The organism is Rhodoferax sp., from assembly GCF_028714215.1.
GTDB lineage: Bacteria > Pseudomonadota > Gammaproteobacteria > Burkholderiales > Burkholderiaceae_C > Rhodoferax.
This window is the reverse complement of sequence record NZ_JAQTMS010000012.1, coordinates 1-56,618: the sequence shown is the minus strand read 5'-3', so window position 1 is coordinate 56,618 and position 56,618 is coordinate 1. Positions and strand designations below refer to the sequence as shown.

At 58.3% G+C, this 56,618-nt stretch carries 56 protein-coding genes and 1 pseudogene (1 of these 57 running past the window's edge); 29 read left to right on the top strand and 28 right to left on the bottom strand.

Annotation, left to right across the window (positions count from 1 at the left end):
- Together PHS32_RS08010 and PHS32_RS08005 are read left to right on the top strand one after the other, a co-directional pair.
- Positions 1–945, top strand: partial view of a sialidase family protein gene (locus PHS32_RS08010; RefSeq protein WP_301078393.1) — the 3' portion only. 219 nt of this gene lie to the left of the window's left edge; only the last 945 of its 1,164 coding nucleotides appear in the window; its start codon lies off the left edge, out of view; it ends in the stop codon at positions 943–945.
- Positions 946–958: 13 nt separating this feature from the next.
- Positions 959–1,645 (top strand): hypothetical protein, encoded by a 687-nt coding sequence (locus PHS32_RS08005; protein ID WP_301078392.1) that lies wholly within the window; start codon positions 959–961, stop codon positions 1,643–1,645.
- Here the strand turns inward: PHS32_RS08005 and PHS32_RS08000 are convergent.
- The 4 genes from PHS32_RS08000 to metK are packed head-to-tail and all read right to left on the bottom strand — an operon-like array spanning position 1,587 to position 6,336.
- Positions 1,587–3,386, bottom strand: coding sequence for a glycosyl transferase (locus PHS32_RS08000; RefSeq protein WP_301078391.1), 1,800 nt, complete (start codon positions 3,384–3,386; stop codon positions 1,587–1,589). The genes PHS32_RS08005 and PHS32_RS08000 overlap by 59 nt on opposite strands.
- 3 nt (positions 3,387–3,389) lie before the next feature.
- Complete coding sequence (locus PHS32_RS07995; protein WP_301078390.1) at positions 3,390–3,896, bottom strand: GtrA family protein; 507 nt, start codon at positions 3,894–3,896, stop codon at positions 3,390–3,392.
- Complete coding sequence (locus tag PHS32_RS07990; protein WP_301078389.1) at positions 3,896–5,128, bottom strand: glycosyltransferase family 9 protein; 1,233 nt, start codon at positions 5,126–5,128, stop codon at positions 3,896–3,898. Before PHS32_RS07990 ends, PHS32_RS07995 begins: the two co-directional genes overlap by 1 nt.
- Before the next feature lie 26 nt (positions 5,129–5,154).
- Positions 5,155–6,336, bottom strand: coding sequence for a methionine adenosyltransferase (gene metK, locus PHS32_RS07985; RefSeq protein ID WP_301078388.1), 1,182 nt, complete (start codon positions 6,334–6,336; stop codon positions 5,155–5,157).
- A 185-nt stretch (positions 6,337–6,521) separates the two neighbouring features.
- Here metK and PHS32_RS07980 point away from each other — a divergent pair, with 185 nt between their 5' ends.
- Together PHS32_RS07980 and PHS32_RS07975 are read left to right on the top strand one after the other, a co-directional pair.
- Positions 6,522–7,352 carry a lysophospholipid acyltransferase family protein gene (locus tag PHS32_RS07980; RefSeq protein WP_301078387.1) on the top strand — a complete coding sequence of 277 codons (831 nt, stop codon included), beginning with the start codon at positions 6,522–6,524 and terminating at the stop codon, positions 7,350–7,352.
- Positions 7,352–8,230, top strand: a complete 879-nt coding sequence (locus tag PHS32_RS07975; RefSeq protein ID WP_301078386.1) for a lipid A biosynthesis acyltransferase — start codon at positions 7,352–7,354, stop codon at positions 8,228–8,230. The genes PHS32_RS07980 and PHS32_RS07975 overlap by 1 nt, the downstream gene beginning before the upstream one ends.
- A gap of 42 nt (positions 8,231–8,272) precedes the next feature.
- On the opposite strand, the gene PHS32_RS07970 is transcribed toward PHS32_RS07975, so the two are convergent.
- Both PHS32_RS07970 and yihA read right to left on the bottom strand, forming a co-directional pair.
- A complete protein-coding gene (locus PHS32_RS07970; RefSeq protein WP_301078385.1) occupies positions 8,273–9,205 on the bottom strand; it encodes an alpha/beta hydrolase in 933 nt (310 codons plus the stop codon).
- The gene (yihA, locus tag PHS32_RS07965) at positions 9,202–9,906 is read right to left on the bottom strand and encodes a ribosome biogenesis GTP-binding protein YihA/YsxC (RefSeq protein ID WP_301078384.1); all 705 of its coding nucleotides are present in this window, start codon (positions 9,904–9,906) and stop codon (positions 9,202–9,204) included. The genes PHS32_RS07970 and yihA overlap by 4 nt, the downstream gene beginning before the upstream one ends.
- Positions 9,907–9,978: 72 nt before the next feature.
- On the opposite strand from yihA, the gene PHS32_RS07960 reads away from it, so the two are divergent.
- The 3 genes from PHS32_RS07960 (at position 9,979) to PHS32_RS07950 (ending at position 12,436) form a co-directional block, all read left to right on the top strand.
- The gene (locus tag PHS32_RS07960) at positions 9,979–10,644 is read left to right on the top strand and encodes a c-type cytochrome (protein ID WP_301078383.1); all 666 of its coding nucleotides are present in this window, start codon (positions 9,979–9,981) and stop codon (positions 10,642–10,644) included.
- A gap of 128 nt (positions 10,645–10,772) precedes the next feature.
- A complete protein-coding gene (gene msrP / locus PHS32_RS07955; protein WP_301078382.1) occupies positions 10,773–11,774 on the top strand; it encodes a protein-methionine-sulfoxide reductase catalytic subunit MsrP in 1,002 nt (333 codons plus the stop codon).
- Positions 11,774–12,436 (top strand): protein-methionine-sulfoxide reductase heme-binding subunit MsrQ, encoded by a 663-nt coding sequence (locus PHS32_RS07950; protein ID WP_301078381.1) that lies wholly within the window; start codon positions 11,774–11,776, stop codon positions 12,434–12,436. Before msrP ends, PHS32_RS07950 begins: the two co-directional genes overlap by 1 nt.
- A gap of 90 nt (positions 12,437–12,526) precedes the next feature.
- Here the strand turns inward: PHS32_RS07950 and lysA are convergent, their stop codons facing one another.
- From lysA to PHS32_RS07900, 11 genes are all read right to left on the bottom strand, one after another.
- Complete coding sequence (gene lysA, locus PHS32_RS07945) at positions 12,527–13,828, bottom strand: diaminopimelate decarboxylase (protein ID WP_301078380.1); 1,302 nt, start codon at positions 13,826–13,828, stop codon at positions 12,527–12,529.
- Complete coding sequence (locus PHS32_RS24215; protein ID WP_366143468.1) at positions 13,825–14,055, bottom strand: lipoprotein; 231 nt, start codon at positions 14,053–14,055, stop codon at positions 13,825–13,827. Before PHS32_RS24215 ends, lysA begins: the two co-directional genes overlap by 4 nt.
- A 13-nt stretch (positions 14,056–14,068) precedes the next feature.
- A complete protein-coding gene (locus tag PHS32_RS07940) occupies positions 14,069–14,656 on the bottom strand; it encodes a recombinase family protein (RefSeq protein WP_301078379.1) in 588 nt (195 codons plus the stop codon).
- Between the two features lie 118 nt (positions 14,657–14,774).
- On the bottom strand, positions 14,775–15,839 hold the full coding sequence (locus PHS32_RS07935) for a zonular occludens toxin domain-containing protein (protein ID WP_301078378.1): 1,065 nt from the start codon (positions 15,837–15,839) through the stop codon (positions 14,775–14,777).
- Positions 15,836–16,135, bottom strand: coding sequence for a DUF2523 domain-containing protein (locus PHS32_RS07930; RefSeq protein ID WP_301078377.1), 300 nt, complete (start codon positions 16,133–16,135; stop codon positions 15,836–15,838). The genes PHS32_RS07935 and PHS32_RS07930 overlap by 4 nt, the downstream gene beginning before the upstream one ends.
- A gap of 2 nt (positions 16,136–16,137) precedes the next feature.
- Positions 16,138–18,165 carry a hypothetical protein gene (locus PHS32_RS07925; protein WP_301078376.1) on the bottom strand — a complete coding sequence of 676 codons (2,028 nt, stop codon included), beginning with the start codon at positions 18,163–18,165 and terminating at the stop codon, positions 16,138–16,140.
- A gap of 106 nt (positions 18,166–18,271) precedes the next feature.
- Positions 18,272–18,478 carry a major capsid protein gene (locus PHS32_RS07920; RefSeq protein WP_301078375.1) on the bottom strand — a complete coding sequence of 69 codons (207 nt, stop codon included), beginning with the start codon at positions 18,476–18,478 and terminating at the stop codon, positions 18,272–18,274.
- An 81-nt stretch (positions 18,479–18,559) separates the two neighbouring features.
- Positions 18,560–18,910 (bottom strand): hypothetical protein, encoded by a 351-nt coding sequence (locus PHS32_RS07915; RefSeq protein ID WP_301078374.1) that lies wholly within the window; start codon positions 18,908–18,910, stop codon positions 18,560–18,562.
- Entirely contained in the window at positions 18,907–19,143 is a 237-nt protein-coding gene (locus PHS32_RS07910; protein ID WP_301078373.1) for a hypothetical protein, read from the bottom strand. The genes PHS32_RS07915 and PHS32_RS07910 overlap by 4 nt, the downstream gene beginning before the upstream one ends.
- A 3-nt stretch (positions 19,144–19,146) precedes the next feature.
- Complete coding sequence (locus PHS32_RS07905) at positions 19,147–19,485, bottom strand: hypothetical protein (RefSeq protein WP_301078372.1); 339 nt, start codon at positions 19,483–19,485, stop codon at positions 19,147–19,149.
- 29 nt (positions 19,486–19,514) lie between these two features.
- Positions 19,515–20,714, bottom strand: a complete 1,200-nt coding sequence (locus PHS32_RS07900; protein ID WP_301078371.1) for a replication initiation factor domain-containing protein — start codon at positions 20,712–20,714, stop codon at positions 19,515–19,517.
- A 401-nt stretch (positions 20,715–21,115) separates the two neighbouring features.
- Here PHS32_RS07900 and PHS32_RS07895 point away from each other — a divergent pair, with 401 nt between their 5' ends.
- The gene (locus tag PHS32_RS07895; protein ID WP_301078370.1) at positions 21,116–21,337 is read left to right on the top strand and encodes a hypothetical protein; all 222 of its coding nucleotides are present in this window, start codon (positions 21,116–21,118) and stop codon (positions 21,335–21,337) included.
- Positions 21,338–21,802: 465 nt separating this feature from the next.
- Here the strand turns inward: PHS32_RS07895 and PHS32_RS07890 are convergent, their stop codons facing one another.
- The 9 genes from PHS32_RS07890 to PHS32_RS07850 form a co-directional block, all read right to left on the bottom strand.
- Positions 21,803–22,390 (bottom strand): recombinase family protein, encoded by a 588-nt coding sequence (locus PHS32_RS07890; RefSeq protein ID WP_301078379.1) that lies wholly within the window; start codon positions 22,388–22,390, stop codon positions 21,803–21,805.
- A 118-nt stretch (positions 22,391–22,508) separates the two neighbouring features.
- Complete coding sequence (locus tag PHS32_RS07885) at positions 22,509–23,573, bottom strand: zonular occludens toxin domain-containing protein (RefSeq protein ID WP_301078378.1); 1,065 nt, start codon at positions 23,571–23,573, stop codon at positions 22,509–22,511.
- Positions 23,570–23,869, bottom strand: coding sequence for a DUF2523 domain-containing protein (locus PHS32_RS07880; RefSeq protein WP_301078377.1), 300 nt, complete (start codon positions 23,867–23,869; stop codon positions 23,570–23,572). Before PHS32_RS07880 ends, PHS32_RS07885 begins: the two co-directional genes overlap by 4 nt.
- Positions 23,870–23,871: 2 nt before the next feature.
- Entirely contained in the window at positions 23,872–25,899 is a 2,028-nt protein-coding gene (locus tag PHS32_RS07875; protein WP_301078376.1) for a hypothetical protein, read from the bottom strand.
- A gap of 106 nt (positions 25,900–26,005) precedes the next feature.
- Positions 26,006–26,212, bottom strand: coding sequence for a major capsid protein (locus PHS32_RS07870; protein ID WP_301078375.1), 207 nt, complete (start codon positions 26,210–26,212; stop codon positions 26,006–26,008).
- Between the two features lie 81 nt (positions 26,213–26,293).
- Positions 26,294–26,644: a hypothetical protein gene (locus PHS32_RS07865; RefSeq protein ID WP_301078374.1), complete on the bottom strand. Its 351-nt coding sequence runs from the start codon at positions 26,642–26,644 to the stop codon at positions 26,294–26,296.
- Positions 26,641–26,877, bottom strand: a complete 237-nt coding sequence (locus PHS32_RS07860; protein ID WP_301078373.1) for a hypothetical protein — start codon at positions 26,875–26,877, stop codon at positions 26,641–26,643. Before PHS32_RS07860 ends, PHS32_RS07865 begins: the two co-directional genes overlap by 4 nt.
- 3 nt (positions 26,878–26,880) lie before the next feature.
- Complete coding sequence (locus PHS32_RS07855; protein ID WP_301078372.1) at positions 26,881–27,219, bottom strand: hypothetical protein; 339 nt, start codon at positions 27,217–27,219, stop codon at positions 26,881–26,883.
- 29 nt (positions 27,220–27,248) lie between these two features.
- Complete coding sequence (locus tag PHS32_RS07850; protein WP_301078371.1) at positions 27,249–28,448, bottom strand: replication initiation factor domain-containing protein; 1,200 nt, start codon at positions 28,446–28,448, stop codon at positions 27,249–27,251.
- Between the two features lie 401 nt (positions 28,449–28,849).
- On the opposite strand from PHS32_RS07850, the gene PHS32_RS07845 reads away from it, so the two are divergent.
- The 3 genes from PHS32_RS07845 (at position 28,850) to cyaY (ending at position 29,880) form a co-directional block, all read left to right on the top strand.
- Positions 28,850–29,071, top strand: a complete 222-nt coding sequence (locus tag PHS32_RS07845; protein ID WP_301078370.1) for a hypothetical protein — start codon at positions 28,850–28,852, stop codon at positions 29,069–29,071.
- Between the two features lie 189 nt (positions 29,072–29,260).
- The gene (locus PHS32_RS07840; RefSeq protein WP_301078369.1) at positions 29,261–29,536 is read left to right on the top strand and encodes a hypothetical protein; all 276 of its coding nucleotides are present in this window, start codon (positions 29,261–29,263) and stop codon (positions 29,534–29,536) included.
- On the top strand, positions 29,536–29,880 hold the full coding sequence (cyaY, locus tag PHS32_RS07835) for an iron donor protein CyaY (RefSeq protein WP_301078368.1): 345 nt from the start codon (positions 29,536–29,538) through the stop codon (positions 29,878–29,880). The genes PHS32_RS07840 and cyaY overlap by 1 nt, the downstream gene beginning before the upstream one ends.
- Before the next feature lie 198 nt (positions 29,881–30,078).
- Here the strand turns inward: cyaY and PHS32_RS07830 are convergent.
- Positions 30,079–31,405: pseudogene (locus tag PHS32_RS07830) on the bottom strand (IS1380 family transposase).
- Between the two features lie 157 nt (positions 31,406–31,562).
- Entirely contained in the window at positions 31,563–33,836 is a 2,274-nt protein-coding gene (locus tag PHS32_RS07825) for a penicillin-binding protein 1A (protein WP_301078427.1), read from the bottom strand.
- Between the two features lie 388 nt (positions 33,837–34,224).
- On the opposite strand from PHS32_RS07825, the gene PHS32_RS07820 reads away from it, so the two are divergent.
- From PHS32_RS07820 to PHS32_RS07735, 18 genes are all read left to right on the top strand, one after another.
- Positions 34,225–35,304, top strand: a complete 1,080-nt coding sequence (locus PHS32_RS07820) for a pilus assembly protein PilM (RefSeq protein ID WP_301078367.1) — start codon at positions 34,225–34,227, stop codon at positions 35,302–35,304.
- The gene (locus PHS32_RS07815; protein WP_301078366.1) at positions 35,301–35,936 is read left to right on the top strand and encodes a PilN domain-containing protein; all 636 of its coding nucleotides are present in this window, start codon (positions 35,301–35,303) and stop codon (positions 35,934–35,936) included. The genes PHS32_RS07820 and PHS32_RS07815 overlap by 4 nt, the downstream gene beginning before the upstream one ends.
- A 12-nt stretch (positions 35,937–35,948) precedes the next feature.
- Complete coding sequence (locus PHS32_RS07810) at positions 35,949–36,623, top strand: type 4a pilus biogenesis protein PilO (RefSeq protein WP_301078365.1); 675 nt, start codon at positions 35,949–35,951, stop codon at positions 36,621–36,623.
- Between the two features lie 29 nt (positions 36,624–36,652).
- Positions 36,653–37,162: a pilus assembly protein PilP gene (locus tag PHS32_RS07805; RefSeq protein WP_301078364.1), complete on the top strand. Its 510-nt coding sequence runs from the start codon at positions 36,653–36,655 to the stop codon at positions 37,160–37,162.
- Between the two features lie 62 nt (positions 37,163–37,224).
- On the top strand, positions 37,225–39,300 hold the full coding sequence (locus PHS32_RS07800; RefSeq protein WP_301078426.1) for a type IV pilus secretin PilQ: 2,076 nt from the start codon (positions 37,225–37,227) through the stop codon (positions 39,298–39,300).
- Between the two features lie 25 nt (positions 39,301–39,325).
- Positions 39,326–42,244, top strand: coding sequence for an Ig-like domain-containing protein (locus PHS32_RS07795; protein WP_301078363.1), 2,919 nt, complete (start codon positions 39,326–39,328; stop codon positions 42,242–42,244).
- Positions 42,241–42,774 (top strand): shikimate kinase, encoded by a 534-nt coding sequence (locus PHS32_RS07790; protein WP_301078362.1) that lies wholly within the window; start codon positions 42,241–42,243, stop codon positions 42,772–42,774. The genes PHS32_RS07795 and PHS32_RS07790 overlap by 4 nt, the downstream gene beginning before the upstream one ends.
- A complete protein-coding gene (gene aroB / locus PHS32_RS07785; RefSeq protein ID WP_301078361.1) occupies positions 42,771–43,874 on the top strand; it encodes a 3-dehydroquinate synthase in 1,104 nt (367 codons plus the stop codon). Before PHS32_RS07790 ends, aroB begins: the two co-directional genes overlap by 4 nt.
- Entirely contained in the window at positions 43,852–45,027 is a 1,176-nt protein-coding gene (locus PHS32_RS07780) for a deoxyguanosinetriphosphate triphosphohydrolase (protein WP_301078360.1), read from the top strand. The genes aroB and PHS32_RS07780 overlap by 23 nt, the downstream gene beginning before the upstream one ends.
- Before the next feature lie 29 nt (positions 45,028–45,056).
- A complete protein-coding gene (locus tag PHS32_RS07775; RefSeq protein ID WP_301078359.1) occupies positions 45,057–45,683 on the top strand; it encodes a DUF1415 domain-containing protein in 627 nt (208 codons plus the stop codon).
- Complete coding sequence (locus tag PHS32_RS07770) at positions 45,673–46,575, top strand: SAM-dependent methyltransferase (protein ID WP_301078358.1); 903 nt, start codon at positions 45,673–45,675, stop codon at positions 46,573–46,575. Before PHS32_RS07775 ends, PHS32_RS07770 begins: the two co-directional genes overlap by 11 nt.
- A 26-nt stretch (positions 46,576–46,601) precedes the next feature.
- Positions 46,602–47,297: a transposase gene (locus PHS32_RS07765; protein ID WP_301078357.1), complete on the top strand. Its 696-nt coding sequence runs from the start codon at positions 46,602–46,604 to the stop codon at positions 47,295–47,297.
- 178 nt (positions 47,298–47,475) lie between these two features.
- Positions 47,476–52,212 carry a glutamate synthase-related protein gene (locus PHS32_RS07760; protein WP_301078356.1) on the top strand — a complete coding sequence of 1,579 codons (4,737 nt, stop codon included), beginning with the start codon at positions 47,476–47,478 and terminating at the stop codon, positions 52,210–52,212.
- A 58-nt stretch (positions 52,213–52,270) separates the two neighbouring features.
- Positions 52,271–53,758, top strand: coding sequence for a glutamate synthase subunit beta (locus PHS32_RS07755; protein ID WP_301078355.1), 1,488 nt, complete (start codon positions 52,271–52,273; stop codon positions 53,756–53,758).
- A 56-nt stretch (positions 53,759–53,814) separates the two neighbouring features.
- Positions 53,815–54,630, top strand: a complete 816-nt coding sequence (locus PHS32_RS07750; RefSeq protein ID WP_301078354.1) for an ABC transporter ATP-binding protein — start codon at positions 53,815–53,817, stop codon at positions 54,628–54,630.
- Positions 54,627–55,409: a lipid asymmetry maintenance ABC transporter permease subunit MlaE gene (mlaE, locus tag PHS32_RS07745; RefSeq protein ID WP_301078353.1), complete on the top strand. Its 783-nt coding sequence runs from the start codon at positions 54,627–54,629 to the stop codon at positions 55,407–55,409. Before PHS32_RS07750 ends, mlaE begins: the two co-directional genes overlap by 4 nt.
- A 79-nt stretch (positions 55,410–55,488) precedes the next feature.
- Positions 55,489–55,977, top strand: coding sequence for an outer membrane lipid asymmetry maintenance protein MlaD (mlaD, locus tag PHS32_RS07740; protein WP_301078352.1), 489 nt, complete (start codon positions 55,489–55,491; stop codon positions 55,975–55,977).
- A partial coding sequence (locus PHS32_RS07735) for a VacJ family lipoprotein (RefSeq protein WP_301078351.1) occupies positions 55,974–56,618 on the top strand: 645 nt, incomplete at its 3' end. The genes mlaD and PHS32_RS07735, both read left to right, overlap by 4 nt.

The window sequence follows — 56,618 nt, the reverse complement described above, 5'->3', positions numbered from 1 at the left end:
CTGGCGTTGCCGGCACCCCACCCGTCGGCGCTGCTCGCGTTCTGGTTTGCCGGCAAGCGTGAAAGTGCGGCCGATGTCCAGATTGCGGCCGCTCAATTCGACCGCGCGACCCAGCAGTGGAGTGCCGCCCGTTTTGTCGTGAACCGTCAGGTTTTGGGCCGGCAACTGGGTTTTGGCGTGCGCCGGCTGGGCAATCCGGTGGCCTGGCGCGACGGCCAGGGCCGGATTCATTTGTTTGTGGTGGCGACCGGCCTGGGTGGCTGGGCGGCGGCGCGCATTGTGCATCTGCGTCAGGGCAATCAAGGTCAGGATTTTGCGGCACTGTCATTCGAGACGCTGCGGGCCTTGCCCTTGTCGTGGTTGTGGAATACCAGCTTTCTGGTGCGCACGGCACCGCTGCCTTTGAAAGATGGCGGCATGGTGCTGCCAGTGCATTTTGAGTTGGGCATCAAATATCCCGTTGCCCTGCGCTTTGACGCCAACGGCGAGTTTCGGGGCATGGTGCGCATCTCCAGTCGCAAGCATTTGCTGCAACCGACGCTGCTGATGATGAGCGAATCGCACTGGCTGGCGCTGCTGCGCAATCAACGCCCGGCCGGCAAGATAGCGGTAGCCCAGACTCTGAATGGCGGCCAGAGTTGGACCGACTTGCCCGATCTGCCATTGCACAATCCTGATTCGTCGGTGGCCGGCTTGGCTTTGGCGCCGGCGCGCATGCTGCTGGCCCACAATTCTTCGCCGCAGGATCGTACGGCGATGGATTTGAGTGTTTCGGCGGACGGTCGGGACTGGGTCCTGGCGCAGGCGTTGGCACATGGCAGCGGTTCTGCCGAGTACTCTTACCCGGCTCTGGCCTGGGCCGACGACAGCCTGTGGGTGAGCTATACCGACCAGCGTCGGGAGATCGCCTGGCAACGGTTTTCCTTTTCTGCCGCGGCACGTTAAGGCTTCGGTACGCATGGACATTCACGCTTTCCTGGAACTTCTGGGTTCGACCGAAAACCCGCTGCTACCGAGCAGCACAGCCATTTGGCTGGCCCTGCACCTGGGCTGGGCGCTGGTGCTGGGAAGTGGTGTCATGCTGCTGGCCGGCAGGCTCGCCGAGCGCTATCAATGGGGTCTCGGTTTGTCGCTGCTGGTGTGGACTTTGCTGCCGGGTCCGGTCTCCCCCGCCTACTGGCTGGGGCTGGTGTTTCAGGCTCCCAGCTTGACCAGCGTTGTGCTTTGCCTGGGCTGCGTGCTGGATCGCTTCCGGCGCCGGGAGAGCCGGGCTTGCGGGATCGCTGCACTGGACCCGCGGGGGCTGAAAATTCTGCTTGCCTTTGGCGTTGCGCTGGGCTGGCTGTTGTTGCTCGATACGCTGGCCTGCTTGCCGGTGTCGGTTTATGCCTGGGGCTTTGCTTCGGCCGCCGTGGCTGCCATGCTGGTCCCGGCCAGCTTGCTCTGGCTGCTGCGGGGATCGCTGGCGGCGGGCTTGCCTTGGATGGTGTTGACACTGTTCGTGCTAAGTCGCTGGCCAACCGGCAATGTGTGGGACGCGCTGCTTGACCCCCTGCTGTGGCTGCTGCTGCAACTGGGCTGGTTGGTCAGCGTGTGGCGGCGTTGGACGGCGGCGCGGCGCGAGCGATCAGCCACTCGCGCCTGAACAGCCAGCGCTGCGGGTACCAGAGATTGCCCCAATGAATCTCACCGCTGCGATGGCGTCCCTTGACTTCCCAGCGTGAGCCCAGAACGATGCATCCTGGCCGGCAGGGCGGCGTCAGTTCGGAGGGTTCCGACTGCAGCCAGATGACGGCATCATGGCTGGCCAGCAGGCGATCCAGTTCCTGGGCATTGGTACCGGCGTGGGAGGCGGCACGCTCGTCACTGTCATAGGGGATGAACTGGTTGCCGGGCAGCAAAAATTGAAAGCGCTCGAACTGGCCGTTGAAGCCGTTCGGCACCGCCACCCGGGCCTGCTGAAGTTTCGCCGTCACCGCCTCGGCGTATTGCCCGGCGGCGCCGTTCAAGGGCGCCGTGCTGAAACCAAACGAGGCATACACCGCGAGACAGGCGGCCACCGTGCAAGCGCGGCTCCAGGCCGGCTTCAGCAAACCGCCGACCACCAGTAGCAGGCCCGCCAGCACGGCGAACAAACTGACGCCGAGTTCCAGGCGGGAGCCGATGCCGACCTCAAACGCGGCCCAGGCAATGCGCCCCAAACCGGCGATCAGAAGCCCGCACAACAGCAGAGACAACACAAACCAGATGCGCGCAATGCGCTCCCACAGAAGCGCAATCAGCATCGCCAGCGCCGGCATGGCCGGGACGACGTAGCGCGCCGAGCGCTGACTGGGCAGCGTGAAGACGATCAGCCAGACCGCCAGCCAGACCAGCAAAATCAGCAGGTGAATGGGCAGCGCGCTGCCGGTCGGTTTTGTTTTCGACCATCCCCGCTTCAGCCCAAAGCCGATCAGGCCCAGCACCACGAAGGCCAGCAGCCCGGCATTCTGCACATAGGCCAGCAGTTGCGCCCAGATGCTGCCGCCGCCCCCCAGCAAAGCAATCCGCCAGTAGCCCTGATCGCTGGACATTTTGCCGGCGTTTTCTCCGATGACGAACTCTTGCCAGACCGCAGCGGGGTTCGGGTCCAGCACAAACCAAAGAGCAAAAAAGCCCAGCGCGATGACCGCGCTCAGGCTCACTTTGAGGGCCGTTCGAGTTGCCGAGCGCCAACTCACATGGGGTGCACTTAAAAGCTGGGCGCACCACAGGGTGGCCGCTGCCGGCGCAATCAGGGCAAACGACTTGTAGGCCAGCCCCAGCCCCAGCGCCAGACCGAAGCCGGCATGCGCCGGCCAACTCAGGTCATTGTTTTGCGTGGCCGGCGTTTGGTGCAATCGCTGCCACAGCAGCCAGAACATTGGCAGGTTGAGCCAGAAAGTTTCCGGGGCGCTGGTCAGATAAGTGCGGCCAAAGCGGAAGGTGCAAAAAAACGCCAGGTATACGCAGGCCGCCAGGCAGGCGGTACGCCAATTGCCGGTGATTTGGCGCACGCTCCAAGCCAGCGCACCGGTTGTCAGCAGTGTGTAGAGCAGGCTGGGCGTGCGCAACGCGGCCAGGCTCCAGTGGTGGCCCCAATCACCCGCCACCATGGCTTGCCAAAACAACAGCGGTGGCTTGGTATTGCGCATATGGTCCAGCTCGGACACCAGTGGCAGCCAGTGGTTTGAGACCGCTGTCAGGCGCGCAATATGGGTGTAAACCAGCTCATCGCCAATGCTTGGAACGTACTGCCCGCCCAAGCCGAAAGCGTAGACACCCATGGCGAGCAGCAGCAGGGCCAGCCAGGCCAGCGTCGGGGCATCTGGGAAGCCCTGGGGCGGCGGGTGCAATTGGCGGCGCATGGCTTATTTTGTCGGGCGGTGGCGAAAAGTCCAGCGATCGTTGGCCAGGAAGTTGCTCACGCTGGCAAGCACGATGGCAATCACGTTGGCCAGCAGGTAATGCAGGCTGTGCGACAGCCACAGTGTCAAGCCATATTGCAGAGCGATACCGAACCACGAAGCTAGTGCATAGCGTCCGAACTGGCCTAGCAGCAGACCCGTTCCACTCCGGCCGGGTGGATGGGGGCCGGCCTGAGCGGCAGCTTGACGCAGCCGATCGGCCCAGGTCCAGAGTCGGTTCCAGGTGAAATTGTTGATTGTGGCGACGGCGATGGCCAGGGCCAGCGAGGCATAGAGCCGGTTGCGCGGCGCGCCAATGGCGGCAAACAAATACTCTTGCGCGATGAACAAAACAAGCGTGTTGACCACGGTACCACTGGCGCCGACCAGGCCAAATTTAACGTATCGAAAGCTTTTGAGCCACTCGATCAGCAGGTAGAGCCGCTGCTGCAGACTTGGCTGCGAGGCCATCACCGTGCGTTGCCTGGCAGCGTCAATGCGGCCAGCGCTGCGGCCAGTACCGGAGCCGGGGCAAGGCGCTTGAGACACTGGTTGTCGCCATCGCAAAAAGTTTCGCGATGGTTGTAGGCGGAGAGGCAGGGCGAGCAGGCCAGACCGGATTCCAGTACCTGGGCGCGGGGCCCCAGCGGACCATACAGACGGCCGGTTTCGGGGCCAAAAAACACCATCGTGCGAAGCGGCGTCAGACTGGCAAAGTGGCCCGGACCGCCGTCGTTGGTGAGCAGCAGATCAGCGCCATGAAACAGCATCAGCAGTTCGCGGATGCTGCGCGTGTAGCCGGTCAGGTCGACGCACCATTCGCTGCCGATCTGGGTTTGCAGATCCTGTGCCAGTTGCGCATCATCGCGCAGGCCAATCAGGCCCACGGCATGCCCGGCCTGGCACAGGCCGCGCGCCACCTGGGCATAGTGGGCGGCCGGCCAGGCGCGTTCCGGCAGTAGTCCGCCGCCGGCGTAAATCAGCGCGACTTTGCGCCCGACGAGGGTCGGGTGATCGACCTGCATCTGCTTGCGGTAGGCCTCGAGTTCCGCCGCTTCGAAGCTGACGGCCAAGCCGGTATCGGACGGCCGTTCACGCGTCGGTGCGGCCTTGTTGCGTGGCATGCTGCTGGCGTCCAGCGCATCGATCAGTGACAGGAATTGCTGGCTGATGTGCTGGTACGGGTTGTACGGAATGGCCCGGTTGATGAAGCTGCCGCGGTACAGACCTTCCTGCGTGTGCGGCGTGAAGCCGGCGCGCAAAGGTGCGCCACTCAGATAAGACAACAAGGCGCTGATGCGGGAAAACAATTCACAGTCAATCACGGCGTCCAGCGGCAACCGGCGCAGCGTCCGGCAGACACGCCAGATATCACGCAGCAGCGCCAGTCCCGAGCTGTCGTCGAGGGCATGCAGGTGCTGGGCCTGGGCCAGTCCGAGAAGCAGTGCGACCTCCTGATTTTTTTTGAGTTGCAGCACATGCAAGGTGGCGCCGGGATAACGCAATCGCAGCGCCGCAAACATCGGGCCAGCCAACACCACGCTGCCCATCTCGGACAGCAGAATGACCAGGATGTGGCGCGGCGCCTGCGCCGGTATCGGCTGCGCTCGCCCCAGCGTCAGCAGCCGGACCCAGATCGACACCACGCCGCACAGGAACTGGCCCAGCCAGCGGTCAATCCAGCGTTGTGTCTGTAGTTTCATGGGTCCGGTTCATGCCTTTAGCCCGCCTACAGGCCCGCCGCTGCCCGCAGCGCTTGGGCCTTGTCGGTGCGCTCCCAACTGAACTCGGGCTCTTCGCGACCGAAGTGGCCATACGCGGCGGTCTTCTCGTAGATCGGGCGCAGCAGATCGAGCATCAGGATGATGCCTTTGGGACGCAGGTCGAAGTGCTCATGGACCAGTTCCGCGATTTTCTCGTCCGGGATGACACCGGTACCCTCGGTATAGACCGTCACGTTCATCGGTTTGGCGACCCCGATGGCATAGGCGACCTGAATCTGGCACTGCCGGGCCAGGCCGGCGGCCACGATGTTTTTGGCCACATAGCGGGCGGCATAGGCGGCCGAGCGATCCACTTTCGTGGGATCCTTGCCGCTGAAGGCGCCGCCGCCATGCGGGCAGGCGCCGCCATAGGTGTCGACAATGATCTTGCGCCCGGTCAGGCCGCAGTCGCCTTGCGGGCCGCCCACCACGAAGCGGCCGGTCGGGTTGATCAGGTACTTTGTGTCGGCCGTCAGCCATGCCTTGGGCAGCACCGGCTTGATGATGTCTTCGATCACCGCCTCGGTAAAAGACGGCTTCATTTTCAGGCCGTCGCTCATCTCCGGGCTGTGCTGGCTCGATAGCACCACGGTGTCTATGCTGTGCGGCTTGCCGTCGACATAACGCATGGTGACCTGACTCTTGGCGTCCGGCCGCAGGAAGGGCATGCGACCGTCCTTGCGCAACTGGGCTTGGCGCTCGACCAGGCGGTGCGCATAGTAGATCGGCGCCGGCATCAGCTCGGGCGTCTCGTTGCAGGCATAGCCGAACATCAGGCCCTGGTCGCCGGCGCCGGTGTTGAGGTGATCATCGCTGGCATGGTCGACGCCTTGAGCAATGTCGTTGCTTTGCTTGTCATAGGCCACCAGCACGGCGCAACCCTTGTAGTCGATGCCGTAATCGGTGTTGTCGTAGCCTATGCGTTTGAGCGTATCTCGTGCCACCTGGATGTAGTCGACATGGGCGTTGGTGGTGATTTCACCGGCCAGCACGACCAGGCCGGTGTTGCACAAGGTTTCGGCGGCGACGCGGGACTTGGGGTCCTGCTTGAAGATCGCATCCAGAATTGCGTCGGAAATCTGATCCGCCACCTTGTCGGGGTGGCCTTCAGAAACAGACTCGGAAGTAAAAAGAAAATCGTTCGCCATGGGTTCAAGCTCCAAAAACAAAGTTAACAACATTTCGCGTTGCTTGGGCTTGGGAGCTTCGGCGAACGCTTTAGCAGATTTGTCAAAATTGACAAGGCACAATGGCAACTCGTGGGAGCCGGCCTTTTGTGTGTCGCCCTGCAAGTAGTTCCGTAACTCAGCGACCGGCGCATTTTATCCCAGTGATGATCAGTCTTTTCAAAATTTTGTCCATACTGCCCTTGTGGTTGGCGCATGGGCTGGGCTGGAGCCTGGGCTGGCTGGTATTCGCTGCCTCCGGGGTTTATCGCGGGCGCTTTCTGGCGAACGCGCGCCAAGCCGGCATCGGGTGGCGGCAGTGGCTGGGCGCGGTCGGTGAGAGCGGCAAGCTGGTGGCGGAGTTGCCGCGGCTGTGGCTGGGGCGGCCGGTTGCGGTGCGGTGGGACGGCGCGCAGCATGTGGAACAAGCGCTGGCAACCGGGCGCGGCGTGGTGTTTCTGACCCCGCATCTGGGCTGCTTTGAGATCACGGCTCAAGCTTATGCGCAACGCTACGGGCAAACCAGTCATCCCATCACCGTCCTGTTTCGCCCACCGCGCCAGCCCTGGTTGCGCGCGGTGGTGACCGCGGCCCGCGCGCGCCCGGGTCTGCACACGGCACCCACCACCCTGGCCGGCGTCAAGCAGATGATGAAGGCGTTGAAGCAGGGCCAGTGTCTGGGTTTGCTGCCCGATCAGGTGCCGCCGCTGGGCCAGGGTTCGTGGCTGCCGTTTTTTGGCCGCGAGGCCTACACCATGACCTTGTCGGCGCGCCTGGTGCAGCAAACCGGCGCGACGGTGCTGGTGGCCTGGGGCGAACGTTTGTCCCGGGGGCGGGGCTTCGGGGTGCACGTGCAGCCCCTGGGTACCGCCTTGCCGGCGGACGCAGTGCAGGCGGCAGGGGTCATCAATCAGGCGATGGAAGACCTGGTCCGCCGCTGCCCGCAACAATACCTGTGGGGCTACGCGCGCTACAAACAGCCGCGGCAGGAAATCTGATGCTGAGTCGCATGTGGAGCAAGTTTGGTGTCCTCGTGATGCATGGATTGGCGCACCTGCCGCTGGCCTGGGTGCGCGCGCTGGGCTGCGTGCTGGGCTGCGTCTTGTACGTGCTGGCGGTAGCCAGACGCAGGGTGGCGCTGACCAACTTGCGCCTGTGTTTTCCGGAGTGGTCGGGGCAACAAATCCGGTCCGTGGCGCGGCGTACCTTTGTTCATTTTGCCCAGGCCTGGCTGGACCGGGGCTGGCTCTGGCACGGCTCTCCCGAAGTTGTCAGGCGGCGCTTGGCCCTGTCGGGTTCCATTGACGAATTGCGGGGCGAACAGCCGACGGTTATCTTTGCACCGCATTTTGTCGGACTCGATGCCGGCTGGACGGCCTTGACCCAGCAATTGCCGCGGCACTTCACCACCATCTACACCGACCAGTCCGACAAGGTGGTTGACGCCTGGATTCTGGCTGGGCGTCAGCGTTTTGGCAGGGCTCGGCTTTTTGGCCGGATCGAGGGTGTCAAGACGATTGTGGCGGCGCTGCGAGCCGGTGAACCCCTATATCTGCTGCCGGACATGAATTTTGGTCCGGAGGAGTCTGTTTTTGTGCCGTTCTATGGTGTTGCCGCAGCGACCGTGCCGTCGCTGTCGCGCTTTGCCCGACTCGGTCGTGCCAAGGTGGTGCCGGTGCTGACCAGGCTGACGCGCAGCGGTTACGAAGTTCAGATCCTGCCGTCATGGAGCGGCTTTCCGTCAGAGGATGCAGTTGCGGACACGGCGCTCATGAACCGGCGACTTGAAGGCTACATAGCCACCATGCCGGACCAGTATTTCTGGGTTCACAAGCGCTTCAAGGACCGCCCGCCGGGGCTCCCGGCGGTGTACTGAAACGCAGGTTGTCTTGGCTTCTGTACCGGTATCGGTAGACAGCTATCGGGGTGATGCGTCCGGCGGCAAAAAGTCGGCGATGAGCTGGGCCATAAGTTGCGGCTGTTCATGCACGATCCAGTGCGTCGCGTCGGGCACGGTGCGAATCGTCAGGTGCTCAACATAGTCGGTCAGCCCTTCGATCAGAATTGGCGGCAGCGCAATATCGTCCAGCGCCCAGATCACCAAGGTTGGTAGGCTCACGCTCAGCATGTCGCGTGGCAGATCGACTGCGGCAGCGGCCGGGTCCTGCGCTCGGGGTGGGCGCAGCGGCGAGGCGCGGTACAGATTGCAGCCGCCACGCAGGCCCGCCGTCCAGACTTCGCGGTACTGCGCCTTGACTTCGTCGGTGAGCCAGTGCGGTGTTTGAAATCCGGTCTTGGTGTGGCTCAGGAATTCCCAGAGTCGGCGGTAATCGTCTTGTACCAGCAATTCTTCTGCATCCGGGCCGATCAGGAAGTTCATGTAAGCGCTGGCTGCCTGCTGCGCCGGGTTGGTTTTCAACTCGCGCAGAAAGGTGCCGGGGTGCGGTGAATTGATGATCACCAGCTGTTGTGCCAATTGCGGCAACTGGTTGGCCAGATTCCACGCCAGCGCGCCACCCCAGTCGTGCGCCACCAGAGCCGCGAGCTGGCCACCTTGGTCCTGCGCTTCGAGTGCAATCAGGGCGGCGATGTCTTGCACCAGATGCTTGGGCCGGTAGGCGCTGACCTCCGGTGGGGCGTTTGAATGCTCGAAACCGCGCAGATTGGGAGCGACGCAGCGGTAGCCACCGTTCTCGGAGCGCGAGAAATGTTCCAGCAGGAAGTCCCAGACAAAGGCGGCTTCCGGGAAGCCGTGCAAAAACATCAGAACCGGCCGTCCGCGCGCACCGGCCGCGCGGCAACTCAAGCTGATGCCGTGGGGCAGCGTCTGGGCAAACTTCTCAATCGTCATGTCGGCAAGACTTGTCCCGGGTGCGCCCATTGCCACAGCAATAGCGCGATTTCATCGATCCCTTGTCGTTTGGTGGCTGAAAAGAGCCGAACTTCACCACCACCGGCTTGCAACTGCATGATGGACAAGGCCTTGTTCTGTTCGACGCGGGTCAGTTTGTCGGCTTTGGTGAGCACGACCAGAAACTTGAGGCCCTCCTGCACTCGCGGACGGACGATGTCGAGCAGGATTTCATCGAGTTCGGTCAGGCCCAGGCGCGGATCGCACAACAGCACAATGGCTTTCAGGTTTTCGCGTGTGACCAGATAATTGGCCATCACCTGCTGCCACCGAAGCTTGTCCTGTTTGGGCACCGCCGCGTAACCATAGCCTGGCAAGTCGGCCAGAACGGCATCGGTCAGGCCCTGCTTGCCCAGCGAAAACAGGTTGATGTGCTGGGTGCGCCCCGGTTTTTTGGAGGCAAAAGCCAGCTGCTTTTGCTGCGTCAGCGTGTTGATGCAGGTCGATTTGCCGGCGTTGGAGCGGCCTACAAAAGCAATTTCCGGCACCTCCAGTGGCGGCAGGAAGTGCAACTGGGGCGCGGTCGTGAGGAATCTGGCGGTGTGAAGCCAGCCCAAAGCAAGGCTGACGGCGGTCTGGCTGGTGCTGTCCTTGGCGCTGGACTGGGGGGCTGGAGACGGTGGGTTTGAGTTGGTGGTCATTGTTTAAAGGGAGGAAACCCTGTGCTACATTGTAGAATCAGCCTGTTTTGCTCACCTGATACGACATTCCCTATGAAGTTGTTCGCTCCCCTTTTGTTGGCTACCTCCCTGGTGGTCACTGCTTTTTCAGCCTTTTCGCAAGAGGTCAAGCCGGCTGCCCCGCAAGCCCCGGCCAGCGCGGTGCCGGCAGTGGCGGTCAAGCCCGATCTGGCCAAGGGCGAGGCCAGCTTTACCGCAGTCTGCGCAGCCTGTCATGCACCGGATGGGAACTCCGTCATTCCCGTCAATCCCAAGTTGGCACAGCAACACCCAGAGTATCTTCTCAAGCAGTTGCAGGAGTTCAAATCGGGTAAGCGCGCCAACCCCATCATGTTGGGAATGGCGACGACTTTGTCCGATGCCGACATGAAGAACATCGTCTACTGGCTGAACTCCAAGCCGGTCAAGCCCGGTTTTGCCAAGGACAAGGCATTGGTGATGCTGGGTGAACGCATTTACCGCGGTGGCATCGCCGATCGTCAGATTCCGGCCTGCGCTGGTTGCCATAGCCCCAACGGCGCCGGCATCCCGGCCCAGTTCCCGCGCTTGAGTGGCCAGCACGCCGACTATGCAGTGGTCCAGTTGACCGCTTTTCGCGACGGTGTGCGCAACAACAGCGTGCAGATGACGCAAGTGGCCGCCAAGATGAACGATCGCGAAATCAGGGCTGTCGCCGACTACATCGCCGGTCTGCGTTAAGCACGGGTCAGCGTTGCTGGTCGGTGTGGCCGGCGTTGGGCAGCCACACCCCTGGCACTGTTGGGGGTAACAAATTCCTGTAAGAATTGCCGCAGTCCGTCGACTCATTCTGAAGCGAGGACCACAGCATGCTCATCAAAACCTGCCGCGACGGCTTTCACCACCCGGTTTCCAGCGAGATCACCGCTCGGGACGTTTACCAGGGGCGACGCGATCTCGTGAAGCTCATGGCCGGTGGGCTCGCCGGTGCCGCCATGGCTTCCTGGGCGTCACGCGCAGCGCTGGCGCAAAGTGCGACGCCACGTCCTGGCAAACTGGCGCCTTTACCGGGCGTCAGGTCGAGTCTGACGGGTGCCGTCACGATGGAAAGATTGACGGATTACAAGGATGTCAGCAGTTACAACAACTTCTACGAGTTCGGCACCGACAAGTCTGATCCGGCGCAAAACGCCCATACTCTGAAAACCAGTCCTTGGACGGTAGAGATCGAGGGCTTGATCAAGAAACCTGCCAAGTACACATTGGAAGACCTGCTCAAACTCAGTGCCCAGGAAGAGCGGATCTATCGCCTGCGCTGCGTTGAGGGCTGGTCCATGGTGATACCGTGGGTCGGCTATTCGCTGAGCGAGTTGATCAAAAAAGTGGAACCCTTGGGAAATGCAAAATACGTCGAATTTGTGACCCTGGCCGATCCCAAAACCATGCCATTTGTGGGCTCCCGTGTACTGGCCTGGCCTTATGTGGAAGGCTTGCGCCTGGATGAGGCGATGCACCCTTTGACCTTGCTGACCTTTGGCATGTACGGCGAGGTGTTACCCAACCAGAGTGGTGCACCGGTACGCCTGGTGGTGCCTTGGAAGTATGGTTTCAAGAGCGGCAAGAGCCTGGTCAAAATCCGCTTCACCGACAAACAGCCAGCCACCGCCTGGAACAAGGCCGCCGCCAATGAGTACGGCTTCTTCTCCAACGTCAACCCCAATGTGGACCATCCGCGCTGGAGTCAGGCCACGGAGCGGCGCATCGGCGAGGACGGCTTGTTTGCCAAGAAGCGCAAGACCCTGATGTTCAATGGCTATGAGGCCCAGGTCGGGCAGTTGTACGCCGGCATGGACCTGAAAAAATTCTTTTGATGCTTGCGCTCGTTACGCCGCCGCCTTCTGTGCAGGTGAAAACGCTGCTATTGCACCGCCTTGCCAAGCCACTCGTATTTGGTTTGGCGCTGCTGCCGTTCTGCTGGTTGTTGCTGGCGGCCGTCGGCAATCAACTGGGTGCCAACCCGGCAGAAGCCCTGGTGCGGGCACTGGGCGATTGGGCTTTGCGCTTCCTGTGCCTGGCGTTGGCGGTGACGCCGCTGCGCGTGATCACCGGTACCCCGGCCTTGGCCAGATTTCGACGCCTGCTGGGTTTGTTTGTCTACTTCTATGGTGTGCTTCACTTGCTGAGTTACAGCGGGTTCGACATGGGTTTTGAAGTGGCTGATATCGGCAAGGACATTGTCAAACGCCCGTTCATCCTGGTCGGGTTTTCTGCCTTTGTGCTACTGACACCGCTGGCTTTGACCTCCTTCAACCGGGCCATCAAACTGCTGGGTGCCAAACGCTGGCAACGGCTGCACAAGCTGATCTACGTTGTGGCTGTCTTGGCCGTTCTGCATTTCTTCTGGATGCGCGCCGGCAAGAATAATTTTTCGGACGTCTATGTTTACGCCACTATCCTTGCCTTGCTGCTGGGTTGGCGTGGGGTCCAATACCTGAAGAAAAAAGCATCCCTGGCCTCCGCCAGGCGTTGTTGACGCGGAATTTGGCCTACCGGCCCCTCCGATGGCACATTCGTTCCAGTAGGTTGGAGTGCCAGGGCGTTCTCTTTGATTCGGAGCTTCACTTCATGACTTTGTTTCTGGGGCCATGCTTGAAAGCAAAGTCTCGCCGCGCATCTGGTCAGAAATCGTCTCGCGTTGGTGAATAAGGTGGGACTGATTGCCTTCCACCAGAATCTCTGCCGCGCGGCCGCGCGAGTTGTAGTTGCTGGCCATGCTCATGCAATAGGCTCCGGCCGACAGCACCGCCAGCAAGTCGCCGGGCTGCACCGCTAACACCCGATCATGCCCAATCCAGTCACCACTTTCGCACACCGGGCCGACTACCTCCCAGTTTTCAGGAGATGTGTTTCGCGGCACCAGCGGCACGATTTGGTGAAAGGCCTGGTACATGGCAGGGCGCGGCAAATCATTCATGGCGGCGTCGATGATGCAGAAGCTCTTCTGCGCGCCGGGTTTCAGGTACAGCACTTCGGTGAGGCAAACCCCGGCGTTGCCAACCAGTGAGCGACCGGGCTCAATCATCAACTGACGTTGGCCAAACTGGCGGCTATCGAGCTTGTGCAGCAGTTTTTCCCAAAGGCGGTCTGCACTGGGAGGGGTTTCGCCGTTGTAGTTGATTCCCAGACCGCCGCCGAAATCGATGTGATGGATGGCAATGCCGGCTGCTTCAATGGCTTCCACCAGATCCAGCATGCGGTCCACCGCTTCGAGGTAGGGTTCTTCCTGTGTGATCTGGGAGCCGATATGACAATCGATACCGATAACCCGCACCCCTGCCAGTTTGGCAGCGCGCTGGTAAGTTTGCAGTGCGCGTTCATGGGCCACGCCAAACTTGCTGTCTTTCAGACCAGTCGAAATATAGGGGTGTGTCTTGGGGTCGATGTTGGGATTGACCCGCAGGCTCACTGGCGCGCGCAACCCCATGGACAAAGCGACCTCGTTCAAGACTTCGAGCTCGGCCTCGCTTTCCACATTGAAGCAGCCAATGCCAGCGTCCAACGCACGGCGCATTTCTGTTCTTGTTTTGCCGACGCCCGAAAAAATGATTTTGTCGGCCGCACCGCCGGCAGCCAGTACCCGGTCCATGTCACCGCCTGAGACAATGTCAAAGCCGCAGCCAGCCTGCACGAATACCTGAATCACGCCCAAAGTCGGGTTGGCCTTCATGGCATAGCAGATTTGAATGTTGCGTCCGGCAAAACCACGCTGGTAGGCCGCCAGTGCGGCCAGCATGGAGCCCTTCGAGTAGACAAAAAGCGGTGTGCCGTATTGTTTTGCCAAATCACTTAAACGGATATCTTCCGAAAAAAGTTCATTCCCCCGATAGGCAAGATGGGGTTGGCCGGGAAGATTGTTGGAATTCATGGAGAAACGGGGCTGGCTGCCGGGGCAGCGGGTTGGGTAGAAACCGCCTGGGTTGGGCCGGAGTTGGTTGAACTGGAGCGCAACGGTTTTTCAGGTGATTCGGTTTGTTTCTTTGCTGTTGGCTCTGTCGGCAGGTACAGTGGTCCCTGTTGACCACAGGCCAACAGGCTCACCACACTGCAGCCAAGGATAACCGCATTGACTAGAATTTGGAGAATACGCAACATGGTGAAATTGTACTTACCGACGGCGCGAAAGGTATTGATGGCGTGGATTACACACTCTCAGAATCGCCCCTCGAGCAACGCCATAGCCCACACCCCAAATATCGGCAAGCTCATCAATTGTGTAGCTGTCTGATAAATACATCTTGACAAGCTCACGCTCAGAATCAGGATCAATCTGACGTGGTGCACCCCATCGTTTACCCCTCGCCCTCGCAGCAGCCTGGCCAGCCATAACCCGCTCACGAATCATTGAGCGCTCAAGCTGAGCAACAGCCCCCAAAATCTGAAATGTGAACTCCCCGATCGGAGTTGATGTGTCGATTGGTTCAGTCAATGACCTAATCGCCGCACCCGCCGATTTCAGCTTGGCCAAGATCGAGAGAAGATCGCCGAGACTGCGGGCTACACGGTCAATTTTCCAGACCACCAGCACATCACCGGCGCACAGTGTGCCGAGAGCCCGCTGCAATTCAGGACGCGGACCAACACCGGAGCCGGCCTCACGAAAAACGTTATAAACGCCGGCTTTTTTCAGTGCGTCCAGTTGAAGCGCCGTGTCCTGGTCGACTGTAGAGACACGGGCGTAACCGACTTTTCTCATCCATTCCCCCTGTTTTTATTGAGGCGGCAGTCTACAAGGAAAACGCTATTTTTGATTGAGCAATCAAACCGCACCGCTTCGCTTACATGGGGGAAATCCCCCATACCCCCGCTGTTTATCAGGAATGAGGCAAGCCAGGCGCAGCGGTCGCCGGGAAAGTGGGGATTGCCGAGGCTGTAGGGCCGTTAGGAACGACTTGGCGAGCCCCGCCGCTACCTGTACCGCCCCAGTCCTTGAAATAGCCATCCTTGGCTATCTGACGGCATAGCATGTCCGTGGTCGGTATCTTGGTTCCTTGCTCGGTGTAGCAACTGCACCGCTCACCCATTTGCACGCAGCCAGCCGGAAAGGGCGCACTGGTCGGCTTGGTCAGTTCGTCATAGCGCGGAGCCGTATAGGCCAGGCCCTCGATGCGCGGCTTATACGTTGCCAGGTATTCAGCAGGACTCTGCTTCTGACCAGGCAAAGGAGCATCAACGCCAGGCCGAGCCGATGTGACAACTGATGTAGCCGCGCTGCCAGGTGCAATTGGTCTTTTCGCAGAACCGGCCTTGTTTGCCACGAACGAGGTGTATGCAAAGTAGATCAACACCGGCACGAGTAACAACGCCCCGACAAACACCTTCAACTGAAACGGAATCCTGATCTTTGCGGTGTCCAAGGAGGTGGACTTGTACCAGTTATAAACCTCTGTCGGAAACGGAACCATTGACACGGAACCGGAAGCGCCACTACCCGCTTTCTGGCAAACCTCATTCACAGACGGCCACTCAAGCACAGACACCAAAGGCCCACCGCTGGCCCGCTTCAAGTGCTGGTGCCAGCCAGGCGCGCCGATCAAACGACGAACGAATGCATCCATGTTCAAAGGATGCTGCGTGATCATGAAGAAGTCGAAACCGCGAACGCGATGTTCGGCCAGCATCCGCACATATTCCGGGACAGCTTCCCTCGACGTGCGAATAGGGAAATCGTTGTGACACTCATCCACCAGGAAAATCGCACCGTCAGGGACACTCTGCCAGTCCTTTATATCGATCTTTTTCCAGTCGAAATCGGCCGTAAGTTGAAAGCGCCCGTTGTGATAGACAGGCCGCGATTCCTTGATGGACTTTTCCCGAACATCACGCAGGGTTAGGAGCGTTTTACCGGAGCCGTTCGCCCCCGTCCGAAGGTAGATCATTTCATGACCCACCGTTTCATGCTGCCACTCGTAAGACCGCTCAAAGAGGCGCGAACGGCCATCGCGGAAAACACCATGCTGATGCAAGGGCCGATCTTCAACAAACCGAATAAAGCGGTCACATTCGCAGGCAAGGAACCGAACGCACTCACCGCGCCCGACATCAAAAAATCCATAGTGGCGGAAACACCGCTATATGTGACGACGGAAATGCCCAAGCCAATCAAAACTTGACCGGCGAGCGTCCCGGCGATGTTGTAAAGGCCACCGAGCAAAGCAGCAACAAAAACAGGCATTTTTAACCCCTTGCAACGATACGAGCACAGAGAAGGAAAGTAACGGCCATCAGCAAATTGCCGAGGCCAGCGAGCAACGAATTCACCTGAGACAAAGGCAACGTCACAGACCGGCTCAAAATCGAAATAGTCAGATCCGCCAAGCCAGTAGAACCACCGCCGACAACGTCAACAGTCGAGAACGAAGACGACCCGATAGCCACTGTCTCATTACCAGGAAGCCCCCCGGTCTGGTTCCCTGACAACGCCTTCTTTGACCCATAAAGCCGCGACTCATCAGACTCCTGTTTGAAGATGCAATCCTGATCAAATGTGGCTGCTGCGATAGCACAAGCTACAGCGTCACCCTCACAAGTAGGAGGTGCGCCACAAGCCGCCGTGAACTTGGAATCGACGGACTCTTTACACATCGGAGAGCCGGGATTGTTGGCGCAAAACTCGTCCAGAGGGTTAGGCGGCTTTTCCGCCTTTTTCGCAGCCTCAGCGGCCAGAGCGTCGAGCGCCTTATTCAACGCATCGTTGGAAGCCTTGAGAGCAGCAGCAGCCGCCGCAGCAGCCGCCTCGCCAGCCGCCGCTATCGCCGCCGCGTTCTTCCCCGCAGCCTGGGCCGCAGCCTCAGCCGCTTGTCTTGCAGCAGCCGAAGCAGACGCCGCCGCCGCTTGTTGGGCAGCCAGGACAGCCGCAGCCTGCTGGGCAGCATTTTGACCGGCAGCGATAGCCTGGGCCAGGGCAGCATCCCCCGCAGCCTTCACAGCCGCCACATTGGCCGCATTGGCAGCAGCAGCCGCAGCAGCCGCAGCAGCACCCGCCGCCGCTTGTTCAGCCGCCGTTTTGCCAGCTGCCAAAGCATCGGCCATCGCCTTGGCAGCAGCCGCACCCGCAGCCTGAGACGCCGCCGCACCAGCAGACAACCCGGCAGCTAAACCAGCAGCAAAAGAATCAGCGACTGAACTACCCGACGAAGCCGCTTGCAAAGCAGCGGTAGAGGCGGCAACCTTGGCCGCGTCAGAAGCAGCCTGCACCACCGCCGGAGAAAGACCAGCAGACGAAGCCGCAGCCGCAGAAGCAGCACCAGCAGCAGACCCCGCCGACGCCGCTATAGCACTTGCGGAGGAACCCCCTGCCACCACAGCGTCACCCGCCGCCTTCCCGGCAGCAGCAGCCGCCGCCGATGTTCCACCAGACCGCACGGTGGAGCCAGCAGCCGAACCCGCAGCGGCAGCAGCAGCGGAAGCAACCGCTGGAATCGCACCGGATGCCGTAGCGTCAGCGGATGCCGTCGCAGCCGCCGCCGAAGCCGCAGATTGCGCCCGAGCCTCTTTTGCAGCCGCAGACTCATTAGGAATGCAGACCGTCACGCCGTTCAAATTGCCCAGCTTGCCATCGCAGGCAGGTGCCGGACTGGTAACCGTCGCAGGCGTCACAGGCCCGGTACAGGTCGCACCCGAGAGAGTACCGCCGACTTGACCCGTAACCGAGACGTAGCCATTCGCTTTCTCGCCAGGATAAGCAAGCTGCAAATTCACATAGGCGGCGCAAACACTAGAGCCATTCTGAACACAAATAGATTGCTTCGCCGCCTCATAGATTGGAATCAGGGAACCGCCGTCCTTGAACCAACCCAGTCCAATAGTGGCCGTGACAGCGTTGCCGACAGGACAGGGAAGCGGAGCGGCAATGCACGACGTATGAGTAGCATCTTCAACGTAAGGAGACGTGCAAGCGCAACCGGTGCCGGACTGGCTGCTATTCGCAGGGCAAGCTAAATAAGTAATGAAAGTCGGCGTCACGGTCAACCAGAAGCCGACATAAATCTGGCAACTGGTATCGGTGCAGTTAGCGACAGGGACGCTAGCACCTGCATACGCACAATCTATGGAACCCCGCATGGTAGGAGCAACACAAGCGATATTGCCGTGAGCGTTATATTCATATGCGGTAGCTTGAGGAACAATCGCATGACTCTCCGCAGGAAGCAAGCACGCCAAAGTCCAGAAACCAAAGAAAATCAGGCGGTGAAAATAAGCCATGCCGCCCCCAATATCGCAATGATGATGTAAACGCCCATGACTGAATCCCCTTGTAGATTCCATTGGAGCCAAGCTTGTGGCCGAGCCCCAACAGGATCAACACGGATCAAGACAGAGCGCGACGGACCCAGTGATAGGCTTTGACCGCCACGAACACGCCCAAGACGGCACCGCCGACCAGGCCCACCGGTGCCAGTTGAGCGGTGATGTCCGCCACCGGACCGGTAACGTCGATCGCCGTACCAACGGCAAACGCGGGAGCGCCAAGCAGAGACGCCGCGCCAAAAGCGAGAGAACCCAGAATCTTTTTCACAATAAAACTCCTTCAAACAGTGCGAAAGTGCACCGGGTAGCGGATGGCATCTCTCGACGTTGACCCGCTAACCGCTACGCTTTAAGCCTCCCGCTCGACCTCCGCAACATCGCCGATATTCAAAGCCCGAATCAGCATCCTGAAACCAAACCCCAGAGCCCACACGCTCAACACGGCACCGGCAATAAGGCCGCCGCTCGCCATGTCCAAATTGAACGGCGAGGGCTGATTTACTGCGTTCCAGTCCGTTGCCGTGATCAAGACGTAGGACCCGGCAGGGCAGTCAACCCCCGCGCCCACGTCGGTAATCTTCAAGAGGTAGTCCACCCCTTCGGTGTAAGGTCCACCGCCGCGAGTGAACAGGCGAGGCGAGCCCGTTATGACAGACTGCGGTACCGTGTAGAACATCGACCAGGAGCTGGCGCAGATCATGATGAAACCCCGGTCACCGGGTAGTCGTTTCCCGTGCCAAGCCGATCCAGGTCAATCAGCACGGGCTGGTCATCGGCTTCGCAGTTGTCGGTAACAAGCTGAAATGCCGTTTCAACATCCGAGACGACACCGCCACCGGCTTCGCGCAAGTCAGCCACCCATTCAGGTTCCCCGCCTGTAAGGGAAGGGCACAGGAACAGGCCCGTTGCCTTGGATTGAATCAGCAGGCGCATGATTTAGCCGCCCTTGGCAGCCCCAGGACGAACCGTTTCAAGAGGCTTAATGTCAACAAGCGTGAGCTTGACGCCGGAGCCGCCCTGTACTTCCTTGATCGCTTCGACATCGAAGAACGCCGTCGCCTTGATCGGAAGCGATTTGCCCAGGTGGACCCACTTGTCAAACTCTGAGGCGTCACCGAACTTGAAAGGCCGCGTTACACAGCCAATGGACCGGCCCGCGCCGTTGTCTTTCAGATCGACTTCGAGATGGAACGTGGTGCTTGAGAAGGCTTTGCCTTCAAATGACCCGACCGATTCCTTGATCGCGTGAATGACCGCTTCGTTTTGCATTCGCATGATATTTTTCCTCTTCCCCTTGTTGACGGTTAAGCGAAAGCCGGGGAGCTTTCAACCGATGAAACACGATGAAAGGCACCTGTAAATGCCTTTTGAATTTCCGATGCACTGAACTTTTGAAGCCGACCAGGCTTGCGTGAATTTCCGATGACTTGCCACAGATCGTCAACGCCCAAATACTCGACAGCCACGGCCACCGATGCCGCCGCCGTCTGAACAAGCCAGCGCAAATTGCGGGTGCACTCGGCCTCAACGGTTTCAAGCGCCAGACGCCCCGTACATTTGACTTTTTCAGGGATAGCCAGTTGGTCGGCTTTCGCCAGGATGGAGGCATGCCACGCCGAAGCGCCCGCGAAGAAATCGGCAGGATGGCGCAGCATCCGTGTGCTCAACTCGCGCAGCTTGTTCCCGTAGCGAAGCTCAACGCGGAGCCACTCGGAGCCGGACTCTGGCCCGAAAAGCTGGTGTCCTTTTTCGTAGCAGTTGGTCTGCTTTCCGGCTTCCTTGGAGCCGAAATACAAGGAGCGCTCGATGCCTTCGGGCCAGCGACCTACCATGTTCGATTTCAGACGCTTGCCGCCAACATCGCACCGGCCCGCCTTGTAATCTTCAAGGATCGATTCAATGCCACCCGGCAACCCGTCGAAGAAGTCCAGCGCCAGGTCGCACCGCGTTAGATCACCGTTTCGCGCATCCACAATGTCGGCCAGGCGATCACGCCAGCCGCTGGCCGCAAATGTGCAGGCAGCGCCGAACAGATTGCAGTGAATGGTCGAGCTTTGGCTTTGCTGGCGCGGTGAATCACCAGACGCCAGGAAGCCGATCCAGCCGCACTCTGTCCCGTTGCGCTCGATGGCCCACCGGAAACGGTAGAAGTCATGACCTTTTTTGCGTTCATTGTTGACCGCGAAGTCAGGCCCGAGAGCCGCACCCACTTCGCATCCAAGCTCAAAAGCTTGAGTACTCACCGCGAATTCGTCATTCGGCAACTCAGCCAAGATTTGCGCCATGCGCTGGCCCCGTGCCACCTCATCCCAAAGGCCCGACTCCGCATGCGCTCTCAGAGGGAACAGGTTTTCAATGGAAGGAGCTGGCGAGAACTTGCGCCTCACGGTGAAACGAACCCAATCGACATGGACCGCCGTTTTTGACTCGACGCGCTCGGCTTGAAGTCTGAGCTTGACTTCGCTGCCATCCAGGACCAGAAGGTTTTTTGCTGCTCGGGTCATAGTGGCAAGCTCCCCTGATTGTTGTTATCCCCGTGATTACCATCGGGGTGGAGGCGCGAGCGGGCGGCGTCGGCGGCTTCGCTTCGCTCGACGCGCGCGCCGTTCGCGCCAGGCTCATCAACAGCGCCCCACAAAGGCAGGACGCGGGTGGCAACGGCCAAGCAATAGCACCCAAGGCTCAACTGAAAAACCGATTTTTGGGCATCTGACATCTTCGACATGCACGATTCAAGAGCCCGTGACACTTCGGACACCTCACGCACGACATCAACGTCAGCGACGGCTTGAATTTCCCCCCGCTGAGCCGCTGCCACGGCTAAGGCCAAACGAAGCGAAAGACCGCCAGCGGGAGGAAAACTAGAGCGATGTGTCATGATTCACACACCAAGGAGGAACGACGGATGAAAACAATTCCGCTTTTCGAGTTCTGGGGGCTGGTGGTCCTAGCGGGAATAGGACTAATTCGCGCAGCTTGGGACATCTGGGGACCCAAAGAAAAACAAGAGGCAAAACGCCTAGCAAATTGGGCAACGCCACAGCAACGACCAACACCGCCAGGAGAAGCACCAAAAGGATTCACCTGGATACTGGTGAAGACCGAAGACCTACAACCCAAAGAATGACCGCTGATGGCTCTGCGGTCCGCCTGAAATCCGGCCTCTGAGAACGATTTAGACATGACAGCGTCCTTTGCAAATGTCTACAAGACGTAGGCGATTTGAAATATAGACCTTCTACACAAGATGTAGGCAAATTATTTGATAAACTGCCTACAACGTGTGTACTTTATGCAACACAAGGAGACCTAGACCATGCAAACGACCATGAATCTGCTAGAGAAAGCGATTGAAATTAAGTCGATATCTGAATGGACAAGAAAATTAGGACTGTCACGACAGGCGCTTTACACAGCTCGTGATCGAGGAAATCTGAGCCCCGCAATTGCAGGATCACTCGCCGAGGAAATCGGCGAGGACTCAAAGGAATGGATAGTCATTGCCGCCCTTGAGTCAGAGCGCGAAAGCGCCTGTAAGGAACGAATGGTCCGCAAGTGGAAAAACGCAAGTCAGAACATGCGGAATCTGTACTTACCGACGGCGCGAAAGGTATTGATGGCGTGGATTACACACTCTCAGAATCGCCCCTCGAGCAACGCCATAGCCCACACCCCAAATATCGGCAAGCTCATCAATTGTGTAGCTGTCTGATAAATACATCTTGACAAGCTCACGCTCAGAATCAGGATCAATCTGACGTGGTGCACCCCATCGTTTACCCCTCGCCCTCGCAGCAGCCTGGCCAGCCATAACCCGCTCACGAATCATTGAGCGCTCAAGCTGAGCAACAGCCCCCAAAATCTGAAATGTGAACTCCCCGATCGGAGTTGATGTGTCGATTGGTTCAGTCAATGACCTAATCGCCGCACCCGCCGATTTCAGCTTGGCCAAGATCGAGAGAAGATCGCCGAGACTGCGGGCTACACGGTCAATTTTCCAGACCACCAGCACATCACCGGCGCACAGTGTGCCGAGAGCCCGCTGCAATTCAGGACGCGGACCAACACCGGAGCCGGCCTCACGAAAAACGTTATAAACGCCGGCTTTTTTCAGTGCGTCCAGTTGAAGCGCCGTGTCCTGGTCGACTGTAGAGACACGGGCGTAACCGACTTTTCTCATCCATTCCCCCTGTTTTTATTGAGGCGGCAGTCTACAAGGAAAACGCTATTTTTGATTGAGCAATCAAACCGCACCGCTTCGCTTACATGGGGGAAATCCCCCATACCCCCGCTGTTTATCAGGAATGAGGCAAGCCAGGCGCAGCGGTCGCCGGGAAAGTGGGGATTGCCGAGGCTGTAGGGCCGTTAGGAACGACTTGGCGAGCCCCGCCGCTACCTGTACCGCCCCAGTCCTTGAAATAGCCATCCTTGGCTATCTGACGGCATAGCATGTCCGTGGTCGGTATCTTGGTTCCTTGCTCGGTGTAGCAACTGCACCGCTCACCCATTTGCACGCAGCCAGCCGGAAAGGGCGCACTGGTCGGCTTGGTCAGTTCGTCATAGCGCGGAGCCGTATAGGCCAGGCCCTCGATGCGCGGCTTATACGTTGCCAGGTATTCAGCAGGACTCTGCTTCTGACCAGGCAAAGGAGCATCAACGCCAGGCCGAGCCGATGTGACAACTGATGTAGCCGCGCTGCCAGGTGCAATTGGTCTTTTCGCAGAACCGGCCTTGTTTGCCACGAACGAGGTGTATGCAAAGTAGATCAACACCGGCACGAGTAACAACGCCCCGACAAACACCTTCAACTGAAACGGAATCCTGATCTTTGCGGTGTCCAAGGAGGTGGACTTGTACCAGTTATAAACCTCTGTCGGAAACGGAACCATTGACACGGAACCGGAAGCGCCACTACCCGCTTTCTGGCAAACCTCATTCACAGACGGCCACTCAAGCACAGACACCAAAGGCCCACCGCTGGCCCGCTTCAAGTGCTGGTGCCAGCCAGGCGCGCCGATCAAACGACGAACGAATGCATCCATGTTCAAAGGATGCTGCGTGATCATGAAGAAGTCGAAACCGCGAACGCGATGTTCGGCCAGCATCCGCACATATTCCGGGACAGCTTCCCTCGACGTGCGAATAGGGAAATCGTTGTGACACTCATCCACCAGGAAAATCGCACCGTCAGGGACACTCTGCCAGTCCTTTATATCGATCTTTTTCCAGTCGAAATCGGCCGTAAGTTGAAAGCGCCCGTTGTGATAGACAGGCCGCGATTCCTTGATGGACTTTTCCCGAACATCACGCAGGGTTAGGAGCGTTTTACCGGAGCCGTTCGCCCCCGTCCGAAGGTAGATCATTTCATGACCCACCGTTTCATGCTGCCACTCGTAAGACCGCTCAAAGAGGCGCGAACGGCCATCGCGGAAAACACCATGCTGATGCAAGGGCCGATCTTCAACAAACCGAATAAAGCGGTCACATTCGCAGGCAAGGAACCGAACGCACTCACCGCGCCCGACATCAAAAAATCCATAGTGGCGGAAACACCGCTATATGTGACGACGGAAATGCCCAAGCCAATCAAAACTTGACCGGCGAGCGTCCCGGCGATGTTGTAAAGGCCACCGAGCAAAGCAGCAACAAAAACAGGCATTTTTAACCCCTTGCAACGATACGAGCACAGAGAAGGAAAGTAACGGCCATCAGCAAATTGCCGAGGCCAGCGAGCAACGAATTCACCTGAGACAAAGGCAACGTCACAGACCGGCTCAAAATCGAAATAGTCAGATCCGCCAAGCCAGTAGAACCACCGCCGACAACGTCAACAGTCGAGAACGAAGACGACCCGATAGCCACTGTCTCATTACCAGGAAGCCCCCCGGTCTGGTTCCCTGACAACGCCTTCTTTGACCCATAAAGCCGCGACTCATCAGACTCCTGTTTGAAGATGCAATCCTGATCAAATGTGGCTGCTGCGATAGCACAAGCTACAGCGTCACCCTCACAAGTAGGAGGTGCGCCACAAGCCGCCGTGAACTTGGAATCGACGGACTCTTTACACATCGGAGAGCCGGGATTGTTGGCGCAAAACTCGTCCAGAGGGTTAGGCGGCTTTTCCGCCTTTTTCGCAGCCTCAGCGGCCAGAGCGTCGAGCGCCTTATTCAACGCATCGTTGGAAGCCTTGAGAGCAGCAGCAGCCGCCGCAGCAGCCGCCTCGCCAGCCGCCGCTATCGCCGCCGCGTTCTTCCCCGCAGCCTGGGCCGCAGCCTCAGCCGCTTGTCTTGCAGCAGCCGAAGCAGACGCCGCCGCCGCTTGTTGGGCAGCCAGGACAGCCGCAGCCTGCTGGGCAGCATTTTGACCGGCAGCGATAGCCTGGGCCAGGGCAGCATCCCCCGCAGCCTTCACAGCCGCCACATTGGCCGCATTGGCAGCAGCAGCCGCAGCAGCCGCAGCAGCACCCGCCGCCGCTTGTTCAGCCGCCGTTTTGCCAGCTGCCAAAGCATCGGCCATCGCCTTGGCAGCAGCCGCACCCGCAGCCTGAGACGCCGCCGCACCAGCAGACAACCCGGCAGCTAAACCAGCAGCAAAAGAATCAGCGACTGAACTACCCGACGAAGCCGCTTGCAAAGCAGCGGTAGAGGCGGCAACCTTGGCCGCGTCAGAAGCAGCCTGCACCACCGCCGGAGAAAGACCAGCAGACGAAGCCGCAGCCGCAGAAGCAGCACCAGCAGCAGACCCCGCCGACGCCGCTATAGCACTTGCGGAGGAACCCCCTGCCACCACAGCGTCACCCGCCGCCTTCCCGGCAGCAGCAGCCGCCGCCGATGTTCCACCAGACCGCACGGTGGAGCCAGCAGCCGAACCCGCAGCGGCAGCAGCAGCGGAAGCAACCGCTGGAATCGCACCGGATGCCGTAGCGTCAGCGGATGCCGTCGCAGCCGCCGCCGAAGCCGCAGATTGCGCCCGAGCCTCTTTTGCAGCCGCAGACTCATTAGGAATGCAGACCGTCACGCCGTTCAAATTGCCCAGCTTGCCATCGCAGGCAGGTGCCGGACTGGTAACCGTCGCAGGCGTCACAGGCCCGGTACAGGTCGCACCCGAGAGAGTACCGCCGACTTGACCCGTAACCGAGACGTAGCCATTCGCTTTCTCGCCAGGATAAGCAAGCTGCAAATTCACATAGGCGGCGCAAACACTAGAGCCATTCTGAACACAAATAGATTGCTTCGCCGCCTCATAGATTGGAATCAGGGAACCGCCGTCCTTGAACCAACCCAGTCCAATAGTGGCCGTGACAGCGTTGCCGACAGGACAGGGAAGCGGAGCGGCAATGCACGACGTATGAGTAGCATCTTCAACGTAAGGAGACGTGCAAGCGCAACCGGTGCCGGACTGGCTGCTATTCGCAGGGCAAGCTAAATAAGTAATGAAAGTCGGCGTCACGGTCAACCAGAAGCCGACATAAATCTGGCAACTGGTATCGGTGCAGTTAGCGACAGGGACGCTAGCACCTGCATACGCACAATCTATGGAACCCCGCATGGTAGGAGCAACACAAGCGATATTGCCGTGAGCGTTATATTCATATGCGGTAGCTTGAGGAACAATCGCATGACTCTCCGCAGGAAGCAAGCACGCCAAAGTCCAGAAACCAAAGAAAATCAGGCGGTGAAAATAAGCCATGCCGCCCCCAATATCGCAATGATGATGTAAACGCCCATGACTGAATCCCCTTGTAGATTCCATTGGAGCCAAGCTTGTGGCCGAGCCCCAACAGGATCAACACGGATCAAGACAGAGCGCGACGGACCCAGTGATAGGCTTTGACCGCCACGAACACGCCCAAGACGGCACCGCCGACCAGGCCCACCGGTGCCAGTTGAGCGGTGATGTCCGCCACCGGACCGGTAACGTCGATCGCCGTACCAACGGCAAACGCGGGAGCGCCAAGCAGAGACGCCGCGCCAAAAGCGAGAGAACCCAGAATCTTTTTCACAATAAAACTCCTTCAAACAGTGCGAAAGTGCACCGGGTAGCGGATGGCATCTCTCGACGTTGACCCGCTAACCGCTACGCTTTAAGCCTCCCGCTCGACCTCCGCAACATCGCCGATATTCAAAGCCCGAATCAGCATCCTGAAACCAAACCCCAGAGCCCACACGCTCAACACGGCACCGGCAATAAGGCCGCCGCTCGCCATGTCCAAATTGAACGGCGAGGGCTGATTTACTGCGTTCCAGTCCGTTGCCGTGATCAAGACGTAGGACCCGGCAGGGCAGTCAACCCCCGCGCCCACGTCGGTAATCTTCAAGAGGTAGTCCACCCCTTCGGTGTAAGGTCCACCGCCGCGAGTGAACAGGCGAGGCGAGCCCGTTATGACAGACTGCGGTACCGTGTAGAACATCGACCAGGAGCTGGCGCAGATCATGATGAAACCCCGGTCACCGGGTAGTCGTTTCCCGTGCCAAGCCGATCCAGGTCAATCAGCACGGGCTGGTCATCGGCTTCGCAGTTGTCGGTAACAAGCTGAAATGCCGTTTCAACATCCGAGACGACACCGCCACCGGCTTCGCGCAAGTCAGCCACCCATTCAGGTTCCCCGCCTGTAAGGGAAGGGCACAGGAACAGGCCCGTTGCCTTGGATTGAATCAGCAGGCGCATGATTTAGCCGCCCTTGGCAGCCCCAGGACGAACCGTTTCAAGAGGCTTAATGTCAACAAGCGTGAGCTTGACGCCGGAGCCGCCCTGTACTTCCTTGATCGCTTCGACATCGAAGAACGCCGTCGCCTTGATCGGAAGCGATTTGCCCAGGTGGACCCACTTGTCAAACTCTGAGGCGTCACCGAACTTGAAAGGCCGCGTTACACAGCCAATGGACCGGCCCGCGCCGTTGTCTTTCAGATCGACTTCGAGATGGAACGTGGTGCTTGAGAAGGCTTTGCCTTCAAATGACCCGACCGATTCCTTGATCGCGTGAATGACCGCTTCGTTTTGCATTCGCATGATATTTTTCCTCTTCCCCTTGTTGACGGTTAAGCGAAAGCCGGGGAGCTTTCAACCGATGAAACACGATGAAAGGCACCTGTAAATGCCTTTTGAATTTCCGATGCACTGAACTTTTGAAGCCGACCAGGCTTGCGTGAATTTCCGATGACTTGCCACAGATCGTCAACGCCCAAATACTCGACAGCCACGGCCACCGATGCCGCCGCCGTCTGAACAAGCCAGCGCAAATTGCGGGTGCACTCGGCCTCAACGGTTTCAAGCGCCAGACGCCCCGTACATTTGACTTTTTCAGGGATAGCCAGTTGGTCGGCTTTCGCCAGGATGGAGGCATGCCACGCCGAAGCGCCCGCGAAGAAATCGGCAGGATGGCGCAGCATCCGTGTGCTCAACTCGCGCAGCTTGTTCCCGTAGCGAAGCTCAACGCGGAGCCACTCGGAGCCGGACTCTGGCCCGAAAAGCTGGTGTCCTTTTTCGTAGCAGTTGGTCTGCTTTCCGGCTTCCTTGGAGCCGAAATACAAGGAGCGCTCGATGCCTTCGGGCCAGCGACCTACCATGTTCGATTTCAGACGCTTGCCGCCAACATCGCACCGGCCCGCCTTGTAATCTTCAAGGATCGATTCAATGCCACCCGGCAACCCGTCGAAGAAGTCCAGCGCCAGGTCGCACCGCGTTAGATCACCGTTTCGCGCATCCACAATGTCGGCCAGGCGATCACGCCAGCCGCTGGCCGCAAATGTGCAGGCAGCGCCGAACAGATTGCAGTGAATGGTCGAGCTTTGGCTTTGCTGGCGCGGTGAATCACCAGACGCCAGGAAGCCGATCCAGCCGCACTCTGTCCCGTTGCGCTCGATGGCCCACCGGAAACGGTAGAAGTCATGACCTTTTTTGCGTTCATTGTTGACCGCGAAGTCAGGCCCGAGAGCCGCACCCACTTCGCATCCAAGCTCAAAAGCTTGAGTACTCACCGCGAATTCGTCATTCGGCAACTCAGCCAAGATTTGCGCCATGCGCTGGCCCCGTGCCACCTCATCCCAAAGGCCCGACTCCGCATGCGCTCTCAGAGGGAACAGGTTTTCAATGGAAGGAGCTGGCGAGAACTTGCGCCTCACGGTGAAACGAACCCAATCGACATGGACCGCCGTTTTTGACTCGACGCGCTCGGCTTGAAGTCTGAGCTTGACTTCGCTGCCATCCAGGACCAGAAGGTTTTTTGCTGCTCGGGTCATAGTGGCAAGCTCCCCTGATTGTTGTTATCCCCGTGATTACCATCGGGGTGGAGGCGCGAGCGGGCGGCGTCGGCGGCTTCGCTTCGCTCGACGCGCGCGCCGTTCGCGCCAGGCTCATCAACAGCGCCCCACAAAGGCAGGACGCGGGTGGCAACGGCCAAGCAATAGCACCCAAGGCTCAACTGAAAAACCGATTTTTGGGCATCTGACATCTTCGACATGCACGATTCAAGAGCCCGTGACACTTCGGACACCTCACGCACGACATCAACGTCAGCGACGGCTTGAATTTCCCCCCGCTGAGCCGCTGCCACGGCTAAGGCCAAACGAAGCGAAAGACCGCCAGCGGGAGGAAAACTAGAGCGATGTGTCATGATTCACACACCAAGGAGGAACGACGGATGAAAACAATTCCGCTTTTCGAGTTCTGGGGGCTGGTGGTCCTAGCGGGAATAGGACTAATTCGCGCAGCTTGGGACATCTGGGGACCCAAAGAAAAACAAGAGGCAAAACGCCTAGCAAATTGGGCAACGCCACAGCAACGACCAACACCGCCAGGAGAAGCACCAAAAGGATTCACCTGGATACTGGTGAAGACCGAAGACCTACAACCCAAAGAATGACCGCTGATGGCTCTGCGGTCCGCCTGAAATCCGGCCTCTGAGAACGATTTAGACATGACAGCGTCCTTTGCAAATGTCTACAAGACGTAGGCGATTTGAAATATAGACCTTCTACACAAGATGTAGGCAAATTATTTGATAAACTGCCTACAACGTGTGTACTTTATGCAACACAAGGAGACCTAGACCATGCAAACGACCATGAATCTGCTAGAGAAAGCGATTGAAATTAAGTCGATATCTGAATGGACAAGAAAATTAGGACTGTCACGACAGGCGCTTTACACAGCTCGTGATCGAGGAAATCTGAGCCCCGCAATTGCAGGATCACTCGCCGAGGAAATCGGCGAGGACTCAAAGGAATGGATAGTCATTGCCGCCCTTGAGTCAGAGCGCGAAAGCGCCTGTAAGGAACGAATGGTCCGCAAGTGGAAAAACGCAAGTCAGAACATGCGGAATCTGTAATGACCGACTCTGAGTTCATGGACCGTGCCGAAACTCTGCTCCGGTCCGTCGAGGCAAGCTGCGACCGTATCAATGAGCAGGATTGTGCGGATATTGACAATCAGCGCGTCGGCGGTATGGTGACGCTGGTATTTTCAAACCAGAGCCAAATCGTCGTCAATCTGCAAAAGCCCCTGCATGAAGTCTGGCTGGCGGCGAAATCTGGTGGTTATCACTACAAATTTGATGGTGAACGCTGGGTGGATACCAAAGGGCAGGGCGAGTTTTTTGGCAATTTGTCGCGTTTTGCCAGCGCGCAGGCGGCGTGCCCCCTGGTGTTCGCAGCGTCCGATCGGTCGTGCTAGCCTGAATGTTTCACGCTACACCACTGTACGTGCAGATTGGCGTTGATTTCGATGCTGGGCATGCCTGAAGTTGGCAACGTGTAGGCATTGGCCAGTCTTTGGGATGAAATCGAATGGGTTTAGTCACAATTGCCCCTGCCCCGGCTTGGGTTGCGGGCCTTGTTGAGGTCATCGTGCGGGCCAGGCACTGTATGAGGTTCAAGGCGAGCGCAACTCACGCATGGCGTGCGCAAAGATGCTGGCGCTGGGCCAGTTGGAGGCCAGATACAGGCGAATGCGCCGGGTGTTGCGCGTCACCACCGCTGCGAGCTTGAGCAGCTTGATGCGCAGCGTATCGACCTGGGCGGTGGCCAGGGCCGTACCCTGCAGCGCCAGCGCACGCAGGCGTTCAATCAACACGTAACCCAATGCGGCCAGCAGCATGCGTAGCTGATTACTTTGGAAATGCTGGCAACTCGTGCGTGTGGCAAATAAGCCGACCTGAGCTTCCTTGATCCGGTTCTCGGCCTCGCCGCGCTGGCAGTACAGATCGTCGTAGAGTGTCTGTGGTTGACCCATGAGGTTGGTCACCACGTAGCGCGGGTTGGTGCCTTGCTCGCCATACTCCAGCCTTGTGATCACCCGGCGTTCTTTGCTCCAACTCTGTGCGGCATAGACAAACTCACCGACCTCGCGCTGCTTGCATCCGGTGGCGACAAACTTCTGCCGCATGGCCAGTTCCAGGAATTCAGTGATGCTCTGTAGGCGCGGGTTACGAGCCAGACCAATGATGTAGTTCACACCGGCACGCTCGCAGTAGTTGATGATGCGCTGACGGCAAAAGCCCGAGTCGCCACGAAAGACGATGCGCACCTGGGGCCAAACCTGGCGCAGACGTTTGACCAGCAACTTCAAAATGGCGCCAGCGTGTTTTGCACCATCGATGCGGCTCGGACGCAGGTAGGCGCACAGCAACTGTTGACCGCAGAACACGTACAGCGGCAAATAGCAGTAGCTGTCGTAGTAGCCGTGAAAGAAGCGCCCCTCCTGCTGTCCGTACAGCGGGTTGTCGGTGGCGTCAAAGTCGAGCACCAGTTCCTCGGGTGCGGTTTTGAAACCGGCAATGAATTGCTCGACCAGCACTTGGTGCAACCGCCAAGCCGTTGCTCGATCAGCCCATTTCTCCAGACGACACAGCGTGGGGGCGCTGGCCACCTCGCGATCAACACCCACTGCCGTTTGCATCGCCACGTCTTGGCGCAGCGCGCCGTGGTCGTTCAAGTCTTCCCATCCAAGAGCCAAACCATAGACACGCTGGCGCAGCATATCGACAACGCGGTGTTTGGTCAGAAGGGGGGCTGCGCGGATCGGCGATGCAGCATGCCGCAGCCTCAATCAAGCCGAGCTTGCGGTCGGTGGCCCCCAGCAACATCACCCCGGCGTCACTGGTCATGCTGCCACCGTCAAAACGGCCCTCCACGACTCGTCGGCCAAGGTGGCCAAATTCGATCTTGCTTGTTTCAAATTCTTCGGTACAGTTTGGCATTGGCAGTCCCAGTTGTTGTTTGGCGTCGAATACCAATGACAACGCGCCTTCGGGCGGGACTGCCGACTCCTATAGGTGAAATTTACGGGCTAGGCGACCATCGGCTGGGGACGGGAGTCGACCTGCTGTGCAGTTTGCGGTCTGTCCCGCAAAAGTATTAGTTTCTAAACAAATCGAGGATTTTTTTCTTCTCGTCGGTCGCTGGCAAGGGTTGAATGTCGGAGCCGGTTGGGGTCGTTGATTTGTCGGTTAGTCCCAGGCTGCTGATGCCGGCACCTTTTGCGTACTCGTCATAAAACCACTCGCCGCCTGAATTGATGACGCCTTCGGGCGCGCTGGGTTCCATGACCGGGACGTTTTTCAACGCATGTTCCATGAACCGGATCCACACCGGCAAGCTCAAGCCGCCGCCGGTTTCGCGGTCCCCGAGTTTGTGCGGTGTGTCGTAGCCGATCCAGGTGACTGCAGCCAAGGTTGGCTGGAATCCGGCAAACCAGGCATCCATGGAATCGTTGGTGGTGCCGGTTTTTCCATACAAGTCAGGTCGCTTCAGTATTGCTTGCGCGGAGGCGGCAGTACCGGAGCGGGTAACTGTTTGTAACAAACTGTCCATGATGAAGGCGTTGCGCGCATCTATGGCGCGCAGTGACTCGTCCAGCACCGGTGGTTTGGTTTCCAGCAGGACCTTGCCCTGTTGCTCCGTGACCTTGGCTATCAACCAGGGATTGATGCGGTAGCCGCCGTTGGCGAAGACCGAGTAGGCCGAAGCCATCTGCAAGGGGGTGACGGATCCGGCGCCCAGTGCCATGGTCAGATAAGCGGGGTGCTTGTCTCCATCGAAGCCAAAGCGGGTGATCCATTCCTGGGCGTTCTGCGCGCCCACGGCTTGCAGAATACGGATCGAAATCATGTTCTTTGATTTGGCCAGACCCTGACGCATGGTCATCGGCCCTTCAAATTTTCCGTCGTAATTTTTCGGCTCCCAGGGTTGCCCGCCGGTTACGTCGGCGTCGAAAAAGAGCGGTGCATCGTTGATGATGGTGGCCGGGGTAAAGCCCTTCTCCAGGGCGGCGGAATAGATAAATGGCTTGAAGCTCGAACCGGGTTGACGCCAGGCTTGGGTGACGTGGTTGAATTTGTTCTTTTCAAAATCGAATCCGCCGACCAGCGCCTTGATTGAGCCGTCGCGCGGATCAAGTGCCACAAACGCACCTTCAACTTCCGGAAGCTGGGTAATCTCCCAAGTGTTTTTAGGTGTTTTGACGACCCGTATGACGGCGCCGCGTCGAATTTTGATGTTGGGCGGAGCTTTGTCCGACAGACCCGATTGCACGGGTTTCAGACCGTCCCCGGTAATTTCGATGGTTTCTCCGTTCTGGCGAATGGCCTTGACCTTCTTGTTGTCCACCTCCAGCGCTACCGCCGCCATCACGTCCCCATTGTCCGGGTGCTCGTCCAACGCGTCATCAATGGCATCATCAAGTTCCTGCGGATTCGACGGCAGGGTGACATATTTCTCGGGGCCGCGGTAAATTTGATGACGTTCAAAGTCCATGATTCCGCGCCGCAGTGCTTTGTATGCAGCATCCTGGTCCGCCGCTCGCAGCGTGGTGTAAACGTTCAGGCCGCGAGTGTAGATTTCATCACCATATTGCGCAAACATTAACAGGCGTACGGTTTCAGCCACGTACTCCGCATGCACCTTCGAGTTGTCTGAGCTGGACTTGACTTTCAGTTCTTCCTTTTTTGCGGCCAGCGCCTGCTCAGCCGTGATGAAGCCGTTTTCCTGCATTCGTTCAATGATATGAAGCTGGCGTGCGCGGGCCCGCTTGGGGTTGCTGATCGGGTTGTAGGCGGAAGGTGCCTTGGGTAGTCCCGCCAGCATGGCGGCCTCGGCAATAGTGAGGTCTTTCAGGGGCTTGTCAAAGTAAGCTTCCGCGGCAGCGGCAAAACCGTAGGCACGGTTCCCCAGGAAAATCTGGTTCATGTAAATCTCAAGGATCTGGTCCTTGGTCAACATATGTTCGAGCTTGAAAGTCAGCAGGATTTCGTAGATTTTGCGGGTGTAGGTTTTCTCCGAAGACAGATAGACATTGCGTGCCACTTGCATGGTGATGGTGGATGCGCCCTGGCTTTTCAAGTGTCCCAGGTTGGCCAGAGCAGCGCGCAAAACGCCCTTGTAGTCAACCCCGCCATGTTCGTAAAAGCGTGCGTCTTCGATCGCCAGGACAGCGTCGGTCATGACCTTCGGAATATCCTTGATTGGGGTTAGATGTCTGCGTTCTTCGCCATACTCTCCAATCAGGGTGCCCTCCGCCGAGAACACGCGCAAGGGTAGTTTTGGACGGTAGTCAGACAGGTCTGAAATATCGGGCAGGTTCGGGAACGCCACCGCCAGTGCGAGGGCAACAAGGATCAGGACGGACGCCATCCCCGCCAGAAGTAGGCCGCCGGCGGACAACGCAATGCGCAACAGCCAGTTCGCCGCACCGGGGCGCGGATTGGAATTGGGGGGAGGGCTGGGTTCGCCAGTCGATGGTTTGGAGGGCATAAAAACTTGGTGGAAACGCTTCGTCATTGTAAAAACGATGTTTTTGCCGCTTTGGCGCGGTAGTATCCACTATTGTTGCGAGTTCGCTGGTCGATGTCTGCTCGGGGGCGAATCTACGTTACATCAGCATACAAAGCGTCTACTTTTGACAACGTTCAAAATTCCACAAATTCGGAAAAGTCTTTGCTGGACAAGGTGCTTACTGCTAGTATTGAAGTGATTTCTTAAGTTTTGCTGATCGTCGATTGGCCTCTTTCAGGGGATAGTTTTGATCTCTTTGGGATCTTTGTTTAGTCGTCAACCCGCGCCTATGTTGGGTTTGGACGTCAGTTCTTCGAGTGTCAAACTGGTTGAACTGGGTCAGGATAAGGCCGGTAACCTGGTGCTTGAGCGTTGTGCTATTGAGCCGCTTGAGCGCGGCTGGATTACGGATGGCAACATAGAAAAGTTCGACGAAGTCGCTGAAGCGGTTCGTCGATTGGTGAAAAAAAGTGGGACCAAAGCCAAGAATGTGGCAATGGCCTTGCCGCCATCGGCCGTCATTACGAAAAAAATTGTTCTTCCAGGTGGCATGTCTGATCAGGAACTGGAAATACAGGTTGAAACCGAGGCTAACCAGTACATCCCGTTTCCCTTGGATGAGGTAAGTCTTGATTTCTGTGTGGTGGGACCCAGTGCCACTTCCGCCGGAGATATTGAAGTTCTCATTGCCGCGTCACGCAAGGAGAAGGTGCAGGATATTCAGGGGTTGGCAGAGGCGGCTGGGTTGAAGCCCGTGATTGTGGACGTGGAGTCTTATGCATCGCGACTGGCGACCAATCGCCTGATTGAAAATCTTCCCAACAAAGGTGTTGGCAGCATTGTTGCCTTGTTTGAGGTGGGGGCGCTTACTACCAGCATGCAGGTTATTCGCAACGACGAGGTTTTGTATGACCGGGACCAAGCGTTTGGCGGCGCCCAACTGACGCAGTTGATTGTGCGCCAGTACGGGTTTTCCCTGGAAGAGGCTGAAAGTAAAAAACGAAGCGGTGAATTACCGGAAGACTATGAATCCAGCGTACTGCATCCGTTCGTTGAAAGCATGGTGCATGAAATTGGCCGTGCCTTGCAGTTTTTCTTTACCAGCACACCGCATAACAAGGTTGACTGTGTCATGTTGGCCGGCGGCTCGGCAGCGTTGCCGGGCTTGACCGCAGCGGTGACGGAGCATACCTCTTTCCCTTGCAGCCTGGTGAATCCGTTTGACGGTATGGAGCTTGGGTCAGGCGTTCGTTTGAAGAAGATGACACGTGAGGCGCCATCCTACCTCACCGCCTGCGGACTGGCGTTGCGGAGGTTTATGCAGTGATCCTGATCAATCTGCTCCCGCACCGCGAGGCGGCCCGCAAAAAGCGCCAGGATGTATTTAACGTCAGTTTGGGGGTTTCCGCCCTTATTGGGGGTCTGCTGGCCGGCGTTATTTTCCTGTGGTATCAGGCTCAGATATCTGCGCAGCAAGGAATAAATCAGATTCTGCAAAATGAAGTCAAGATTTTCGATATACAAATCAAGGATATAGCTGGCCTCGAGGCTGAAATCACCGCACTGCGGGCGCGTCAGCAGGCGGTGGAAGATTTGCAGGCAGATCGAAATTTACCGGTTCACCTGCTGACGGAACTTGTCAAGCAACTGCCCGATGGCGTTTACATCGCCAGCATGCGCCAGGAAAACCAGAATGTGACACTGCAAGGCGTCGCGCAATCGAACGAGCGGGTGTCTGAGCTATTGCGAAACTTGGGCAACAATACACCCTGGTTTTCCAGGCCAGAGTTGGTGGAGATTGTGGCTGGCTCGGTCGCACTGTCGCCCAGGGATCAGCGTCGCGTTGCCAATTTCACAATTCGGGTTCGTTTGACGCGTGCCAGCGAGGCTGAAAAAATGCGCGCCTCGGCCGGCGCCACAGTTTCGCAGGTCGCGGCCTCAACTCCTGTCAAGAAATAGGGGCCTGGCGTTATGGCAAGCAAACTTTCATTGAAACTGGATCTGGCCCCATGGCGGGACAAATTGCTGGCGCAATTCCGCAATCTTGATCCCAAGGACCCTTCCAACTGGCCGGCGCTCCCGCGCTATGCCTTGTTTGTGGGCATCGCCATTTCGTTCGTTGTGGTGCTATGGTTTTTGTGGCTCAATTCCTCGCAGCTTGAGTTGGAAGCGGAACACGCCAAGGAAGTCAAGTTGCGCGACGAGTACAAGCTAAAACTGGGTAAGGCGGTTAATCTTGAAACGCTCAAAAAACAGCGCGAGCAGGTGCAGCAGTATGTCACGCAGTTGGAGAAGCAATTACCGAGCAAGGCCGAAATGGACGCATTGCTGTCGGACATTAACCAGGCTGGTTTGGGCCGCAGTCTGCAGTTTGACCTGTTCCGGCCAGGGCAAGTTGCTGTCAAGGATTACTATGCCGAGTTGCCCATAGCCGTGCGTGTAACCGGGCGTTATCACGATATTGGTGCTTTTGCATCGGACATTGCCAATCTGTCTCGCATTGTGACGCTCAATGGCATCGCCATTGTGCCGGCTAAGGACGGATCTTTGACGATGGATGCTACGGCCAAGACCTTTCGGTATCTCGATGCCGACGAGGTTGCCATACAGCGCAAGGCGGCAGCACCGAAAGAGGCCAAGAAATGAAGCATGGGTGTCGACTGGTTCTCGCTGCCATGGTTCTGACCCTTGCTGGCTGCAGCGTCTCGGGTGAAGATGAATTGCGGCAATGGATGACTGCGCAAAGAAGTCAGAGCCGGCCCAAGGTAAGTCCAATTTCCGAGCCCAAGCAATTCAAGCCCGAAAGTTATAACCAAGTTACGGCGATGGAGCCTTTCAGTAACCAAAAACTGACGCAGGCCCTCAAGCGCGAGTCGACTCAAGCAACCGCCAATGGCGCCTTGCTCGCGCCTGAGTTGGCGCGCCGCAGGGAGGCCTTGGAGTCGTTTCCCCTGGACGCGATGACACTGGTGGGAAGCTTGACCAAGGAGGGGCAGCCGGTTGCGCTGGTGAAAGTTGAGAATTTGTTGTACCAGGTGCGACCTGGCAACTATCTTGGACAGAATTATGGTCGTGTGACCAAGATCGCCGAGACCGAGGTCACGTTGCGCGAAATTGTGCAAGACGCTAGCGGCGAATGGATTGAACGCACTGCTACTTTGCAGCTGCAAGAGAGGTCGAAATGAACTATCGGAACAATTGGGTCGCTAGGCGACTGTGGCAACGGCTAGGCTTGGCCGTGGGGCTCATGGTGGCGGCTCTTGTCGTGCAGGCCCAGACCGCCATTGAAGCTGTATCGGGGTCTATTCAAGGGGGTGTCGAGGTCGTCAGGATCGATTTGACTCAACCGCTAGGGACCGTTCCGAGTGGATTTTCAATCCAGTCGCCAGCCAGAATTGCACTTGATTTCCCCGGCATATCGAACGCCATGGGTCGTTCCACCGTTGAGGTCAACCAGGGTAATTTGAGATCGGTGAATGTTGTGCAAGCCGGGGACCGGACGCGCGTGGTACTTAATCTAAAGCAGGCCACTCCTTACAAAATGCAGTTGCAGGGCAAATCCCTGCTGGTGGTACTGGATGCGGTGGCGGTGGCGTCAGCACCAGCGACCGCGGCACCTGTTTTTGCGGAAAGTCGCAGTCGCGACAACTTGCCACTTAAAGATCTGGATTTTCGTCGTGGCGACGAGGGCGCTGGCAGAGTTGTGGTCGACTTGCCGAACAATCAGGTTGGCGTGGATATTCGCCAGCAAGGGCAAACTCTGGTCGTCGAGTTCATGAAATCGACTTTGCCCGAGGGCATGCGGCGGCGTCTGGATGTCACTGATTTTGGCACTCCGGTACAAACTGTGACGACCTTTCAGGTCGGTGACCGCGTGCGCATGGTGATTGAGCCCAAGGGACAGTGGGTTCACAGCGCCTACCAAAGCGATGAACAGTTTGTGGTGGAAGTCAAACCGCTCAGAATTGATCCGTCCAAATTGACCCAGGGACCGGGTTATAGCGGGCAAAAACTGTCGCTCAATTTCCAGAACATCGAGGTTCGGTCCCTGTTGCAAGTCATCGCCGACTTCACCAACTTCAACATCATCACTTCCGACTCGGTCACGGGTGGGGTAACCCTGCGCCTGCAGGATGTGCCATGGGATCAGGCCCTGGACATCATTTTGCAGGCCAAGGGGCTGGGCATGCGCAAGACCGCCAACGTGATCTGGATTGCACCGAAGGATGAAATTATCGCCAAGGAAAAACTGGAACTGGAGTCCAAGGCTGCCGTGCTCAACCTGGAGCCGGTTCGTACCCAGTCTTTCCAGATGAACTATGCCAAGGCGGAGGACATCGCAAAACAGTTGACCGGTGCCGGCGGCGGCGAGAAGAGTTCGGGGCGCACCTTGAGTCCGCGTGGGAGTGCGACGGCTGACCCGCGGACCAATCAACTCTTCGTGACTGACGTCGCGTCCCGGCTGGAGCAAGTGCAGCAACTGCTGCAGAAGCTTGATGTCGCCGTGCGGCAGGTCATGATCGAGGTGCGCATCGTTGAGGCCAACGATACTTTTGGGAAGTCGCTGGGGGTCAAGTTTGGGGCTACCGACCTGAGAGCAAATAGAGGGGGTGACGGCGGTTACCAGTTGTCGGGCGACAACCGCATTGCCTTTGGCACCAGTTACAGCGATGTGGTGGCTGCCAGCGGTGCCGGCGGAACGGTCAATACGTCGGGCAACTTTGTGAACATGCCGGCCAGTGGCATGGGGATGGGCAACGTCGCCACTTTTGGCGTGTCGATTTTCAACGCCGTTGCCAACCGTTTCCTGAATCTTGAAATTTCCGCGCTGGAGGCAGACAGCAAGGGTCGTGTTGTGTCGAGCCCGCGCGTGGTAACGGCCGACGGCAAGAAAGCGTCCATCAAACAGGGTGAGCAAATTCCCTACCAAACCTGCCCGGCTGGCGGTACCACCGGCTGTACCACCTCTTTCAAGGATGCCAATTTGAGACTTGAGGTGACGCCTCAAATTACGCCCGAGGGCACGGTCATCATGGACCTGGACGTCAGCAAGGACGTGAAGGGTGCCGAGACCCTGACTGCCGGCCCAGCAATCAACGTCAAGAATATCGTTACGCAAGTACTTGTGGACAACGGCGGCACGGTCGTGATCGGTGGTATTTTTGAACTTCAGGAGCAAGGCGACGAGGCCAAGGTGCCCTGGTTTGGGGACTTGCCGGGGGTCGGTAATTTGTTCAAGAACAAATCGAAAACGCAGGTCAAGAAGGAACTTCTGGTGTTTGTGACGCCAAGAATCATCACCGACAAGGCCGCTACGCGTTGAGCTGAAAATGAATCGCAGGAAGAATATGAATTTATTGAGATACGTTTTTTCGGTGATCGTCCTGACGGCGCTTGTCGCTTGTGGTGGCGGTGGCGGCAATCCGGGGACCTCAAGTGGGGCACCAACGCCAGTGGTGGTTGCCCCAGCATCAACGCTTGCTCTGCAAATTTTCAATTCAGGCAATGTTGCTGTAGCCAACATTAATGCCAGCGGTGGCAACTATGCAAAGGCCACCTTCAAGGATGGCACGGGGGCACCAATTGCTGGCCGTTTGGTGAGTTTTTCAATCAGTTCAGACATTGCCACCTTGGTGTCTGCCACCGCGCTGACCAATTCCGTGGGTGAGGCACAGGTTGGTATTCTGAGTGCCAAGGTGGGTGCCGCCACATTGCAGGCGCAGGTGATCAACGGCACCGGCACTCTCACTGCTTCGTTTGACTTTGCCGTGGTATCCACAGGGGGGCCGGTAGGCACTTCTATTGCGGTTCAGCTATTCAACGCCGCCAATGCCGCTGTTTCCAATGTGACTTATGGCGGTGGCAATTACGTCAAGGCAACATTCATGGATGCTGCCGGGGTACCGATTGCAAATCGCAAGGTCACATTCTCAGTGGCTTCCAACATCGCCACTTTGGCGGCTGCGACCGCCTTGACCAATGCTGCGGGCGAGGCACAGGTGGGAATCTACCCCTCGGTCGGTGCGACTGCTGGTGCCGCGACGTTGCAGGCGCAAGCGGTCGATGGCACGACTACCTTCACCGGCACCTTGGACTTTGCGGTGGCAGCGACCGGGCTCCCGATCAGCCCATACATGGTTGTTCAGATATTTAATTCTGCCAATGCCGCAGTGTCCAATGTCACATTTGGCGGTGGTAATTACATCAAGGCGACGTTTAAAGACGCCAGCAATGTTCCTATTGTTGGAAGAATGGTCGGTTTTACCTTGAATGGCGCGGGTATCGCACTTGTGTCACCGACAACAGCCCTTACCAATTCTTTAGGTGAGGCGCAAGTGTCCATTGCCCCGGCTTCCATTTCCACTGTTGGGGCGGCAACGCTAACGGCGCAAGCCCTGGATGCCGGTTCGACCTATTCTGCTTCCATTGACTTTGCCGTGGCAGCCGCCAATGTCACACTTGGTCCGCTGACCTTGGGCAGTAGTTCGCTGACTGCTGGCGGTAATACTTCCGTGACTATCACAGCGCAGTCGAATTCAATACCCGTTGCGGGAGTTAACGTGTCGCTGACCGCGGATTGCGGCACCATTGCGAACGTGGTGACCACCGACGGTAGCGGTTCGGCAAGCGCAACCTATTCGGCGGTAAAAGCTGGCGGTTCATCTTGCAGTGGCGCGGTGACGCTTAGCGCCTCTGCTGCTGGATCCGCGGCGCAAAAAGCAACGTTGACCATCGCAGCTCCGGTTGCCAATGCCATCAATTTTGTGTCAGCCACACCTTCCCAGATTTTCGTCAAGAGTTCTGGAGCGGCGGAGCAATCCGTTGCACAGTTTAAGGTGCTCGATTCGACGGGCGCTGCAATGCCAAATATTCCGGTGGTCTTTTCCTTGACTGTGAACCCAGGTGGCGTCGGGCTGGGTGCCTCCGGCACCCCGGGAAACCTGACCGCTAACAGCGATGCCCTGGGTATTGCGTCGGTCAGTGTTTTCTCTGGAACCATTCCTGGTCCAGTGGAAGTCAAAGCGGCCTTGGTTAGCGCCCCGACGGTTTTCACAACCTCGAAAAACTTGACGGTGGCTTCCGGCCCACCATCCCAGAATCATCTCAGCTTGTCGGTCGAAACTTTCAACATCGAAGGGTGGAACTTGGATGGCAGCGGTACCAAGTTGACGGTGCGAGTTGCTGATCGTCAAGGTAATCCGGTGCCCGATGGCACGGTGATCAATTTCACTGCAGAGGGCGGCCAGGTGGCGCCCAGTTGCGCGACTGCGCGTGACGCGTCGGGACATGCGGTGTGTTCTGTGGCATTCATCAGCCAGAACCCCAGACCTGCGGACGGTCGGGTTTCGGTTCTGGCCTATGCCGAAGGCTTGAAGGAATACATTGATGTCAATGGCAACAATGCCTATGACCCAGGCGTTGACACTTTGGTGGATGTGGGTGACGCCTACCGGGACGACAATGAAAACGGTCAGTATGACGTTGGCGAATTCGTCATCCCAAAGGGCGGTACAGTGGCTTGCGCCGGTGCTGGTGGTTCTTCCCCAGCCAGAGCCAATACGTGCACAGGTGCCGCAACCCAGGCAACCACAGTCAGGCAACAGGCGGTGATACTGTTTGCATCCAGTTCAGCTTCGTTGACTTTGACGACGGCAGCGACCCCGGTTTCGCCCACCTTTATCACGGTGCGGGTTAACAGTGCCGACCACTCCCTGTTGCCGATGCCTGCGGGGACGACAATTTCTGCAACCGGTTCCGGGGCGACGTGCGTGATTGGAACGATTACGCCCAGTATCGTGCCCAATATCTCCGGAGTGACTGGCTTACAGTTGGGGTCCAGTCATTCCATCGCACTTACGGGGTGCGGCGGTACGACCATCTTTATCAAAGTGACGTCGCCTAGCGGATTGGTTAGTGGTTTTTCCTATGACGTGCCCGCGGTGCCGACTTCTTCACCTGACACCACTCCGCCAGTCAGCTTGATAGCCGTCAACAGTATCACCACTACTGGCGCCACGCTGATTGCCCAACTTAACGAAGTGGGTACCGGTTATTACCTGGCGCAGTTGTCCACAGATCCAGTTCCTCCAGTGGGTACTGTGCGGCTAACGGGCACTGCGGTTGCCATGTCAGCCAACACTTCAGTCAATGTTCCTCTCACTGGAAAGACCGCGAACACGGACTATGTGATTTACTTCATTGCCGAAGATGCCGCAGGCAATCGCCAATCTACGGTGAGTTCCGTTTCCTTCAAAACTCTTCCGTGATCACCAGCTTGGTGGGCCTCCCTGGCTGCGGCAAATCCACCGTCGGGCGACAGCTCGCCCGACGGCTTCAACTTCCGTTCTTTGATTCCGACCAGGTGATCGAGCAGCAGTTGGGTTGTTCCGTCCGTGAATATTTCGAGCGCGAGGGGGAGGACCGATTCCGCGATGTTGAAGAGGCGGTGATCGATCAGCTCAGCCAGCATCCGCAAGGTGTGCTGGCAACTGGCGGCGGCGTTGTTTTGCGGCCGACCAATCGCCAACACTTGCATCAGCGCTGTCAGGTGGTTTACCTGAATTCCTCGCCTGAAGAGTTGTTTCGACGCCTGCGTTACGACCAGCGACGACCTTTGTTGCAGGTGGCCGATCCCCTGAGCCGCCTGCGCGATTTGCATGCCCTGCGCGATCCGCTTTATCGGGAGACCGCGCATTTCATCATTGAAACCGGGCGACCGTCGGTTGCGACCTTGGTCAACACGATTCTGATGCAGTTTGAGTTGGCAGGTCTGCTGCCTCTAAACTCCGGGGTATGAATGTCCGAACAGTTTCGATTGATCTACAGCAGCGCAGCTACAACATTGCCATAGGCGACTCGCTTTTTGACAATCCGGCGACCTACGCCGAGTTGCCGATTGCCAGTAGCGCATTGATTGTGACCAACAACACGGTCGCTCCGCTCTATGCCCAGCGCTTGCAGAGGGCGTTGCAAGGCAAGTACGCGAATGTCCAGACACTGATCCTTCCCGATGGGGAAGAGTACAAAACCTGGCAGACCCTGAACCAGATCTTTGATGTTTTGCTGCAGAACGGGTGTGACCGGAAAACCATTCTCTTCGCACTCGGCGGTGGCGTGGTGGGTGACATGACCGGTTTTGCAGCCGCCAGTTACATGCGCGGTGTGCCGTTTGTCCAAGTGCCTACCACCTTGTTGGCGCAAGTCGATTCGTCAGTCGGTGGCAAAACCGGCATCAACCATCCCTTGGGCAAGAACATGATTGGCGCCTTTTATCAGCCCCTGAAGGTGGTATGCGATCTGGCTACGCTCAAGACGCTGCCGGCGCGCGAACTGAGTGCCGGATTGGCTGAAGTGATCAAATACGGGCCCATTGCCGATCTCGACTTTTTGTCCTGGATTGAGAACAACGTTGACGCCTTGATGGCGTGCGAACCAGCGGCACTGGCCCATGCGGTTCGGCGCAGTTGTGAAATCAAGGCCTGGGTGGTGGCGCAGGATGAGCGCGAAGCCGGGTTGCGTGCCATTCTGAATTTTGGCCATACTTTCGGTCACGCGATCGAGGCGGGCCTGGGTTACGGTTCGTGGTTGCATGGGGAGGCCGTCGGCTGCGGCATGGTCATGGCCGCTCAATTGTCGTACCGCCTGGGGTTGGTGGAGCTGGCTCTGGCCCAGCGTCTGACCGCGCTGATTCGGAAAGCGGGCTTGCCGGTGACTGCGCCATGTCTGGCGGAGACTGACAACGCCGGGCGTTACCTTGAACTCATGCGGGTGGACAAGAAGGCGCAAAGCGGAGAAATCAGGTTCGTCCTGCTTGACGGATCGGGCGGTGCCGTGTTGCGTGGAGCACCGGATGCGCTGGTGCGCGAGGTGATTGATGCTAGCTGTATTTGCCTGTGATCCGGCCCAATCCCGCGGCCGCCGTTTCGCGCAGCCGCCGGCACCGACGCGCACCGAATATCAGCGCGACCGGGATCGCATCGTGCACTGCACCGCGTTTCGGCGTCTGGTGTATAAAACACAGGTCTTTCTGAATCACGAAGGCGACCTGTTTCGCACCCGTTTGACACATTCGCTGGAGGTGGCACAACTGGGGCGCTCGATTGCCCGTTCGCTGCGGCTCAACGAAGACCTGGTCGAGGCCATTGCTCTGGCCCATGACCTGGGGCACACGCCGTTCGGTCACGCCGGGCAAGAAGCCCTCAATGACTGCATGGCGGAGTTCGGTGGCTTTGAGCACAACCTGCAAAGCCTGCGGGTAGTCGATCAGCTTGAGCAGCGCTACCCTCAGTTTGATGGTTTGAACCTCACTTTCGAGACGCGCGAAGGAATCCTCAAGCATTGCTCGCGCAGCCATGCGGAACAACTGGAGCTAAACGAGCCGGGTGGCGTCGGCCAGCGCTTTCTGGTGCATGGCCAACCCAGTCTGGAGGCACAGCTGTGCAATTTGGCCGATGAAATTGCCTACAACGCGCATGACATTGACGACGGTGTGCGCTCCGGCCTGATTACGCTGGAGCAGCTTCAGGAGGTGCCTTTGTTTGACGATTTTCGGCGTCAAACCCTGGCCGAGTATCCGCATTTGCTGGACCAGGTGCAGGGTCGCCGGCTACTCTACGAGACCATTCGCCGCATGCTGAGCGCGCAGGTTCTCGATGTCATCGAAGCCAGCACCGTGGCAATTGAAGACGCCCAGCCGCAGAGCGTGAGCGCGGTCCGCCAGATGGCGCCTTTGTTGAAATTTGGCGAAGATATGCGTCTCAAATCGCAGCGGCTTAAACAATTTCTGCTGCATCAGTTGTACCGGCATCCCAGAGTTCTGCACACCACCGGGCAGGCCAAGCAGGTGGTACGTTCCCTGTTTCAGGCCTATCGGGCCAACCCACAGGAGATGCAGGGCGGTTATTCCGCACGTTCGGACGCGGTGCGTGGTGCTTTGCAGGAGGCCAGCAGCCCGGAGCGCGTGGTGGCGGACTACATTGCAGGCATGACAGACCGTTTCGCCGGACGCGAGCACGAGCGTTTGATGAACCTGAAGCTGCTTGTCGGGTGACCCGCTGGCTTCCTCCAAGTGAGTAAAAAATGACTACATCATCGCAACAGGTGATTGAAGATACGCGGGGCTGGTTGGAGCGCGCGGTGATCGGTTTGAACCTGTGCCCGTTTGCCAAGAGTGTGCACGTGAAAGGGCAAATCCACTATGCGGTGAGTCAAGCCAGAAGTGCCCGGGAACTGCTACCCGACCTTGTGTTTGAACTCCAGGAGCTGTTAACCCAAAGTCCGTCGGCCCGGGACACAACGCTTTTGATTGCGCCGAATTGTCTTGCCGATTTTCTTGATTTCAATGATTTTCTGGCGGAGGCTGACCAAGCTCTGCTGGATTTGGAACTCGATGGGATATTCCAGATTGCCAGTCTGCACCCCCGGTTCCAGTTTGCTGGAACCAGGGTTGACGACATCACCAATTTCACCAACCGCTCACCCTATCCCACGTTGCACTTGTTGCGCGAAGACAGCGTTGATCGGGCGGTGGAGGCTTTTCCGGAGGCGGATGCCATTTTCGAGAAAAACATGCAAACCATGGAGCGGCTCGGTCCCGCCGGCTGGGATGCGTTGCGAGTAGGGCGCTCGCAAGATTGCCCGGTTTCTCTTTCGGATAATCAAATCCCCACTGCCGAAGGGGTGGGCAAGAAGATCAATGAAAACTAAAAAAGCAAATCGCCATGCTGCCGGTGGGTCTGGCGCCGCGGCCCAGGTATCCGGCCTTGAGGCGTCTGAAATCCGGCCTGGCCAGTCGATCGAGCTGCTCAAGGAATTGCATATATTGACCCGCGAGGGCCGGCTCAATCAGGATTCGCGTCGCAAGCTCAAGCAGGTCTACCATCTGTTTCAATTCATTGAGAAATTGTTGCTCGAGTTGTCTGACCAGGCCGGCCAAAGTGGCAGAGGCGTCACACTGGCCGACCACGGTGCCGGCAAATCGTATCTGGGCTTCATCCTCTACGACCTGTTCTTCAAGGCACGGCAGGCGGGTCGCATTTATGGGGTGGAGACGCGTCCCGAACTGGTCCAGAAAGCGCACGAGCTGGCCGTCAAGCTTGGTTTTGATCGAATGTCGTTTTTGAACCTGAGCGTCGCCGAGTCTGCGCAATCTGACCAACTTCCGACTCAAATCGACATTGTGACCGCACTGCATGCCTGCGACACCGCGACGGATGACGCGATTGCTTTTGGTCTGCAAAAACACGCCAAGTTCATGGTGCTGGTGCCCTGCTGTCAAGCCGAAGTGGCGCGTGTTTTGAGTCAGTACAAAGCCCTGTCTTTGTCACGCACGCCGCTGGCCGAATTGTGGCGTCACCCGCTGCACACACGCGAGATCGGCAGTCAGATTACCAATGTGCTGCGTTGCCTGTATCTGGAGGCGTCGGGCTACCAGGTTACGGTGACGGAACTGGTGGGCTGGGAGCACAGCATGAAAAACGAACTCATCATTGCCCGCTACACGGGGCAAAAAAATAACGCCGCGGCGCAACGAATGCGAGACTTGCTACAGGAATTCGGACTGACAAATCTGCTTGAGACGCGCTTTAAGTTGCAATAATTGGGGTCAGATTCCAATTAACTCCCATGGCCCGACTTCCCCGCCTCACACTGCCTGGTTACCCGCACCACGTGATTCAGCGTGGCAATAACCGTCAAGCCATTTTTATCTCAAAGACAGATTACCAGACTCTGCTGGATCTGCTGGTTGAGAATGCCGATAAGTTTGACGTCGCAATCCACGCCTATGTGCTGATGAGAAACCACTTTCATTTGCTGGTTACACCGCGGACTGCCGACGGCTTGCCGCAGATGATGCAGGCCGTCGGAAGGCGCTACGTGCGCTACTTCAACAGTACTCAAAAGCGCAGCGGCACCTTGTGGGAGGGGCGCTACAAGTCGACCCTGATCCAGGGCGAACGCTATTTGCTCGCATGCATGGCGTATATCGATCTCAATCCGGTGCGTGCAGGCTTGGTGACTCAAGCGTGTGACTATCCGTGGTCCAGCTTCGGGCATTACACCGGGCAGCGTACGGACAAATTCATCACACCACACGCCTTGTTGTGGGAACTTGGCAATACCCCCTTTGCTCGCGAAGCTGCCTACGCTGACCTGGTGCAGTCCGGTGTCAGTGCTGCACAGCAGAAGGCACTGACCGATTCGGCCTTGAGCGGCTGGGCCTTGGGCGAGCCCGATTTCGTCGCTGATTTGCAGAAGCGAACGCAACGCCGGGTCGCCAAAAGCGCTGCGGGGCGACCAGTTTCAGTTCGAAAAACATAACGGACAGGCATTCGCCGCTTTATCCATTTGGTATGTAGTCAGGTATTTTGATGCGTCCCCAATTATTTAATGATCGATATCAAAAATTGTTAATTGGAATCTGACCCCAATTATTTTGCTTGGCATTTTTGTTGCAGTGCGATATTCTCCTGAACTCTGACATTTTTAGGAGCGCGCCATGACGACGGCTGCCGAGATCTTGCATCTCAAGGAACACGGTTTGTATTCTTCCGCCAATGAGCACGATGCTTGTGGTGTCGGTTTTGTGGCGCACATCAAGGGCGGCAAGTCGCATGAAATTGTCAAGAATGCACTGAAGATTCTGGAGAACCTGGACCATCGGGGTGCTGTCGGAGCCGACAAGCTGATGGGCGACGGCGCCGGCATTCTGATTCAGTTGCCTGACGCGCTTTATCGCCAGGAGATGGCGGCGCAGGGTGTGATCTTGCCGCCGCCGGGCGAATACGGCGTTGGCATGATCTTTCTGCCCAAGGAGCACGCTTCCCGCCAGGCCTGCGAGCAGGAGATGGAGCGTGCCATCAAAGCCGAACGGCAGGTGCTGCTGGGCTGGCGCGATGTGCCGGTCAACCGTGAGATGCCGATGTCGCCCACGGTGCGCGAAAAAGAGCCGGTTCTGCGTCAGGTCTTCATTGGGCGCGGCAACGACGTGATCGTGCAGGATGCGCTGGAGCGCAAGCTGTATGTGATCCGCAAGACTGCCAGTGCCAACATCCAGGCGCTCAAGCTCAAGCACAGCAAAGAGTATTACGTGCCCAGCATGTCCAGCCGGACCGTCATCTACAAAGGTTTGTTGCTGGCCGATCAGGTGGGCACCTACTTCCGTGACCTGGAAGACCCGCGTTGCGTTTCGGCCCTTGGTTTGGTGCATCAGCGCTTTTCCACCAACACCTTCCCCGAATGGCCGCTGGCCCACCCTTACCGTTATGTGGCCCACAACGGCGAGATCAACACTGTCAAGGGCAACTTCAACTGGATGAAAGCGCGTGAAGGTGTGATGTCGTCGCCGGTGCTGGGTGCCGACTTGCAAAAGCTCTACCCGATCACCTTCCCTGGCCAATCCGACACCGCCACCTTTGACAACTGTCTCGAACTCCTGACCATGGCTGGCTACCCCTTGGCCCAGGCGGTGATGATGATGATTCCGGAGCCATGGGAGCAGCACAGCACCATGGACCAGCGCCGCAAGGCCTTCTATGAGTACCACGCCGCCATGCTGGAGCCCTGGGATGGTCCGGCCTCCATCGTGTTCACCGACGGTCGCCAGATCGGTGCCACACTGGACCGCAATGGCTTGCGCCCCTCGCGCTATTGCATCACGGATGACGACCTGGTCATCATGGCGTCCGAATCCGGTGTGCTGCCGGTGCCCGAGAACAAAATTGTGCGCAAGTGGCGTCTGCAGCCCGGCAAGATGTTCCTGATCGACCTGGAACAGGGCCGCATGATCGATGACGAAGAGCTCAAGACCCATCTGGCCAACGTCAAGCCCTACAAGCAGTGGATCGAAAATCTTCGCATCAAGCTCGATGATGTGGTGGGTGAAATAGGGGTAGATTTGGATCTGACCCCTATTTCACCGAGCCTGCTGGATCGCCAGCAGGCCTTCGGTTTCACCCAGGAAGACCTCAAGTTCCTGCTGGCGCCGATGGCCAGCGCGGGTGAAGAAGCGATTGGTTCCATGGGCAACGACAGCCCGCTGGCGGTGCTGTCCGACAAGAACAAGCCGCTCTACAACTACTTCAAGCAATTGTTCGCCCAGGTGACGAACCCGCCGATCGACCCGATCCGCGAAGCCATTGTGATGTCGCTGGTGTCCTTCATCGGACCTAAGCCCAATCTGCTGGACATCAATCAGGTCAACCCACCGATGCGTCTGGAGGTGAGTCAGCCGGTGCTCGACTTCGCCGACATGGCCAAGCTGCGCAACATCGAAAAGCACACGCAAGGCAAGTTTCGCAGCTACACACTGGACATCACCTACCCGCTGGCCTGGGGCCACGAGGGCGTGGAAGCCAAGCTGGCTTCGCTGTGCGCCGAAGCGGTGGACGCAATCAAGGGTGGCAACAACATTCTCATCATCAGCGACCGCGGAATCAGCGCCACGCAAGTGGCAATTCCGGCCCTGTTGGCCTTGTCGGCCATCCACCAGCACTTGGTGCGGGAAGGCTTGCGCACCACCGCCGGCCTGGTGGTGGAAACCGGCACCGCCCGCGAGGTGCACCACTTCGGCGTGCTGGCGGCGTATGGCGCGGAAGCAGTGCATCCTTATCTGGCGATGGAAACGCTGGTCAGTGTTCACAAAGACCTGGCCGGCGACCTGAGCGCCGACAAGGCCATCTACAACTACGTCAAGGCCGTCGGCAAGGGCCTGTCCAAGATCATGTCCAAGATGGGCGTCTCCACCTACATGAGCTATTGCGGCGCGCAGTTGTTCGAGGTGATTGGCCTGTCCAGCGAGACCGTGGACAAGTACTTTGCCGGCACGCCCAGCCGGGTGGAGGGGATCGGTGTCTTCGAGATCGCCGAAGAAGCCATCCGCATGCACCAAGCGGCTTTCGGCGACGATCCGGTGCTGGCCAACATGCTGGACACGGGTGGCGAATACGCCTGGCGTGCCCGGGGAGAAGAGCACATGTGGACGCCCGATGCCATTGCCAAGCTGCAGCACAGTACGCGCGCCAACAACTGGAACACCTACAAGGAATTCGCGCAGCTCATCAACGACCAGAGCCGTCGCCACATGACGCTGCGCGGCCTGTTCGAATTCAGACTGGATGCGACCAAGGCGATCGCCGTGGAGGAAGTCGAATCGGCCAAGGAAATTGTCAAACGCTTTGCCACCGGGGCCATGTCGCTGGGCTCCATCAGCACGGAAGCCCATGCCACGCTGGCAGTTGCCATGAATCGCATTGGCGGCAAGAGCAACACCGGCGAGGGCGGCGAAGATCCGGCGCGCTACCGCAATGAATTAAGGGGCATTCCAATCAAAATAGGCGACTCGCTCAAGAGCGTGATTGGCGACGATGTGGTGGAAGTGGATTTGCCTTTGCAGGACGGCGATAGCTTACGGTCACGCATCAAGCAGGTGGCTTCGGGTCGCTTTGGTGTGACGGCCGAGTACCTCAACAGCGCCGACCAGATCCAGATCAAGATGGCGCAGGGCGCCAAGCCGGGCGAGGGCGGACAACTGCCGGGCGGCAAAGTGTCAGAGTACATCGGCCGGCTGCGTCACTCGGTGCCCGGCGTGGGCCTGATTTCGCCGCCACCGCACCACGACATCTATTCGATTGAAGATCTGGCGCAACTGATCCACGATTTGAAAAACGTGGCGCCCCACTCCAGCATCAGTGTCAAACTGGTGAGTGAAATTGGCGTCGGCACCATCGCCGCCGGTGTCGCCAAATGCAAGAGCGATCACGTGGTAATTGCCGGCCATGATGGGGGCACCGGCGCTTCACCCTGGTCATCCATCAAGCACGCCGGCAGCCCCTGGGAAATCGGCCTGGCCGAAACCCAGCAGACGCTGGTGCTCAACCGCTTGCGCAGCCGCATCCGGGTTCAGGCCGACGGTCAGATGAAGACCGGGCGTGATGTGGTGATTGGTGCCTTGCTGGGCGCCGACGAGTTCGGTTTTGCCACTGCTCCGCTGGTGGTGGAGGGCTGCATCATGATGCGCAAGTGTCACCTCAACACCTGCCCGGTGGGCGTCGCCACGCAAGACCCGGTGTTGCGCAAAAAGTTCTCCGGCAAGCCCGAGCACGTGGTCAACTACTTCTTCTTCATCGCGGAAGAAGTGCGTGCCATCATGGCCCAGCTGGGGATTCGAAAGTTTGATGATCTGATTGGCCGCTCCGATCTGCTCGACACCCACAAGGGCATCGCGCACTGGAAGTCCAGGGGACTCGACTTCAGCCGACTGTTTGCCCAAGCCAAGGTCCCGGCCGACGTGCCCCAGTACCAGACCGAGAGCCAGGAGCATGGTCTTGAGCGCTCGCTCGACAACGTGTTGATTGCTAAGGCGCGCCCGGCCATCGACAAGGGCGAGAAAGTCCAGTTCATCGAGCCGGTCCGCAATGTCAACCGATCGGTCGGAGCGATGCTGTCCGGGGCGGTCACCCGTGTCCACCCGGAGGGCTTGCCCGATAACACGATTCACATCCAGCTTGAGGGTACCGGGGGGCAGTCGTTTGGCGCTTTTCTGGCGCGCGGCATCACGCTCTACCTGATTGGCGACGCCAACGATTACACCGGCAAGGGTCTCTCCGGTGGGCGTGTGGTGGTCCGCCCCAGCATCGACTTCCGGGGCGAGGCGATTCGCAACACCATTGTCGGCAACACCGTGATGTACGGCGCCACCAGCGGTGAAGCGTTTTTCAGCGGCGTTGCCGGTGAACGCTTTGCCGTTCGTTTGTCGGGTGCCACGGCCGTCGTGGAAGGCACCGGCGACCACGGGTGCGAGTACATGACGGGTGGCACGGTGGCCGTGCTGGGCCGGACCGGGCGCAATTTTGCCGCCGGCATGAGCGGCGGTATTGCCTACGTGTACGACGAAGATGGCCAGTTCTCCAAACGCTGCAATGGCGCCATGGTGTCCCTGGAGAAAGTGCTGACGACGGCGGAGCAGCAAGCCAGTCTCGACCCTGGCCTGTGGCATCGTGGTCAGAGCGATGAAGCGCAACTGAGGAAGTTGCTGGAGGAGCACAACCGCTGGACCGGCAGCAAGCGTGCCCGTGAATTGCTCGATAACTGGGACCAGTCCCGGTTGAAATTCGTCAAGGTGTTTCCCAATGAGTACAAGCGCGCCCTGGGTCAGATTCATGCCAAAAGAGAAGTGCCGGCCCCTGCTGGCGGGCAAGCTGCTACAAAAAAGGAAGCAGCGTCGGCTGGCTCATGAATCAGCGGTTTAACGTGTTGGGGACAGAGCTGAAGATCTGTCCCGCAAAGGAGTAATTATGGGAAAAGTCACTGGCTTCATGGAGTTCGAGCGTCTTGAGGAAGGCTACGAGCCGGTGCCTGAGCGCTTGAAAAATTACAAGGAATTCGTCATTGGTCTGGACGAAGCACAAGCCAAGGTGCAGGCGGCACGCTGCATGGACTGCGGCACGCCGTTTTGCAACAACGGCTGTCCGGTCAACAACATCATTCCCGATTTCAACGATCTGGTTTACCGTGGGGACTGGAAAAATGCAGCCGATCTGCTGCACAGCACCAACAACTTTCCCGAGTTCACCGGCCGCGTCTGTCCGGCACCTTGCGAGGCTGCCTGCACACTGAACGTGAACGACAGTGCGGTGGGCATCAAGTCGATCGAGCACGCCATCATTGACCGGGCCTGGGCCGAGGGCTGGGTGCAGCCGCAGTTGGCCAGGCACCGGAGCGGCAAAAAAGTGGCGGTGGTCGGTTCCGGCCCGGCCGGCATGGCGGCGGCGCAGCAATTGGCACGGGCCGGCCATGACGTGACCTTGTTCGAGAAGAATGACCGGGTGGGTGGCTTGCTGCGCTACGGCATTCCGGACTTCAAGATGGAAAAATCGCACATTGATCGCCGCGTCCTGCAACTACAGCAGGAAGGCGTCACCATTCGCACCGGTGTGCTGGTGGGCGAGATGCCCAAATCCGGTCCCGGCGCCAAGGTGACCAATTGGTCCAAGGAGACCGTTTCCGCAGCCCAACTGCAAAAGGACTTCGACGCGGTACTGCTGACCGGCGGTGCCGAGCAGTCACGCGACCTGCCGGTGCCGGGCCGCGAGCTGGACGGCATCTACTTCGCCATGGAGTTCCTGCCGCAACAGAACAAGGTCAACGCCGGCGACAAACTCAAGGGCCGGGGTATCAGCCAAATCAGGGCCGACGGCAAGCACGTGGTCGTCATTGGCGGCGGCGACACCGGCTCCGACTGCGTCGGCACGGCCAAGCGTCACGGTGCGGCCAGTGTGACCCAGTTTGAAGTCATGCCACAGCCCCCGGTGCAAGAGAATCGTCCCTTGACTTGGCCTTACTGGCCGCTCAAGTTGCGCACCAGTTCCAGCCACGAAGAGGGTTGCAGCCGCGAGTTCGCCATCTCGACCAAAGAATTTCTGGGCGAAAAAGGCAGAGTTACCGGTTTGAAGACCGTTCGTGTCGATTGGCAAGACGGCAAAATGCTGGAGGTGGCGGGCAGTGAGCAGATCCTGAAAGCCGATCTGGTATTGCTGGCGATGGGTTTTGTCGCCCCGGTGGCCTCGGTGCTGGAGGCCTTCGGTGTCGAAAAAGACGCCCGCGGTAATGCCAAAGCAAGTACTGACTTCTCGGCCGCCTACGCTACCAATGTCAGCAAGGTCTTTGCCGCTGGCGACATGCGCCGCGGTCAGAGTCTGGTGGTATGGGCCATCCGTGAAGGTCGTCAGGCCGCACGTGCGGTCGATGAATTTTTGATGGGCGCCAGCGTTCTGCCACGCTAGTAGGTGTAATCCCGTATGATCGCAGGGCCGGGCACCACCCGGCCTTGTTATTTATCATGCCCTCACCTTCGGTATCTCTTGTCGAACTGCGTCACCTGAGCTTTGGCTATGGCGAGCGCGTCATTCTGGACGACGTTTGCGTGTCTGTGCCGCGCGGCAAGGTCACCGCGCTGATGGGCGCCTCGGGCGGAGGCAAGACAACCCTGTTGCGACTGATCGGAGGGCAGCTTCGGGCGCAGGCCGGTGAATTGCTGTTCGACGGACAAGACGTCGCCCGTATGGACCAGTTGCAGCTCTATGCGGCACGCCGCCGCATGGGCATGCTGTTCCAGTTTGGCGCCTTGTTTGCCGATCTGTCGGTGTTCGAGAATGTGGCGTTCCCGCTGCGTGAACACACCGATTTGCCGGAAGCCCTGATCCGGGATATCGTTTTGATGAAGCTCAACGCGGTCGGCTTGCGTGGCTCGCGAGACATGATGCCCAGCGAGGTCTCGGGCGGCATGGCCCGACGCATCGCGCTGGCGCGGGCGATTGCGCTGGACCCTGAATTGGTGATGTACGACGAGCCGTTCTCCGGTCTGGACCCGATATCCACCGGTACCTCGGCGCGCTTGATACGCCAGCTCAACGACTCCATGGGACTGACCAGCATCTTTGTCTCGCATGAGTTGGAGCAGACCTTGGCCATCGCCGACCACGTCATCATTTTGGCCAACGGCAAAGTGGCGACCGAAGGCACACCCGATCATGTATGCCACAGCACCGACCCGTTGGTATACCAGTACGTGAATGCCTTGCCCGATGGCCCGGTGCGTTTTCATTATCCAGGCCCCTCGGTAGGGCAGGATTTCGGCCTGGGAGCAACGCCATGAGTTGGTACAAGCCTGGGGATGTCGGTTTTGCGGTTCGAAGTCAATTGGCCAGCCTGGGGCAAGGTGCCCGGCTTTTCATTCGCCTTTTGGCAACCTTGGGCGGTAGCTTGAAGCGCTTCGGGCTGGTGCGTGACCAGATTCACTTCCTGGGCAACTACTCGTTGGCCATCATTGCCGTGTCCGGCTTGTTCGTTGGCTTTGTTTTTGGCTTGCAGGGCTACTACACCTTGCAGCGCTATGGCTCGTCCGAAGCGCTGGGTCTGTTGGTGACGCTCAGCCTGGTCAGGGAATTGGGGCCGGTGGTGACGGCCCTGTTGTTCGCCGGCCGGGCCGGAACGTCTCTGACGGCCGAGATCGGTCTGATGAAGGCGGGTGAACAGATCAGCGTCATGGAGATGATGGCGGTGGATCCGGTGCAGCGCGTTCTGGCGCCCCGTTTTTGGGCCGGCGTCATTACCATGCCCTTGCTGGCGGCGGTTTTTAGCGCCATGGGCATCATCGGCGGCTGGGTTGTCGGCGTGCTCATGATTGGCGTCGATGCCGGTTCCTTCTGGAGCCAGATTCAGGGCGGTGTCGATGTCTGGCAAGACGTCGGCAACGGTGTCATCAAGAGTGTTGTTTTTGGTTTCACGGTGACCTTTATCGCGTTATTGCAGGGGTTCAATGCTCAGCCCACGCCGGAAGGCGTGGCCAGTGCGACGACCCGAACCGTGGTGATGGCATCCCTGTCGGTGCTGGGCATGGATTTCATCCTGACTGCCATGATGTTTACCATATGAATGCCGAATATTTTGTGGGAAAGACCGCAGCTACGAGAAGCGAGCCGGCTCTGTCCCCAACCGCTTATAAGGAAGTTTGATGCAGCGCTCAAAAAATGACGTATGGGTTGGTATTTTTGTGCTGATTGGTGCCGTGGCCATCCTGTTTTTGGCTTTGCAGTCAGCCAATTTACTGACTCTGAGTTTCCAGAAAAGCTATACCATTTACGCCAAGTTTGACAATGTCGGAGGACTCAAGCCAAAAGCTGCGGTGCGCAGCGCCGGTGTGGTGGTGGGCCGTGTCGAAAAAATAATTTTCGATGACAAATCCTTTCAGGCGCGGGTGACATTGGCAATGGAAAGCCGTTATGTGTTTCCCAAGGACAGCTCCCTGAAAATTCTGACCAGTGGTTTGCTGGGCGAGCAATACTTGGGTTTGGAACCGGGTGCCGACGAGAAGACGCTGGTGGCGGAAGATACCGTCTCGAATACGCAATCGGCGATGGTGCTGGAAAGCCTGATTGGCCAGTTTTTGTACAGCAAGGCGGCTGAGGGCAGTGGCCCCGAGCCTGCCAAGGGAAAGAAATGACGGTCAATTTGGCACTGTCACGTGTTGCTCGGCCGGGCGTCGCTCGCGCCCTGAAGGCCGGCGTGTTGCTGGTTGCCTTGTCGCTGGCCGGCTGCGCCAGCGGGCCTACCGCCGATCCGCGTGATCCGCTGGAGCCGTTCAATCGCGGGGTCTACCGCTTCAACGATGCGGTCGACGCGGCGGTCCTCAAGCCGGTGGCCAGCACTTATAGGGATGTCATGCCGGTGCGGGTGCGGCAAGGGATTGGCAATTTTTTTGGCAACCTGGAAGATGTCTGGTCGTTTGTGAATAACGCCTTGCAGTTCAAGGGACAGGCGGCGATGGACAGTTTGCGCCGTGTCGGGGTCAATACCGTTCTTGGTTGGGGTGGTGTTTTCGATGTGGCGACCGAGATGGACATCGAAAAACATACCAAGGATTTCGGCCATACCCTGGGCTACTGGGGGGTGGGCAGCGGTCCCTATCTGGTGCTTCCTTTGCTCGGCTCCTCAACCTTGCGCGACACTGCGGCACTGCCGGTTGACTGGAAGGGCGATCTTGTCGCCAATATTCCCCATATTCCGACCCGCAACACCGCCGAGGCCCTCAGAGTGGTTGATCAAAGGTCCGATTTGCTGAAAGCCAGTACCATGCTGGAGGAG

Bases quoted from the DNA above. Each gene is read 5' to 3' on its own strand.
- PHS32_RS07925 (WP_301078376.1), bottom strand. From the start codon at position 18,165: ATGGCTTATTTTCACCGCCTGATTTTCTTTGGTTTCTGGACTTTGGCG.
- mlaD (WP_301078352.1), top strand. From the start codon at position 55,489: ATGCAGCGCTCAAAAAATGACGTATGGGTTGGTATTTTTGTGCTGATT.
- PHS32_RS07750 (WP_301078354.1), top strand. From the start codon at position 53,815: ATGCCCTCACCTTCGGTATCTCTTGTCGAACTGCGTCACCTGAGCTTT.
- aroB (WP_301078361.1), top strand. From the start codon at position 42,771: ATGAATGTCCGAACAGTTTCGATTGATCTACAGCAGCGCAGCTACAAC.
- PHS32_RS07775 (WP_301078359.1), top strand. From the start codon at position 45,057: ATGACTACATCATCGCAACAGGTGATTGAAGATACGCGGGGCTGGTTG.
- PHS32_RS07755 (WP_301078355.1), top strand. From the start codon at position 52,271: ATGGGAAAAGTCACTGGCTTCATGGAGTTCGAGCGTCTTGAGGAAGGC.
- PHS32_RS07850 (WP_301078371.1), bottom strand. From the start codon at position 28,448: ATGACCCGAGCAGCAAAAAACCTTCTGGTCCTGGATGGCAGCGAAGTC.
- PHS32_RS07940 (WP_301078379.1), bottom strand. From the start codon at position 14,656: ATGAGAAAAGTCGGTTACGCCCGTGTCTCTACAGTCGACCAGGACACG.
- PHS32_RS07805 (WP_301078364.1), top strand. From the start codon at position 36,653: ATGGTTCTGACCCTTGCTGGCTGCAGCGTCTCGGGTGAAGATGAATTG.
- metK (WP_301078388.1), bottom strand. From the start codon at position 6,336: ATGGCGAACGATTTTCTTTTTACTTCCGAGTCTGTTTCTGAAGGCCAC.
- PHS32_RS07970 (WP_301078385.1), bottom strand. From the start codon at position 9,205: ATGACGATTGAGAAGTTTGCCCAGACGCTGCCCCACGGCATCAGCTTG.
- PHS32_RS07855 (WP_301078372.1), bottom strand. From the start codon at position 27,219: ATGCGAATGCAAAACGAAGCGGTCATTCACGCGATCAAGGAATCGGTC.
- PHS32_RS07810 (WP_301078365.1), top strand. From the start codon at position 35,949: ATGGCAAGCAAACTTTCATTGAAACTGGATCTGGCCCCATGGCGGGAC.
- msrP (WP_301078382.1), top strand. From the start codon at position 10,773: ATGCTCATCAAAACCTGCCGCGACGGCTTTCACCACCCGGTTTCCAGC.
- PHS32_RS07960 (WP_301078383.1), top strand. From the start codon at position 9,979: ATGAAGTTGTTCGCTCCCCTTTTGTTGGCTACCTCCCTGGTGGTCACT.
- PHS32_RS07765 (WP_301078357.1), top strand. From the start codon at position 46,602: ATGGCCCGACTTCCCCGCCTCACACTGCCTGGTTACCCGCACCACGTG.
- lysA (WP_301078380.1), bottom strand. From the start codon at position 13,828: ATGAATTCCAACAATCTTCCCGGCCAACCCCATCTTGCCTATCGGGGG.
- PHS32_RS07890 (WP_301078379.1), bottom strand. From the start codon at position 22,390: ATGAGAAAAGTCGGTTACGCCCGTGTCTCTACAGTCGACCAGGACACG.
- PHS32_RS07900 (WP_301078371.1), bottom strand. From the start codon at position 20,714: ATGACCCGAGCAGCAAAAAACCTTCTGGTCCTGGATGGCAGCGAAGTC.
- cyaY (WP_301078368.1), top strand. From the start codon at position 29,536: ATGACCGACTCTGAGTTCATGGACCGTGCCGAAACTCTGCTCCGGTCC.
- PHS32_RS07780 (WP_301078360.1), top strand. From the start codon at position 43,852: ATGCTAGCTGTATTTGCCTGTGATCCGGCCCAATCCCGCGGCCGCCGT.
- PHS32_RS07845 (WP_301078370.1), top strand. From the start codon at position 28,850: ATGAAAACAATTCCGCTTTTCGAGTTCTGGGGGCTGGTGGTCCTAGCG.
- mlaE (WP_301078353.1), top strand. From the start codon at position 54,627: ATGAGTTGGTACAAGCCTGGGGATGTCGGTTTTGCGGTTCGAAGTCAA.
- PHS32_RS07795 (WP_301078363.1), top strand. From the start codon at position 39,326: ATGAATTTATTGAGATACGTTTTTTCGGTGATCGTCCTGACGGCGCTT.
- PHS32_RS07875 (WP_301078376.1), bottom strand. From the start codon at position 25,899: ATGGCTTATTTTCACCGCCTGATTTTCTTTGGTTTCTGGACTTTGGCG.
- PHS32_RS07975 (WP_301078386.1), top strand. From the start codon at position 7,352: ATGCTGAGTCGCATGTGGAGCAAGTTTGGTGTCCTCGTGATGCATGGA.
- PHS32_RS07760 (WP_301078356.1), top strand. From the start codon at position 47,476: ATGACGACGGCTGCCGAGATCTTGCATCTCAAGGAACACGGTTTGTAT.
- PHS32_RS24215 (WP_366143468.1), bottom strand. From the start codon at position 14,055: ATGTTGCGTATTCTCCAAATTCTAGTCAATGCGGTTATCCTTGGCTGC.
- yihA (WP_301078384.1), bottom strand. From the start codon at position 9,906: ATGACCACCAACTCAAACCCACCGTCTCCAGCCCCCCAGTCCAGCGCC.
- PHS32_RS07800 (WP_301078426.1), top strand. From the start codon at position 37,225: ATGGTGGCGGCTCTTGTCGTGCAGGCCCAGACCGCCATTGAAGCTGTA.
- PHS32_RS07930 (WP_301078377.1), bottom strand. From the start codon at position 16,135: ATGCCTGTTTTTGTTGCTGCTTTGCTCGGTGGCCTTTACAACATCGCC.
- PHS32_RS07880 (WP_301078377.1), bottom strand. From the start codon at position 23,869: ATGCCTGTTTTTGTTGCTGCTTTGCTCGGTGGCCTTTACAACATCGCC.
- PHS32_RS07935 (WP_301078378.1), bottom strand. From the start codon at position 15,839: ATGATCTACCTTCGGACGGGGGCGAACGGCTCCGGTAAAACGCTCCTA.
- PHS32_RS07840 (WP_301078369.1), top strand. From the start codon at position 29,261: ATGCAAACGACCATGAATCTGCTAGAGAAAGCGATTGAAATTAAGTCG.
- PHS32_RS07770 (WP_301078358.1), top strand. From the start codon at position 45,673: ATGAAAACTAAAAAAGCAAATCGCCATGCTGCCGGTGGGTCTGGCGCC.
- PHS32_RS07915 (WP_301078374.1), bottom strand. From the start codon at position 18,910: ATGATCTGCGCCAGCTCCTGGTCGATGTTCTACACGGTACCGCAGTCT.
- PHS32_RS07910 (WP_301078373.1), bottom strand. From the start codon at position 19,143: ATGCGCCTGCTGATTCAATCCAAGGCAACGGGCCTGTTCCTGTGCCCT.
- PHS32_RS07980 (WP_301078387.1), top strand. From the start codon at position 6,522: ATGATCAGTCTTTTCAAAATTTTGTCCATACTGCCCTTGTGGTTGGCG.
- PHS32_RS07825 (WP_301078427.1), bottom strand. From the start codon at position 33,836: ATGGCGTCCGTCCTGATCCTTGTTGCCCTCGCACTGGCGGTGGCGTTC.
- PHS32_RS07865 (WP_301078374.1), bottom strand. From the start codon at position 26,644: ATGATCTGCGCCAGCTCCTGGTCGATGTTCTACACGGTACCGCAGTCT.
- PHS32_RS07905 (WP_301078372.1), bottom strand. From the start codon at position 19,485: ATGCGAATGCAAAACGAAGCGGTCATTCACGCGATCAAGGAATCGGTC.
- PHS32_RS07895 (WP_301078370.1), top strand. From the start codon at position 21,116: ATGAAAACAATTCCGCTTTTCGAGTTCTGGGGGCTGGTGGTCCTAGCG.
- PHS32_RS07885 (WP_301078378.1), bottom strand. From the start codon at position 23,573: ATGATCTACCTTCGGACGGGGGCGAACGGCTCCGGTAAAACGCTCCTA.
- PHS32_RS07995 (WP_301078390.1), bottom strand. From the start codon at position 3,896: ATGGCCTCGCAGCCAAGTCTGCAGCAGCGGCTCTACCTGCTGATCGAG.
- PHS32_RS07990 (WP_301078389.1), bottom strand. From the start codon at position 5,128: ATGAAACTACAGACACAACGCTGGATTGACCGCTGGCTGGGCCAGTTC.
- PHS32_RS07950 (WP_301078381.1), top strand. From the start codon at position 11,774: ATGCTTGCGCTCGTTACGCCGCCGCCTTCTGTGCAGGTGAAAACGCTG.
- PHS32_RS08005 (WP_301078392.1), top strand. From the start codon at position 959: ATGGACATTCACGCTTTCCTGGAACTTCTGGGTTCGACCGAAAACCCG.
- PHS32_RS07860 (WP_301078373.1), bottom strand. From the start codon at position 26,877: ATGCGCCTGCTGATTCAATCCAAGGCAACGGGCCTGTTCCTGTGCCCT.
- PHS32_RS08000 (WP_301078391.1), bottom strand. From the start codon at position 3,386: ATGCGCCGCCAATTGCACCCGCCGCCCCAGGGCTTCCCAGATGCCCCG.